Below are 41,022 nucleotides of genomic sequence, written 5' to 3'. Positions count from 1 at the left end.
GGCGACCATCTGGAAACCTTGGTGCTCAGCGGCAGTGCGGCACGGCAAGGCACAGGCAACGCCCTGAACAATCGCATCACCGGCAGCGAGATCGCCAATCTGCTCGACGGCGGTGACGGCAACGACACGCTCGATGGCGGCGCGGGCGACGATACCCTGATCGGCGGCAGCGGAGCGGACAGCCTCGTCGGTGGCAGCGGAAACGACACCTACCTGGTCGACAGCAGCCTCGACCGCATCACCGAGCAGGCCGGTGCCGGCACCGACACCGTCATCAGCTCCGTCTCCTGGACCCTCGGCGCCAACCTCGAGAACCTCACCCTGTCAGGCTCCGCACTGACCGGCAACGGCAACACCCTCGACAACATCATCATCGGCAATGCCTTGGCCAACACATTGGCAGGCCAGGACGGCAACGACTGGATCGACGGCGGCAGTGGCGACAGTGCAGACACACTGCTCGGCGGGGCTGGCAACGACACGCTGGTCGGCAACGGTCTGGGCACCCTGATCCGCGGTGGCACGGGCAATGATGTCATCTCGGCGCGCACCGGTGCAGCCACCATCCTGTTCGACCGCGGCGATGGTCAGGACACCATCGGATCACGCCCTGACACCGCGTTCTTCGCCAACACGCTGCAGTTCGGTGCAGGCATCGCCAAGGCAGACGTCGACGTGAGGGTTTCCGGCAACGATCTGGTGCTGGGTCTGCGCGGCACGACCGACACTGTCACGCTGCAACAGTTCTATGCGCCCTCGCCCTTCAGCGGTGCAGACATAGGTACGCGCATGACCGGCGCGCAGATCGTGCGCTTCGCCGATGGCAGCCAATGGACGCTTGAAGACCTCAAGGCGATCGTCTTCGCTGGTACCGCCAGCAACGACTCGATTCGTGGCTCCTTTCTGGCCGACACCATCAGTGGCGGCGCTGGCAGCGACCTGCTGGAGGGGTTTGAGGGCAATGACTGGCTCGACGGCGGCCTGGGCAGCAACACGATTGATGGAGGCAGTGGCAATGACACGCTGATTGGCAGTTACAACGAAGACGATTTGCTGTTCGGAGGGGACGGCAATGACTCTCTGCATGGCCTGCAAGGCAACGACAGTCTCTACGGAGGTGCAGGCAACGACACACTCCGCGGCAACATGGGATCGCTGACCTTCCACGGAGGTGCGGGCAACGACATGCTCCAGACAGGTGGCATGGGGTCCATGACAGCCTATTTCGGCCGCGGAGATGGTCAAGACACCATCGGAGGACATGCCGACTGGGCCAATCCAGCCAACACACTGCAGTTCACTGGCAACATCAGCAAAGGCGACATCGAGCTGTCGGTGGTCAACAAGAATCTTGTGCTGAGTATCCGAGGCACGACCGATTCGGTGACGATCGACCAGTTCTACAACTCCAGTCACCCGTCAGGCGAAGGATTCAACATCGGTGGTGGCATGAGCGGCGTGCAGCAGGTGCGTTTCGCGGATGGCTCGTCCTGGACCCTGGATGACCTGAAAACCATCATCTTCTCCGGCACGACAGCCAACGACACCATCACCGGAAGTTTCCGTGACGACATGCTGTATGGCGGCAGTGGCAACGACACGCTGGCAGGCAGAGCAGGCAATGACTGGCTTGACGGTGGCACCGGCGCTGACTGGCTGGTCGGCGGCTCCGGCAACGACACCTACATCGTCGACAGCCTCCAGGATGGGGTCTTCGAATCTCCCTACGACTTCATGGAGACCGACACGGTCATCAGCAGCGTCAGCGGCTGGACCCTCGGCACCAACGTCGAGAACCTGATCCTGACAGGCCAGGCGCTGACCGGTACCGGCAATGAACTGGCCAACGTCATCACCGGCAACGATCTGGCCAACACGATCTACGGCCTGGACGGCAACGACTGGCTCGACGGCGGCTACGGCAGCAACACGATCGACGGCGGCGCAGGCAACGACACGATCATCGGCAGCATGATCCACGCCGACTCCATTCTCGGCGGCGACGGCAACGACTCCATCAACGGCGGTTTCGAAGGCGCCGACACGATCCTGGGCGGCGCGGGCAACGACACGATCTCCGCCAACGGCAACGCCATGATCACCGGCGGCACCGGCAACGATGTCCTGCGCAGCCTCGGCGCGAGCACCTTCGTCTTCAACCGCGGCGACGGCCAGGACGTGATCGGTGCACGCACCGACACCGCCTTCGGCAACAACACGCTCCAGTTCGGCGCCAGCATCACCCAGGCCGATGTCGCGGTCACGCTCTCCGGCAACGACCTCGTGCTGTCGCTACGCGGCACGACCGACTCGGTCACGCTGAACATGTACCGCAATCCGTGGGTGCCGATGCAGGGCGCCGATCTGGGCGGCCGGCTCTCGGGCGCTCAGATCGTGCGCTTCGCCGACGGCAGCCAGTGGGGCCCCGACGCGCTGCGCACCCTGGCCCTCACCGGCACCGCAGGCAATGATTCGATCCGCGGCTCCTACCTGGCCGACACGCTCAGCGGCATGGAGGGCAGCGACACGCTCCTGGGCTATGAAGGCGATGACTGGCTGGATGGCGGCTCGTGGATGGATGTCATGTATGGGGGTACAGGCAATGACACCTATGTCGTCAACCACATGTATGACCAGACGATCGAATTCGCCAGTGAAGGGACCGACACGGTCATCTCTTCAGTGACCGAATGGACTCTGAATGCCCATGTCGAGAATCTGACGATGATCGGCTCAGCATGGTTCGGGTATGGCAACGCTTCTGCCAACGTGATCGTCGGCAGCCAAAGATCCAACGAGCTGTACGGTCTGGACGGCGACGACACGATCTACGGAATGGGCGGCAACGACACCATCATCGGAGGTGCAGGAAACAACCAGGTCTACGGTGGTGATGGCAACGACACGGTCGCAGGCAACGATGGCAACGATCTTCTGAGCGGAGACAGCGGTGACGATCGACTCTATGCCGGCGGTGGCCAGAACACGCTGCAGGGAGGCACCGGCAACGACACGATCTGGGCCGGCGCCGGAGCGGACACCTACCTGTTCTCGCGCGGCGATGGCATCGATCTCGTCGTCGAATCGCAGAATGCGGGCGCCGCCAGCGACCAGCTCCTGTTCCAGTCCGGCATCGGTCACGACCAGCTCTGGCTGAGCCGCAGCGGCAACAACCTGCAGATCAGCGTGATCGGCACGTCGGACCAGGTGACGATCCAGGACTGGTATCTCGGCCAGGCCGGCCATGTCGAGCAGATCCGCACCAGCACTGGCCGCGTCCTGCTCGACACCAAGGTCGATGCGCTGGTCAGCGCGATGGCGGCGATGGTGCCGCCGGCAGCTGGACAGACCTCGCTGACAGCCGGCCAGCAGATGCTGCTCGCGCCGGTGCTGGCGGCCAGCTGGAGCTGAGGCCTCAGCCCTCGCGCACATCCGCCACCGGCTGCACGCCGAAGTCCGGCCGATCCAGCCAGGCCAGCACCTTGGCGGCGGCCGCGTCGGCGCTGTCGAGCAGGCCGGCCGACTGCAGATGCATGAAGCGGCCGTGGTCGGGAAATCCGGCCGGGTCGGCGCCGCGCAGCTGCACCTGCATGTCGGTGTCGATCACGCCCGGCGCCAGCGAGACGATGCGCGCAGGGTGCGCGCCGGCCGCTTCCTCCAGCGCGACCGCGCGGCTGAAATGGTCCATGCCGGCTTTGGCGGCGCAGTAGGCGGCGCTGCCGGCCATCGCGCGCCGGCCCAGGCCGGACGAGATGTTGAGCACCCGCACCTCGCCGCCGGCACGCGCCGCCCAGCCGGCGGTCGCGCCCAGCAGCGCGGCCGTCAGCAGCATCGGCGCCTCCAGGCCGACACGCAGCGCGGCCGACAGCGCGCCGGGCGCATCCTCGCCCAGCGGGCCGATGTGCGGGATCACGCCGGCGTTGTTGATCAGCGTGACGCGGCGCCAGCGCGCCGGCGGCTGCGTGGCCAGCCAGGCCGACAGCCGCGCGGCCGCAGCCGGCGCGTCGCTCAGGTCCAGCGGCCAGGCCAGGTGCTGGCTGCCGTGAGCGGTGGCCAGCGTGTCCAGCCCCGCATCGGGCTGGCGCGCGATGCCCACCAGCAGCAGGCCGGGGCCGGCCAGCAGGCGACGCGCCATCGCCAGCCCCAGGCCGCGCGAGGCGCCGGTCAGGATGACGAGATGATCAAGACGATCGAGCGGGCCGCAGGACGGTGCGGCGAGGGAGGAGGTCGGGTTCATGCCTGGATTGTCGGCCGGACCGCGTCGGACCCGGGTGCCTAGAATCACCCCCATGAGACCGATCGATCTTCCCTCCAGCACCCCGCCCGATCTCGCCGCGCGACTGCGGCGCAACCGCCCGAGCCGGCGCGATGCGCTCTGGCTGTTCGGCGCCAGCCTGGGGGCCGGCACGCTGTCGTCGGGCCTGTCGGGCTGCGCGGTCTCGCCGGTGACCGGCGAGCGCATCCTGGTCGGCATGAGCGAGGAGCAGGAGCGCCAGATCGACGCGCAGCAGGCGCCGCACCAGTTCTCGCAGGACCTCGGCGCGGTGCAGGACGACGAGGTCAACCGCTATGTCGGGACGGTCGGCCGCACGCTGCAGCAGCGCACCCAGCGCCGCGACATGCCCTACAGCTACCGCACGCTCAACGCCAACTACATCAACGCCTACACCTTTCCCGGCGGCGCGATGGGCGTGACCCGCGGCATCCTGGTGGAGCTGCAGGACGAATCGGAGCTGGCGGCGCTGCTCGGCCACGAGCTGGCGCATGTCAACGCGCGCCATGCGGCGCAGCGCCAGGGCCAGGCGCTGGTCGCGCAGGTGGCGGTGGTGTCGCTGGCGGCAGCCACCCAGGACTCGGCCTGGTCGCCGCTGGTGGGTCTGGGCTCGCAGCTCGGCGCCAGCGCGATGCTGGCGAGCTACTCGCGCGAGCATGAGCATCAGGCCGATGCGCTCGGCCAGGACTATCTGGTGCAGGCCGGCTATCCGGCCGAGGGCATGACCCGGCTGCACCAGCTGCTGGTCAGCCAGCACAAGGACAAGCCGGGCCTGCTGGAGACGATGTTTTCCTCGCACCCGATGAGCACCGACCGCATGGCCCGCGCGCAGGAGCTGGCCCGCACCCAGTACGCCGGCAGCCGCAGCGCACCGCGCCAGCGCGAGCGCTTCATGGACTCGACCGCCAGCCTGCGCCGCATTCGTCCGGCCATCCAGGCCTGCAAGAACGGCGAGCTGGCGATGGGCCGCAAGGCGCTCGGCGAGGCGCAGGGCCAGTTCGCCCAGGCGCTGAAGGTCGCCCCGCGCGACTACGCCGCCCATCTGCGCATGGGCCAGTGCCTGCAGGCCCAGGGCCAGGCCCGCGAGGCGCAGCGCCATGTCGAGACCGCCCGGGCGATCTACCCGCAGGAGGCGCAGGCGCACAAGCTGGCCGCGACCCTGCATCTGGGCCTGCGCGACCCCGGTGCGGCCTACGCCGCGCTGGAGCAGCACGACCGGGTGCTGCCAGGCGATCCGGGCGTGCTGTTCCTGAAGGCCGTCTCGCTCGACGGCATGGGCCAGGACCGCCGTGCGGCCGAGCACTATGCGCGCTTCCTGCAGATTAGCCGCCAGGGCGAGGCGGCGCAGTTCTCCGCCAACCGACTGAAAGCGATGGGCCATGTCGTCCGCTGAACCGACCGATCCGAATGTCTCCCCGCCCCCGGCGCCCCGCGTCGGCACCGGCCGGATGGTGGCGCTGCTGCTGCTGGGCACGCTGCTGTTCCTGGTCGTCGCGCTGATGGCGCCGTGGGCCTGGCAGCAGCTGCGCGGCGGACCGCCGCCGGCCGCCAGCGCCGACGCCGCCCGGCTGCTGCCCTGGCAGATCACGCCGCTGGGCGATGGCCTGACCGAGGTCTTCGGCGTCACGCCGGGGCGCGATCCGCTGGCGCGCATCGAGCGCAGCTGGCCGGCCGAGGCGGCCGAGATGAAGGTCGCGCTGGTGCGCGATCCGCAGGGCACGCTGACGCTGGAGGCCTATCTGGAGACGGTGCGCGCCGGCTTCGTGCAGGGCCGGCTGGTGCTGACCGGCGCGGCCGAAGCCGCCACGCTGCAGCGCTGGGCCGACCAGGCCACCGAGCGCGAACCCCAGCCCAGCGGCAGCTACCGGCTGACGCTGAGGTTCGACGATGCGATGCAGGCCCGGCAGGCCACGCTGGCCGCGCTGACCTTCCTGCCGGCCGCGCGCTTCGACGAGGCGGTGGCGCTGGAGCGCTTCGGACCGGCGCCGGAGCGCATCGGCTCGGCCGATGGCCAGGTGCATCTGCTCTACCCGGAGCGCGGCCTGGTGGTCTCGCTCGACCCGCAGGGCCGGGGCAAACCCGTGCTGCAGTATGTGGCTCCCCGGGACTTTGCCCGGCTGCGCGCACCGCTGGTGCGATGATCGCGGACACGTCGTCCAAAACTGAACGCCATGTCACTCTTCTCCTCCTACAACGCCCCTAGTCCCGCACCGACGCCGTCCGGCGCACCGGCACCCGCACCGTCGCCGATGTCCTCCTTCGGCCAGGCGCCGGTGCCCGGCGGCCGCATGGATGCGGTCGACTACGAGATCAAGGGCGCCGAGATGCAGTTCGTCGAGGTCGAGCTCGACCCCGGCGAGGCCGCGATCGGCGAGGCCGGCAGCCTGATGTTCATGGAGGGCGGCATCCAGATGGACACCGTCTTCGGCGACGGCGGTCGCCAGGAGGGCGGCTTCATGAGCAAGCTGCTCGGCGCGGGCAAGCGGCTGATCACCGGCGAGTCGCTGTTCACCACCGTCTACAGCAACCAGGCCCACGCCAAGCAGCGCGTCGCCTTCGCCGCACCCTATCCCGGCAAGATCCTGCCGATGGACCTGCGCCAGCTCGGCGGGATGCTGATCTGCCAGAAGGATTCCTTCCTGTGCGCGGCGCGCGGCGTCTCGCTGGGCATCCACTTCCAGCAGAAGCTCTCGGTGGGATTCTTCGGCGGCGAGGGCTTCATCATGCAGAAGCTCGAGGGCGACGGTCTGGCCTTCGTGCATGCCGGCGGCACGGTGCTGCGCCGCGAGCTGCGCCACGGCGAAACGCTGCTGATCGACACCGGCTGCGTCGTGGCCTACACGCCGAACGTGGACTTCGAGATCCAGTACGTCGGCAAGATCAAGACGGCGCTCTTCGGCGGCGAGGGCCTGTTCTTCGCGAAGATGACCGGCCCGGGCACGGTGTGGCTGCAGAGCCTGCCGTTCTCGCGCCTGGCCAGCCGGGTGTTTGCCGCCGCGCCGCAGACCGGCGGCTCGTCGAGCGACGAGGGCTCGCTGCTCGGCGGTTTCCTCGGCGGCAACCGCTGAGGCGCACCCGGCGCCCCAGCGAGATCAGCGCACCACCAGCACCGGCACGGTGCTGTGGGTCAGCACCTTCTGGGTCTCGCTGCCCAGCAGCAGCGCGGCCACGCCGCGGCGGCCGTGCGAGGCCATGACGATCAGGTCGGCGCCCTGGTCCTTGCCGAAGTCGATGATGGACTCCCACGGATGGGCGGCCTCGACCGCCGCCGCCAGGCATTCGACGCCGGCGGCGGCACAGGCCGCCTTGACCTGATCGAGATGCTTGACCGCGATGCGCTCCTGCGCATCGAAGAACTCCTGCGGCGGGATCGGCTGCATCTCGGTGATCGCGCTGTACGGGAAGGGCTCCTTGACCGCCAGCGTCAGCAGCGTCGCGCCGAAGGCCCGGGCCATCGTCACCGCGGTCTCGACCGCCTTGGCGGTGATCTCCGAGCCGTCGGTCGGCACCAGGATGCGCTTGTACATGGACATGATCGGAACTCCTGCGGACTGGAAAGCAAAAGGGGTGAACCGATCATGCGCCGCACGGCCAGGCGCGGCTTGAGCTTCATCAAGAACCGCACCGACGGCAAGGACGGCAAGGGCAGCGTCAGCCTTGCGCCACCGGCCGCGCCGGGTCGCGGCACCACTCGCTCCACGAGCCCGCATAGAGTGCGCCGCCGGGCAGGCCGGCCACCGCCATCGCCAGCAGGTTGTGGCAGGCGGTCACGCCCGAGCCGCACTGGTGCACCACCGGACGCGCGCCGGCCAGGCCCTGGAAGGCCGCACGCAACGCCTCGGGCGGCAGGAAGCGGCCGTCCGGCCCGAGGTTGGCGCTGAAGGGGCGGTTCAGCGCACCGGGAATGTGGCCGGCCACCGGATCGAGCGGCTCGACATCGCCGCGGTAGCGCTCGGGCGCACGCGCATCCAGCAGCGCGACGCGGCCCAGCTGCGCCGCCAGCGCGTCGGCGGTCAGGCGCAGGCCCTCCGGCTCGGGTCCGAGCGGCCAGGCGGGCCCAGGCGCGGCGGGCGCGACCTCGCCCGGCTCCAGCGCGCCGCCGGCCGCGCGCCATGCGGCCAGGCCGCCGTCGAGCACCCGCACGTCGCGCGCGCCGATCCAGCGCAGCATCCACCAGGCGCGCGCGGCGAACATGCCGCCCTGCGCGTCGACCAGCACCACCGGCGTGTCCGGCGTCAGGCCGAGCCGTGCGGCGGTGGCGGCGAAGACCTCGCGCGTCGGCAGCGGATGGCGGCCGCCGCACAGCGCGGGCACGCCGTCCTTGGCGCTCAGGTCGCGATCCAGGTGCAGGTAGTGCGCGCCGGGCAGATGAGCCTCGCGCCAGGCGGCCTCGCCGGCGTCCGGCCGGGCCAGGTCGAAGCGCACGTCGAACACGCGCACACGGCCGAGCGCAGCCTTCAGCGCCTCGGCGGAGATCAGCGGAGAGGAGAAGTCGGGGGAGATCGTCATGGTGTGGGGCGGCAGGATCAGGACTCGAGATCGGGCGGCAGCGTGTCGGAGGCACCGCGGCGCGGCGCGGCACCGGCATGGCGCAGCCGGGTGGCGACGATACCCGAGCCCACCACCATCGCCATGCCCAGCAGTGCCAGCGGATGGACCGGATCGTCGAACAGCAGCACGCCCCAGGCAAAGGAGAAGGCGATGCCCAGGTACTGCAGGCTGGCATTGACCAGCGGCCGGCCGATCGAGAAGGCGCGGGTCATCGCCAGCTGCGCGGCGGTGGCGAACACGCCCACCGCCAGCACCAGCAGCAGGCCGCGCAGGTCATGGCCGCCGCTGGGGCCGCCCTGCAGCAGCGTCAGCGCCAGGCCTGCGAGCGTGCCGGCGCAGGAGAAATAGAAGACCACCCGCGTCTCAGGCTCGCCGGCGCGGCCCAGCGCGGTGATCTGCAGATAGGCCAGCGCCGAGAGCATGCCCGAGAACAGCCCCACGACGCCGAACCAGAGCTGGTCGCGGTCGATGCTCGGGCGCAGGATCGCCGCCACGCCGACGAAGCCGGCCAGCACGGTCGCCACCAGCCGCGCATCCACCCGCGCGCCGCCCAGCAGCACCGAGCCGCCGATCAGGAACATCGCCATCCAGATCGGCGACATGTAGTTGAGCGTCATCGCGGTGGCCAGCGGCAGACCGCTGATCGCGTAGAACCACAGGCACAGCGCCGACACGCCGACGATGCCACGCCACAGGTGCATGCCCGGCACGGCGGTGCGCAGCGACTGCCTGCGCGCGCGCACCAGCACCGCCATCACCACCGCGCCGACCAGGCCGCGGTACATCACGATCTCGCCGGTGCCGAACTGCGTGCTGGCGAGCTTGACGCACACCCCCATCAGCGAAAAAAGAAGGGAGGCCAGGACCATCAGCATCGGAGCATTCATGCCCGGCATGCTAACGGCCCGGGCCTCCCCGGGTGCGGCGACGTGCGGCGGCCGTCAGGGGCCGCAGGCAGCGATCAGTGCGCGAACATCAGTCCTTGAAGTCCATGACGCGGCGATACCACTCGTGGAAGTGCTGCATGCCATCCTCCATCGGGCTCTGGTAGGGGCCGACCTCGTTGTCGCCGCGCTCCATCAGCGCGCGGCGGCCGGCGTCCATGCGCTCGGCGATCTCGTCGTCCTCGATGCAGGTCTCCATGTAGGCGGCCTGCTGGGCCTCGATGTACTCGGGCTCGAAGGCGGCGATCTCTTCGGGGTAGTAGAACTCCACCGTGTTGAGCGTCTTCTCCGGGCTGATCGGATGCACGGTCGAGACCGTGAGCACGTTCGGGTACCACTCGATCATGATGTGCGGGTAGTAGGTCAGCCAGATCGCGCCGTGCTTCGGCGCCACGCCGCCCTGGAAGCGGCGCACCTGCTCATGCCAGCGCTCGTAGACCTTGCTGCCCGGCCGGCCCAGCGCCTCGCCGATGCCCGGCGCGGTGCCGACGGTCTGCACCGAGTAGTCCCGCCCCATCTCCCAGCGCAGGTCGTCGCAGGTGACGAAGTTGCCCAGCCCCGGATGGAACGGACCGACGTGGTAGTCCTCCAGATAGACCTCGATGAAGGTCTTCCAGTTGTAGTTGCACTCGTGCTGGATGACGTTGTGGAACTGGTAGCCCTCGAAGTTGAGGACATCCTTCGGGCCCAGGTTCGCCAGGTCGGCGGCGATGTCGCGGCCGTTGTCCTCGAAGACCAGGCCGTTCCAGGTGCGCACCGGATAGTTGCGCAGGTTCAGGCACGGATCCTCGCTGAAGTGCGGCGCACCGATCAGCTTGCCGCCCAGGTCGTAGGTCCAGCGGTGCAGCGGGCACACCAGGTTGCCGCCGGTGTTGCCGCGGCCCTTGAGCATGACCGCCTGACGGTGGCGGCAGACATTGGAGACCAGCTCGACGCCCTTGTCGGTGCGGATCAGCGCGCGGCCCTCGCGTTCCTGCGCAAGCGCATGGAAATCACCCCGCGCCGGGACCATCAGCTCGTGCCCGACATAGCGGGGACCGGCATCGAAGATGAGTTTCATCTCCTGCTCGTAGAGCGCCGGGTCGAAATAGCTGGTCACCGGAAGTTGGGTGCGGCTGCGAAGGAGAGCTTGCTGTGTGCTCAGGTCGGACATGATCCCCAGGATCTCCAAAAATCCATGTCGAACCACCACCCCACGGAAATGGTCCCAGACCACTGGGCGCCTGCCCCATGCTGGAAACATGGGAGGCATGAGTGCAGCGGCATGCTGCCGGACCGGGGTGGGCGGTGTCGCCCAGGGCGAACCTGACATTGTAGCCGAGCTCATCGATCGCGCTGCCCACGTGGCGTCCATGCCCCCGCTGCGTCTGCGTGTGTCGACCGGATACAACATGCGACGATCTTTCGGCTTGCCTGAGGGAGCGGCCTCATCGTCACCGGCGCGTCACCCACGATGCACGGTGACAGCAGGAGCGGCCCTCTACAATCGAGCCCTTTCCCCCAGACGCCATGCCCAAGAGCGCCTCCGCCCCCTCCTCCCCCAGCGCCCGCGAGCCCGAGAGCTATGAAAGCGCGCTGGCCGAACTCGATCGGCTGGTGCAGTCGATGGAGTCCGCCCAGCTGCCGCTCGACCAGCTGCTCGACGGCTACCGTCGCGGCGCCGAGCTGCTCGGCTTCTGCCGTGCCCGGCTCGACGAGGTGGAGCAGCAGGTGAGGATGCTCGACGACGGGCAGCTCAAACCCTGGAGCGATCCCTCATGAAGCGCCCTGCCTTCGATGACTGGGTGGCTGCGCAGCTGACAGCGGTCGAGACCGCGCTGAGCACCCATGTCCGCGCAGATGCCCCGGCCAGCCTCGGACTGGCGATGCGCTACGGCGTGCTCGACGGCGGCAAGCGCCTGCGCCCGCTGCTGGTGCTGGCTGCGGCAGAGGCCGTCGGCGGCCATGCCGAAGCGGCGATGCGCGCGGCCTGCGCGGTCGAGCTGATCCACGCCTACTCGCTGATCCACGACGACATGCCGTGCATGGACAACGACGTGCTGCGTCGCGGCAAGCCGACGGTGCATGTCGAGTTCGGCGAGGCCCAGGCCATGCTGGCCGGCGACGCGATGCAGGCGCTGGCCTTCGAGGTGCTGACTCCACCGGCCGAGGACGGCCGCGACCGGGTGCCCCCGGCGCTGCAAGCGCGGCTGTGCAGCCTGCTGGCGCGTGCCTCCGGTGTCGAGGGCATGGCCGGCGGGCAGGCGATCGACCTGGCCAGCGTCGGCCGCCCGCTCACCGAGCCGCAGCTGCAGGACATGCACCGCCGCAAGACCGGCGCACTGCTGCAGGCCAGCGTGATGATGGGCGCGGCCTGTGGCGAGCTGCCCGGACGCGCCGCCGCGGCGCTGTCGGACTACGGCTGGGCGATCGGCCTGGCCTTCCAGGTGGTCGACGACATTCTTGACTGCACCCAGGACTCCGAGGTGCTGGGCAAGACCGCCGGCAAGGACGCCGACCAGAACAAGCCGACCTATGTCTCGCTGCTCGGCCTCGAGGGTGCCCGCGCCCGCGCCGTCGCGCTGCATGCCCGCGCGCGCGCCGCGCTCGAGACCAGCGACCTGCCCGACACCTCGACGCTGGCGGTCCTGGCCGACCGCGTCATCGACCGCGTCTCCTGATGCCCTGACGCGCCGACGCGCCCTTCGACGGATCCCTCGCGATGACCCTGCCTACTCCGCTGCTCGACCGCATCCAGTCCCCGGCCGATGTGCGTGCCCTGTCCCGGCCCGAGCTCAAGCAGCTCGCCACCGAGGTGCGCGACTACCTGCTGCGCAATGTGGCCCGCACCGGCGGCCACCTGTCGTCCAACCTCGGCACCGTCGAGCTGACGATCGCGCTGCACCATGTCTTCGACACGCCGGACGACCGCCTGGTCTGGGACGTCGGCCACCAGACCTATCCGCACAAGATCCTGACCGGCCGCAAGGAGCGCTTCCCGACGCTGCGCCAGGCCGGCGGCCTGTCGGGCTTCCCCAAGCGCGACGAGAGCGAGTACGACGCCTTCGGCACCGCGCACTCCTCGACCTCGATCTCGGCGGCGCTGGGCATGGCGCTGGGCGCACAGCTCAAGGGCGAGAGCCGCCACTGCGTGGCCATCATCGGCGACGGCGCGATGACCGCCGGCATGGCCTTCGAGGCACTGAACAACGGCGGCATGCCGCACGCCGGCCGCGTGCCCAATCTGCTGGTGGTCCTGAACGACAACGACATGTCGATCAGCCCGCCGGTCGGCGCGCTGAACAAGTACCTCGCGCGGCTGATGAGCGGACGCTTCTACGCCGCCGCGCGCGAGAGCGCCAAGCAGGTGCTGAGGAACGCGCCGCCGCTGCTGGAGCTGGCGCGCCGCTTCGAGGAGCACGCCAAGGGCATGGTGGTGCCGGGCACGATCTTCGAGGAGTTCGGCTTCAACTATGTCGGCCCGATCGACGGCCATGACCTCGACGCGCTGGTCCCGATGCTGGAGAACCTGCGCGACCGCAAGGGCGCGCAGTTCCTGCATGTCGTCACCAAGAAGGGCTACGGCTACAAGCTCGCCGAAGCCGATCCGATCGCCTATCACGGCCCCGGCAAGTTCGATCCGGCCGTCGGCCTGGTCAAGCCGGCCGTCGCCCCGAAGACGACCTTCACGCAGGTCTTCGGCCAGTGGCTGTGCGACATGGCCGCCGCCGACATGAAGCTGGTGGGCATCACCCCGGCGATGCGCGAGGGCTCCGGCATGGTCGAGTTCCACAAGCGCTTCCCGGCCCGCTACCACGATGTCGGCATCGCCGAGCAGCATGCGGTGACCTTCGCCGGCGGCATGGCCTGCGAGGGCCTCAAGCCGGTGGTCGCCATCTACTCGACCTTCCTGCAGCGCGCCTACGACCAGCTGATCCATGACGTGGCGCTGCAGAACCTCGACGTGGTCTTCGCGCTGGACCGCGCCGGCCTGGTCGGCGCCGACGGCGCGACGCACGCCGGCGCCTACGACATCGCCTTCGTGCGCTGCATCCCGAACATGGCGATGCTGACCCCCTCCGACGAGTCCGAGCTGCGCCGCGCGCTGACCACCGCCTACCGCCACGGCGGCCCGGTGGCGGTGCGCTACCCGCGCGGCAGCGGCATCGGCGCCGAGGCCGGCCGCGAGTTCGACGAGATCGAATGGGGCAAGGGCGTGGTGCGCCGCGAATCGACGCAGGCTGCTGCCGGCCGCGCGGCCGGCAGCCGGCGCGTCGCCATCCTGGCCTTCGGCACGCTGCTGCATCCGGCGCTGGCCGCGGCCGAGAAGCTCGACGCGACGGTGGCCGACATGCGCTTCGTCAAGCCGATCGACGGCGCGCTGGTCGAGCAGCTCGCCCGCAGCCACGACGCGCTGGTGACGATCGAGGAAGGCTGCGTGACGGGCGGCGCCGGCTCCGCGGTCACCGAGCATCTGAATGCGCTCGGCCTGACGGTGCCGGTGCTGCAGCTCGGCCTGCCCGACCGCTTCATCGATCACGGCGATCCGGCGGTGCTGCTGTCGCAGTGCGGCCTGGATGCCGCCGGCATCGAGCGCGCGATCACCGAACGATTCATCAACCCGCCGACCACGCTGCGCACCGTGGTCAATGGTTGAACACGGCTGAACACGGTTGAAGTCAACCGCGGATGCACCGGACAAACCCTGATCCCGCGCGGATTCGGTTATCCTCGGCACCTTTGCTCGCCCCACTTTCACTTGCCACAGGCGACGACCTGTGATACCGGGTGGGGCTTCACTCGCTCTTGATCCTGCCGCCATGAAAGCCTTCAACGAAGAGACCGTGCTCTCGGTGCATCACTGGACCGATCGCCTGTTCAGCTTCACCACCACCCGCGACACCGCGTTCCGGTTCTCCAACGGTCACTTCGTGATGATCGGCCTGCCGGTCGACGGCAAGCCGCTGCTGCGCGCCTACTCGATCGCCAGCCCGAACTGGGAAGAGACGCTGCACTTCTTCTCGATCAAGGTGCCGGACGGCCCGCTGACCTCGCGCCTGCAGCATCTGCAGCCGGGCGACAAGATCCTGGTCGGCCGCAAGCCCACCGGCACGCTGCTGGTCGACTACCTGAACCCCGGCAAGCGCCTGTACCTGTTCGGCACCGGCACCGGTCTGGCGCCGTGGCTGTCGATCATCCAGGACCCCGAGACCTACGAGCGCTACGAGAAGGTCATCCTGGTGCACGGCTGCCGCGAGGTCGCCGAGCTGGCCTACCAGGACCTGTTCAAGAGCCTGCCGAACCACGAGTTCCTGGGCGAGATCATCGGCGACAAGCTGATCTACTGCCCGACCGTGACCCGCGAGCCGTTCGAGCGCCAGGGCCGCATCACCGACCTGATCGAGGACGGCCGCCTGTGGAACGACTTCGGTCTGCCGGCGCTGAATCCGGCCGAGGACCGCGTGATGATCTGCGGCAGCCCGGCCATGCTGCGCGACCTGAAGAAGATGCTGGAAGAGCGTGGCTTCGCCGAAGGCAACACCACCAAGCCGGGCGACTTCGTCATCGAGCGCGCCTTCGCCGAGCAGTGAGCGCGGCAGGGCGAGCGACCATCGCCTGCCCCATCCCCCAATGAAAAAAGCGCGACAGCCGTCGCGCTTTTTTTGTGCCCGCCATTCCACAGTGCCTGTGGACAACCCTGGGGATTACTGTCTGAACCGACTCGCAAGTCGTTGATATTCAAGAAGTTTCACTAGTTTGCAACAAATTTGTGCAATCCGGTCATCCGGCCGGCTGGCGGGCCCGGTTCACTTGACCGACGCCAGCATGAAGTCGACCGCGGCACCGATCTGCTCATCGGTCAGCTTCGGGTTGCCGCCCTTGGCGGGCATCGCACCCTTGCCCTTCAGCGCGGACTGGACCAGGCCGTCCTTGCCGGCCTTCAGACGCGGCTCCCAGGCGGCCTTGTCGCCGAGCTTCGGCGCATTGGCCAGACCGGCGGCATGGCACATCGCGCAGCTCTGGTTGTAGATTTCCTTGCCGTCGGCAGCCTGCGACAGACCGGCGGACAGGGACAGGGTGGCAGCCAGGGCGGACAGCACGACGAACTTCATGGGGTCTCCTCGATACGGGGCGTTGATCGGACAGGTTCGGCCGGTGAGCCGGCCGGGCCGCGGCGTCATCAGCAAGCCGCGTGCCGTGTGATTCAACGGCCCTGCCCCCCGCCCAGTGACAGTGCTTACCCTGTGCCGACGCGGATCACCCCACCAGGTGCGGGACAAATGCCGCGAACAGTGCTCAACTCCGTGACACCGCGCCTCAGACCGACGCAGCGCTTTCCCGGTAGGGCCCCAGGCGCATCAGCCGCATCGCGTTGTCCTTGAGGATCAGCGGCTTGACCTTGTCCTTGAAGCCGGCCTCGTCGAAGTCCTTCATCCAGCGCTCGGGCGTGATCAGCGGATAGTCCGAGCCGAAGAGCATGCGGTCCTTCAGCAGCGTGTTGGCGTACTGCACCAGCTGCTGCGGAAAGTACTTCGGACTCCAGCCCGAGAGATCGATCCAGATGTTGGGCTTGTGCAGCGCCAGGCTCAGCGCCTCGTCCTGCCACGGCCAGCTCGGGTGCGCGATGACGATCTCCATGTCGGGAAAGTCGATCGCCACGTCCTCCAGCAGCATCGGGTTGGAGTTCTGCAGCCGCAGGCCGCCGCCGCAGCGCATCCCTGAGCCGATGCCCGAGTGGCCCGAGTGGAAGATCGCCGGCAGCCTGTACTCGGCGATCACCTCGTAGATCGGCCAGGCCATGCGGTCGTAGGGCAGGAAGTCCTGCACCGTCGGGTGGAACTTGAAGCCCTTGACGCCATGCTCCTCGATCAGGCGGCGCGCCTCGCGTGCCCCCATCCTGCCCTTGTGCGGGTCGATCGAGGCGAAGGCGATCATCATGTCCGAATTGGCCTTCGCCGCCTCGCAGATCTCCTCGTTGGGAATGCGCCGGCGCCCCAGCTTGCTCTCGCTGTCGACGGTGAACATCACCAGGCCGATCCTGCGCTCCCGGTAGTAGGCGACCGTCTCGGCGATGGTCGGGCGCCGGTTCGAGCCGAAGTACTTGTCGGCGGCGCGGTCGTACTCCTCGCCGTAGTTGTCGAACGGGTTCCAGCATGACACCTCGGCATGGGTGTGGATGTCGATCGCGATCAGGTCATCGGTGTTCATCGGCGGGGTCCAGTCTGGTGGGCGGTCTGGTGGGCAGCTTGTCGGTGATCTTGCGGATCATTTGCTTAAATTCTGTAATCAAAAAATAGCCCTACACCAAGGGTTTACCCGTAAAAACGCACCGCACGGAAGTTGAATTTGGTGAGTCGAGGGTTTTCATGGAGATCCAGGGCACAGCCAGATACTTATATTTCCTAAGCATCAGGGCCTGCAAAGCGCCCGTCAGACGCCCCGGATCTCCCCCATCGCCGCCCCGACATGAGCACGCCTGCCCCCGACGCCACCTTCACCCCCGCGACCGGCCTGCTGGCCGGCCTCGAGCTGCTGCAGATCAGCCAGGACGGCGCGGTGCTGCACATCCGCCTGAACCGCCCGGTCAAGCGCAACGCGATCAACGACGGCCTGATCGCGCAGCTGCACACCGCCTTCGTCAACCTGCCCGCCGACGTGCGTGCGGTGGTGGTCAGCGGCGAGGGCGCGCACTTCTGCGCCGGGCTGGACCTCTCCGAGCTGGTCGAGCGCGACATCCACGCCGCGATCCTGCACTCGCGCGGCTGGCATGCCGCCTTCGACGCGATCCAGTTCGGCCGCGTGCCGGTGATCGCGGTGCTGCACGGCGCGGTGGTCGGCGGCGGGCTGGAGCTGGCGGCCTCCTGCCACATCCGCGTCGCCGAGGACTCGGCCTACTTCGGCCTGCCCGAAGGCCAGCGCGGCATCTTCGTCGGCGGCGGCGGCTCGGTGCGCATTCCGCGCCTGATGGGCGCGGCGCGCATGACCGACATGATGCTGACCGGCCGCGTCTTCGACGCCGACCAGGGCGAGCGCTACGGCATCGTCAACTACCGCGTCGGCGACGGCGCCGGCCTGGCCAAGGGCATCGAGCTGGCCCGCAAGATCGCCGGCAACGCACCGATGACCGCGTTCGCGGTGATGCACGCGCTGCCGCGCATCGTCGAGATGAGCCCGTCGGAGGGCCTGTTCGCCGAATCGCTGATGGCCGCCTCGGCCAGCAACACGCCCGAGGCGCAGGCGCGGCTGCGCGCCTTCCTCGAAGGCCGTGCCGGCAAGGTCGTGAAGTCGGAGGACTGAGACCATGAGCATCTCGCCCCGCTACCGTGACGCCCGTGTCGGCGGCTGCGTCGACGCGCAGCTCGAGACCCGCGACGACGGCCCTCTGCTGCTGCGCTCGACCGAGCCGCTGGGCTGGTACCCGGCACGCCTGACCGACTGCCTCGACCAATGGGCCGAGGAAGCGCCCGAGCGCACCTTCGTCGCCCGGCGCACGCCGGCGGCTGACGGAGGTAGCGGCGGCGACTGGGTTCACATCAGCTACGCCGAGATGCGCCAGCGCGCCCGCGCCATCGGCCAGGCGCTGACCGACCGCGGCCTGTCGGCCGAGCGGCCGGTGCTGATCCTGTCCGACAACGACCTCGAGCACCTGTCGCTGGTGATGGGGGCGATGTGGGCGGGCGTGCCGGTGGTGCCGGTGTCCTCGGCCTACTCGCTGGTGTCGCAGGACTTCGGCAAGCTGCGCCACATCGCGCAGACGGTCACGCCGGGGCTGGTGTTCGCGGCCTCGCCGGCCTACGGGCGAGCGATCGAGGCGGTCTTCGGCCCCGAGGTCGAGGTGGTGCTGACTGCCGGCGCGCTCGACGAGCGCCCGGTCACGCCCTTCGCCGCGCTGCTGGCCACCGAACCCGGCCCCACGGGCGATGCCGCACACGACCGGGTCGGCCCCGACACCATCGCCAAGTTCCTGTTCACCTCCGGCTCGACCAAGCTGCCCAAGGCGGTGATCAACACCCAGCGCATGATCTGCGCCAACCAGCAGATGCTGCGCCAGTGCCTGGCCTTCCTGGCCGACGAGCCGCCGGTGCTGGTCGACTGGCTGCCGTGGAACCACACCTTCGGCGGCAACCACAACGTCGGCATCGTGCTCTACAACGGCGGCACGCTCTACATCGACGAGGGCAAGCCCACGCCGAAGGGCATCGCCGAGACGCTGCGCAACCTGCGCGAGATCGCGCCCACGGTCTACTTCAATGTCCCGAAGGGCTTCGAGGAGATCGCCAGCGCGATGGACCACGATCCGCTGCTGCGACGCACGCTGTTCTCGCGGGTCCAGGCCTTCATGTTCGCCGGCGCCGGCCTGAGCCAGGCGGTCTGGGACCGGCTCGACGCCCACGGCGAGGCCGAGATCGGCGAGCGGGTGCGCATCATCACCGGGCTGGGCATGACCGAGACGGCGCCGTCGTGCACCTTCGCGGTCGGCACCGATGTGCGCTCGGGCTGGATCGGCCTGCCGGTGCCGGGCGTCGAGGTCAAGCTGGTGCGCGACGGCGCCGCTGGCGACCCGCACGCCAAGACCGAGATCCGCTTCCGCGGCCCCAACGTCACGCCGGGCTACTGGCGCGCGCCCGAGCAGACCGCGGCCGCCTTCGACGAAGACGGCTTCTACCGCACCGGCGACGCGGCGAAGTTCGTCGATCCGGCGCATCCGGCGCGCGGCCTGGTCTTCGACGGCCGCACCGCCGAGGACTTCAAGCTCTCGACCGGCACCTTCGTCAGCGTCGGCCCCCTGCGCGCCCGGGTCACGCTGGCCGGCGCGCCCTGCATCCAGGACGTGGTGGTCGCCGGCCTGAACCGCGACGAGATCGGCCTGCTGATCTTCCCGCGCCTGGACGAATGCCGCCGCCTGGCCGCCGCCGACGGGCTGGAGGCCGAGGCGCTGCCGGTGCCGGAGCTGCTGCACACGCCCGCGGTGCGCGACTTCTTCCAGCAGCTCGCCGACCGGCTCTGGTGCGAGGGCACCGGCAGCGCCAACCGGCCGGCGCGGCTGCATGTGCTGGCCGAGCCGCCCTCGATCGACAAGGGCGAGGTCACCGACAAGGGCTCGATCAACCAGCGTGCGGTGCTGCAGCACCGCGCCGCGCTGGTCGAGGCGATGTACGAGGGCCGCGAGAGCGATCCCTTCCTGATCCTGCCGCGCCGCGGCTGAGCGCCGAGCGCGCCCGCACGCCACCCGCTTGATTCCGTCATCCCCGCGCAGGCGGGGACCCACGAAGGAACCCCTCCCATGCAGATCCCAGGACACACCGCCCTCGTCACCGGCGGCGGCTCCGGCCTCGGCGCCGCGGTCGCCCGCGAGCTGGCCCGCCAGGGCGCGAAGGTCGCGGTGCTCGATGTCAACGCCGCCGGCGCCGAGGCGGTCGCCGCCGAGATCGGCGGCCTGGCGCTGCGCTGCGACATCACCGACAGCGCCAGCGTCTCGGCCGCGCTCGATGCCGCCGAGGCTGCGCTCGGACCCGCGCGCATCCTGATGAACATCGCCGGCATCGGCACCGCCAAGCGGGTGATCCAGCGCGACGGCTCGCCCGCGCCGCTGGAGGACTTCGAGCGGGTGGTGCGCGTCAACCTGCTGGGCACCTACAACATGGTCCGGCTGGCGGCCGCACGCATCGCGAAGCTCGAGCCGCTGGAGGGCACCGCCGGCGAGCGCGGCGTCATCGTCAACACCGCCTCGGTCGCGGCCTTCGACGGCCAGGTCGGCCAGGAGGCCTATGCGGCCAGCAAGGGCGGCGTGGTCGGCATGACGCTGCCGCTGGCGCGCGACCTCGCGCAGTGGGGCATCCGGGTCTGCACGATCGCGCCGGGCCTGTTCGCCACGCCGCTGATGAACGAGCTGCCCGAGGCGGTGCAGCAGTCGCTGGCCGCGGCGATTCCCTTCCCGAAACGGCTGGGCGACCCGGCCGAGTTCGCGATGCTGGCAGCCCACATCGTCGCCAACGGCCACCTCAACGGCGAGGTCATCCGCCTCGACGGCGCGCTGCGACTGGCGCCGCGCTGAACCGGCGCACACAGGACACGATGCAGAACGACGACGGATAGACCGACCGGACGGTCGGGAATATCCGCATGGTCCTTGATTTCCCTCAACGGCACAGTGCCACCACCTCACCGGACCCCGGAGGAAGACATGACGACGCACAAGACGCAAGAGACGCAAGAGAACGCCAGCAAGCCGCTCCTGAAGACCCTGCTCGCCAGCGCGGCGCTGTGGGCGGTGTCGGGCGCGGCGATGGCCGACATCACCATCGGGGTGTCGCTGCCGCTGACCGGGCCGGCCAGCGGCCTGGGCATTCCGATGGGCAATGCGATCAAGCTGTGGCCGACCTCGATCGCCGGCGAGAAGCTCAATGTCATCGTGCTCGATGACGCCACCGACCCGACCAAGGGCGTGCAGAACGCGCAGCGCTTCGTCACCCAGGACAAGGCCGACATCGTCATGGGCTCGGCCGCCACGCCGGTGGCCATCGCGATGTCCGACACCGTCGCGGCCGCCAGCACGCCGCACTTCATGTTCTCGCCGGCGGTGCTGCAGGCCGGCAAGGACGCCTGGGCCTTCCGGCTGCCGCAGTCCAACGCGGTGATGTCGCATGCGCTGCTGACGCACATGAAGAAGCTCGGCGTGAAGTCGGTCGGCTTCCTGGGCTACACCGACGCCTACGGCGAGAGCTGGCTGAAGGACTTCCAGGCCGAGGCCGCGAAGATCGCGCCCGAGATCAAGGTGGTGGCCACCGAGCGCTTCGCCCGCTCCGACACCAGCGTGACTGCGCAGGCGCTCAAGCTGGTGGCCGCCAACCCGGACGCGATGCTGATCGTCGCCTCGGGCTCGGGCGCGGCGATGCCGCACAAGGCGGTCGTCGAGCGCGGCTACAAGGGCAGGATCTACCAGACCCATGCCGCGGCCACCCGTGACCTGATGCGCATCGGCGGCAAGGATGTCGAGGGCGCCTATGTCGTCTCCGGCACGGCGGTGATCGGCGAGCAGCTGCCCGACAGCCACCCGTCGAAGAAGGTCGCGCTCGACTTCGTGCAGAAGTACGAGAAGGCCCATGGCGCGGGCTCGCGCAACCAGTTCGCCGGCCACGCCTATGACGCGGCGCTGGTGCTGGAGAAGGTGGTGCCGGTGGCGCTGAAGAAGGGCAAGCCCGGCACGCCGGAATTCCGCGCCGCGCTGAAGGACGCGGTCGAGACGATGGGCCGCACCGTCGTCTCGCACGGCGTCCTGACCTATGCGAAGGACAACCACTGGGGCTTCACCACCGAGACCGGCGTGATCCTCAAGGTGGTCAACGGCGACTGGAAGGTCGAGTAACAACCGCCCCGCCCGTGCCGCTGCCAGCGCGGGCCCGCACGAGACGAACCCATGGACTTCTCGATCGCAAGCATCCTCGCACTCGACGGGGTGACCAACGGCGCGGTCTACGCGCTCCTGGCCACCGCGACGGTGCTGCTCTTCGCCGTGACCCGGGTGATCTTCATCCCGCAGGGCGAGTTCGTCGCCTTCGGGGCGCTGACGCTGGCGCTGCTGCAGACCGGCCAGGTGCCGGGCACCGTCTGGCTGCTGCTGATCATGGCAGTGCTGGTGGCGCTGACCACGCTGGTGCAGGGCCTGCGCCAGGGCCGGCCGACCGCGCTGCTGCTGCGCGAGGCCGGCCTGACGCTGGCGGTGCCGGTGGCGGTGGCGGCGCTGGCCATCACGGTGGCGCCGATGCAGCTGCCGCTGGTGGCGCAGGCGCTGCTGACGCTGGCCATCGTCACGCCGCTGGGCGGGCTGACCTATCGGCTGGCCTACGAGTCGCTGGCCGACGCCACCGTGCTGGTGCTGCTGATCGTCTCGGTGGGCGTGCATTTCGCGCTGCTGGGCCTGGGCCTGCTGTTCTTCGGCGCCGAGGGCTTCCGCAACCCGAGCTTCTGGGACGAGCGCTTCTCGGCCGGGCCGCTGATGCTCTCGGGCCAGACGATCATCATCTTCCTGGCCTCGGCGGCGCTGATCGTGATGCTGTGGCTGTTCTTCGAGCGCTCGCTGTACGGCAAGGCCCTGCGCGCGACCGCGGTGAACCGGGTCGGCGCGCGGCTGATGGGCATCTCGACGGTGCAGGCCGGCCGGCTGAGCTTCACGATGGCAGCCTTCATCGGCGCGCTCTCGGGCCTGCTGATCGGGCCGACCACCACGGTGTTCTACGACTCGGGCTTCCTGATCGGCCTGAAGGGCTTCGTCGCGGCGGTCTTCGCCGGGCTGTCGAGCTATCCGCTGGCCCTGGTCGGCGCGATGGGCGTCGGACTGCTCGAATCGTTCGGCTCGTTCTGGGCCAGTTCGTTCAAGGAGGTGATCGTGTTCACCTCCATCCTGCCGGTCCTGCTGTGGCGTTCGCTGCGTGACCCGCATCATGAGGAGGATTGACGTGGTGTCGGCCCGTACACGCTGGTTCATCGCCTTCGCCGCGCTGCTTGCGCTGCTGCCGGTCCTGCCGGTTCCCGAGTTCTGGATCACCCAGCTCAACTACATCGGCCTGAATGCCATCGTCTCGCTCGGCCTGGTGCTGCTGACGGGCGTGGCCGGCCTCACCTCCTTCGGCCAGGCCGCCTTCGTCGGCATCGGCGCCTACACCGCGGCCACGCTGGCGGTGAATGTCGGGCTGTCGCCCTGGCTGACGCTGTTCATCGGCCTGGGCATCACCGTGGTCGTGGCGCTGGTGCTGGCCGCCGTCACGCTGCGCATGTCGGGCCACTACCTGCCGCTGGCGACCATCGCCTGGGCGCTGGCGCTCTACTACACCATGTCGAACATGGAGATGCTGGGCAAGTACGACGGCATCCTGGGCGTGCCGGCGCTGAGCCTGTTCGGCCTCGATCTCGGCTCCGGTCGCAGCTACTTCTACGTGATCTGGGTGATCGCGCTGCTGGCGGCGCTGGCGGTCATCCACCTGCTGGACTCGCGCAGCGGCCGCGCGATCCGGGCGCTCAAGGGCGGCACGACCATGGCCGAGGCGATGGGCATCTCCACCTACCGCTACAAGGTCCAGATCTTCGTGCTGGCGGCGATGCTGGCCTCGGTCTCGGGCTGGCTCTTTGCGCACTTCCAGCGCACCGTCAATCCCTCGCCCTTCTCGCTGTCGAAGGGCATCGAGTACCTGTTCATGGCGGTGCTGGGCGGCGTCGGCCATGTCTGGGGCGCCTTCACCGGCGCGGCACTGGTCAAGCTGACCGAGGATCAGCTCAAGGACTGGCTGCCGCGGCTGATCGGCACCAGCGGCAACTACGAGGTCATCGTCTTCGGCCTGGTGCTGGTGGTGGTGCTGAAGTACGCCTCCGAGGGCCTGTGGCCGCACATCGAGCGCCTGTTCGCGCGCTTCCTGCCGGAGAAGCGCCGGGTGCGCGACTGGGCCGACGCCGCGCCGCTGCCCGAGCGCGCCAAGCCGGCGCCGGGCGAACTGCTGCTCGAGGTCGACCGGGTGCGCAAGCAGTTCGGCGGCCTGGTGGCGGTCAACGATGTGTCGTTCCGGATCCGCGCCGGCGAGATCATCGGCCTGATCGGCCCGAACGGCGCGGGCAAGTCGACCACCTTCAACCTGATCTCGGGCGTGCTGTCGAAGACCTCCGGGCGGGTCAGCTTCCGCGGCGAGGATGTCTCGGCGCTGGCCTCGCGCGAGATCGCGCGGCGCGGCATGAGCCGCACCTTCCAGCACGTCAAGATGCTGCCGGACATGACGGTGCTGGAGAACGTCGCGCTGGGCGGCTATCTGCGCAGCTCGGCCGGCATGGCGCAGGCGATGCTGCGGCTGGACCGCGACGAGGAGCGCCGCCTCTTCCGCGAGGCCGAGCGCCAGCTCGAGCGCATCGGCATGAAGGAGCAGATGCACGAGCTGGCCGGCAACCTGGCGCTGGGCCCGGCGCGGCTGATGGAGATCGCGCGCGCGCTGTGCACCGACCCGGCGCTGCTGCTGCTCGACGAGCCGGCCGCCGGCCTGCGCCACAAGGAAAAGCAGGCACTGGCTGCGGTGCTGCGCCAGCTGAAAGGCGAGGGCATGAGCCTGCTGCTGGTCGAGCACGACATGGACTTCGTCATGAACCTGACCGACCGCATCGTGGTGATGGAGTTCGGCACCAAGCTGATCGAGGGCACGCCGGCCGAGGTGCAGGACAGCCCCGAGGTGCGCGCGGCCTACCTCGGCACCGAGCACTGAGACTCAGCCTTCACGGGAGACAAGGACGATGGATCTGCTGCAAGTGCGCGGCCTGCGCGCCGGCTACGGCAAGGCCGAGGTGCTCTCGGGCCTGAACCTGAAGCTGCCCCAGGGCAGCGTGGTGACGGTGATCGGCCCCAACGGCGCCGGCAAGTCGACGACGCTCAACGCGCTGATGGGCATCCTGCCGGCCAGCGGCGCGATCACCTTCGACGGCCGCGACATCATCGACGTGCCGCTCGAGGAACGGGTGATGGCCGGCCTGGCGCTGGTGCCCGAGAAGCGCGAGCTGTTCTCGACGATGACGGTCGAGGACAACCTGGTGCTGGGCGGCTGGCGCCAGAAGCGCCGTGGCAACGACCAGTGGCTGGAGCAGCTCGAGCGGGTCTACACCCTGTTCCCGCGCCTGAAGGAGCGCCGCGACCAGCAGGCCGGCACGATGTCGGGCGGCGAGCGCCAGATGCTGGCGGTCGGCCGCGCGCTGATGAGCCAGCCCAAGGTGCTGATGCTCGACGAGCCCAGCCTGGGCCTGGCGCCGCTGATCGTGCGCGAGATCTTCCGCATCATCGAGCGGCTGCGCGAGACCGGCGTGTCCATCCTGCTGATCGAGCAGAACGCGCGCGCCGCGCTGGAAGTGGCCGACTACGGCTATGTGCTGGAGACCGGCGCGATCGCGCTGGAGGGCCCGGCGCGCGAGCTGGCGGTCGATCCGCGTGTCATCGAGACCTATCTGGGCGCGAAGAAGTGATGCGCCCCGGAGCCCGGACATGAGCTACATCCCCCCGCTGGAGCGCATGCGCTTCGTCATCGAGCAGGTGCTCGACGCGCCGGCCTCCTGGCGCGCGATGCCCGACTTCGCCGAGGTCGACGCCGATCTGGCGCGCGAGGTGCTGGAGCAGGCCGGCCGCTTCGCGCAGGACGTGATCGCGCCGCTGAACGGCCCGGCCGACCTGCAGGGCTGCACCTGGCAGTCCGGCGGCACGGTGAAGACGCCCGACGGCTTTCCCGCCGCCTGGCGGGCCTTCGTCGAGGGCGGCTGGCCCGCCCTGCCCTGCGCGCCCGAGGACGGTGGCCAGGGCCTGCCGCAGCTGCTCAACGCCGCGCTCTTCGAAATGCTGGTGGGCGCCAACCACGCCTGGACGATGTATCCCGGCCTGCTGCACGGCGCCTGCGAGGCGATCCGCCACCACGCGGTGCCGGCGCTGCGCGAGCGCTACCTGCCCCGGGTCGTCAGCGGCGAATGGCTGGCGACGATGAACCTGACCGAGCCGCAGGCCGGCAGCGACCTCGGCCTGAGCCGCACCCGCTGCGAGCCGGTGGATGCGGCCGCGCCGGTCGCCAACGGCGCGGCGGTCACGGTCACCGGCCAGAAGATCTTCATCTCCGGCGGCGACCAGGACATGACGGACAACATCGTCCACCTGGTGCTGGCGCGCCTGCCCGGCGCACCGGACGGCACCAAGGGCCTGACGCTGGTGCTGGTGCCCAAGATCCTGCCCGACGGCCGGCGCAACGGCGCCTGGTGCGATGGCATCGAGAAGAAGATGGGCATCAAGGGCAGCGCCACCGCGCAGATGCGCTTCGAGCAGGCCGAGGGCTGGATCCTGGGCGAGCCCAACGCCGGCCTGGCGGCGATGTTCCTGATGATGAACTCGGCGCGGCTGCATGTCGGCATGCAGGGCCTGGGGCACCTGGAGGCGGCCACCCGCATCGCCTCGGCCTACGCGCAGGAGCGGCTGCAGCTGCGCGCGCCGAGTCGCCCGGCCGGCAGCGACGCGGCCGCTGCCCGCGGCCCCGACCCGATCGCCTGGCATCCGGCGATGCGCCGCATCCTGCTCGACCTGCAGGCCCGCACCGAGGGCGCGCGGGTCATCGCCTACTGGACCGCGCTGCTGCTCGACGAGGCCGAACACCATCCGGACGCCGCGGTGCGCGCGCAGCGCCACGATCTGGTCGCCCTGCTCACGCCGGTGGTCAAGGCCTTCCTGACCCACCTGGGCCACCACGGCGCCAACGAGGCGCTGGGCGTGCTCGGCGGCCACGGCTATGTGCACGACTGGGGCATCGAGCAGCATGTGCGCGACAGCCGCATCGCGCTGATCTACGAGGGCACCAACGAGATCCAGGCCATCGATCTCCTGATGCGCAAGGTGCTCGACCGGCCGGGGCGGCTGGCGCTGCTGCTCGAGGTGCTGCGCGGCGAGGCCGGCACGCTCGACACGCTGGCCGGGACGGCCGCGGACGGCGATCCGGCCGGCCTGGCGCGCTGGGCCGCGCTGCTGCGCGACGAGGCCACGACCCTGGAGCGCGCCACCGCGACGCTGCAGCGCGAGCGCGCTGCACGGCCGGACCTGCCCTTCCTGGTGGCCGACGACTATCTGCACGCGCTCGGCCACACCCTGCTGGCCTGGGCCTGGGCGCGGCTGCTGCGCGCCAGCCTGGGCGACCTGGACGCGGCGCGGCGCCAGCGCCTGCAGGCGCTGTGCGCGCACGGCCGCGACTGGCTGCTGCCGGCCGCGCGCTGGCGCTGGACACGCATCGAATCCGGCGTGCCGGAGCTGGCGTGGCCAGGTCTCTGAGCCGCTCGCCCGCGGGCCCGCCGTCCGAGTGCGGGCAAGATGGCGACATGGACACCTCCCACGCCAAGAAGAATCCGGTCCGCCAGGGCGTGCTCGACGATGTCGTCGGCTACCACGTCGCCCGCGCGCGGGTCACGACGCAGGCGATGTTCCTGCGCCATGTCGGCCAGCCGCTCGAGCTGCGCCCGGTCGACTATTCGCTGCTGATGCTGCTCGATGCCAACACCCGGCTGACGCCCAAGCAGCTCGCGCAGGCGCTGGCACTGTCGGCGCCGAACCTGACGATCATGCTCGACCGCATGCAGGAGCGCGGCCTGATCGAGCGCATCCGCAGCGAGACCGACCGGCGCTCGCAGCATGTGCTGCTGAGCTCGGCCGGCCGCGCGCTGACCGACCAGGCGCTGGCGCGCACGCCGGCGATGGAGGCCGACCTCGACGGCGCGCTCAGCCGTGCCGAGCGCGCGATGCTGATCGAGCTGCTCGACAAGGTGGCGCGGCACCAGGTCGGTGCCGCGGACTGAATCGCAACAGGTCAACACGCAAGAAGACACGCCCTCACACCTGCTCAACCCATTGAAACATTCCGACCCGGAAGAATCGCCCTTCTCGACGGGAGGAAGAAACAATGGTTACGACAGGTTCCTGGACTGGAAGCCGGATCAGGCCAGCCGCGGCAGCCAGCCTGATCGCGCTGCTGCTGGGCGGCTGCGGCGGCTCCAGCGATACCAGCGGCGACAGCAGTGGCGGCAGCTACGGCAGCACCAGCACGACCAGCAGCCTGGGCTGCAGCGATGTGGCGGGCGCCTCGGCGACGGTCCTGGCCCGGATCAATGCGCTGCGAGCGGTGGCGCGCCAGTGCGGCGACACCCGCTTCGCGGCGGCCGGCGCGCTGAGCTGGAGCAGCACGCTGGCCAGCGCAGCGCAGGCGCATGCCAGCGACATGGCCCGCAGCAACTATTTCGACCACATCGGCCTGGACGGCTCGACGCCCGCCAGCCGAGCCCGGCGGGCCGGCTACACCAGCGATCAGGTCGGAGAGAACATCGGCGCGGGCTACGCTTCGGCCGAGGCCGCGCTGCAGGGCTGGCTGGCCAGCACCGGCCACTGCTCGGCGCTGATGAATGCCGGCTTCCAGGAGGTCGCGCTGGCCTGCACGCCCTCCAGCACCGCGCAGTACGGCAGCTACTGGGTGCTGATGCTCGGCCGGCGCTGAGGCGCTGAGGCGCCGAGGCACCGAGCCCCGGCCACCGCCAGGCTCAGATCTTCAGGATGTGCTGGCGGTAGTACTGCAGCTCGTCGATCGACTCGTGGATGTCGGCCAGCGCGGTGTGCTTCTGGTGCTTCCTGAAGCCTTCGACCAGGCCGGGCTGCCAGCGCCGCGCCAGCTCCTTCAGCGTCGAGACATCGACGTTGCGGTAGTGGAAGAAGGCCTCCAGGCGCTTCATGTAGTTGGCCATGAAGCGGCGGTCCTGGCAGATGCTGTTGCCGCACATCGGCGAGGCCTTGGCGCTGACGTACCTGCGCAGGAACTCGATCACCTGCAGCTGCGCGGCGTCCTCGTCGATCGTCGAGGCCTTGACCCGGTCGATCAGGCCACTCTTGCCGTGCGTGCCCTTGTTCCAGGCATCCATCCGGTTCAGCACCTCGTCGGACTGGTGCACCGCGATCACCGGACCCTCGACCCGCAGATTGAGCTGCGCGTCGGTGACGACGACGGCGATCTCGATGATGCGGTCGGTCATCGGATCGAGCCCGGTCATCTCCATGTCGACCCAGATCAGGTTCTGGTCATGGCGGGCAAGCTCGGGAACCGCCGGGGCTTCGGGGGCGGCGGGAACAGTCAGGTCGGACATCGGGGACTCCATCGGAAGGCCGGGATTTTCCCACGCGCCATCGGCGAGAATGCCGCGCATGAACTCGCTTGTCGTGATGTCCGTCTTCGCCGCCGCCGTGGTGCTGCGGCTGGTGCTGCGGCTGTGGCTGATCGGCCGCCAGATCCGCCATGTGGCGCGCCACCGCGACACGGTACCGGCCGACTTCGCCGGCACCGTCAGCCTGGAGGCGCACCGCAAGGCCGCCGACTACACGATCGCGCGCCAGCGCCTGGAGCTGCTGACCACCGCCTGGGGCAGCGCGGTGCTGCTGGGCTGGACGCTGCTGGGCGGGCTGGACCTGCTCAACATCGCGGTGCGCGAGGCGGTGCTGCCGCGCTGGGGCGATCTGGCCTACCAGATCGCGCTGGTGATGGCCGTCAGCGTGATCGGCAGCCTGATCGACCTGCCCTTCGACCTGTGGCGCACCTTCCGGCTGGAGCAGCGCTTCGGCTTCAACCGCATGACGCCGGGACTGTGGCTGAAGGATGCGGTGGTGGGCGCGGTGGTCGGCGCGGTGGTCGGCGTGCCGCTGCTGGCGCTGGTGCTGTGGCTGATGGCCGCCGCCGGCCCGCTGTGGTGGCTGTGGGCCTTCGCGGCGCTGGCTGGCTTCACGCTGCTGATGCAGGTGGTCTATCCGACCGTCATCGCGCCGATGTTCAACCGCTTCCAGCCGCTGGCCGACGAGGCGCTGAAAGACCGCGTCGAGGCGCTGATGCAGCGCTGCGGCTTCCGCGCGCAGGGGCTGTTCGTGATGGACGGCTCGCGCCGCTCGGCGCACGCGAACGCCTATTTCACCGGCTTCGGCGCCTCCAAGCGGGTGGTGTTCTTCGACACGCTGCTGTCGCGGCTGACGCCCGGCGAGGTGGAAGCGGTGCTGGCGCATGAGCTGGGCCACTTCCACCATCGCCATGTCCCGAAGCGCATCCTGATGCTGATGGGCGTGTGGCTGGGCAGCCTGGCGCTGCTGGGCTGGCTGATGGGCCAGGCGGCCTTCTACACCGGCCTGGGCGTGCAGCCCAACATGCTCGCGCCCAACCATGCGCTGGCACTGCTGCTGCTGATGCTGGCCGGGCCGGTGTTCGGCTTCCTGCTGGCGCCGCTGACCGCCGCCAGCTCGCGCCGCCACGAGTTCGAGGCCGATGCCTATGCCTGCCGCCAGGCCTCGGGCGCCGACCTGCGCGCCGCGCTGCTCAAGCTCTTCCAGGACAATGCCTCGACGCTGACGCCGGACCCGGTGTACGTGCGCTTCCACTATTCCCACCCGCCCGCGTCGGAACGCCTCGCCGCGCTGGCCGGGCGCTGACCCCCGCTTCATGCCGCAAACCATCGAACTCGACATCGGCCGCGTCATCGCCGGCCACGGCCGCCACTACATCGTCGAGACGCCCGAGGGCCGCGAGGTCCAGTGCAGCACCCGGGGCAAGAAGAGCGACTGCGTCGTCGGCGACCGGGTGCGCTGGCAGGTCACCGACAGCCGCGGCCATGAAGGCGTGATCGAGGCGATCGAGCCGCGGCGCAACCTCTTCTACCGCCAGGACGAGTGGAAGACCAAGTCCTTCGCCGCCAACCTCGACCGGCTGCTGGTGATGGTCGCCGCCGAGCCGGTCTTCAGCGAGAGCCAGCTCACCCGCGCGCTGATCGCCGCCGCACACGCCGGCATTCCGGCCCACATCCTGCTGAACAAGACCGACCTGAGCGAGGCGGCTGCGGCCGCACGCGCACGCCTGGCACCCTACGCCGCGATGGGTCACCCGATCATCGAGGTGGCGCTGAAGACCCGCCCCGACGAGGCCAGAGAGCGCCTGGCCGCGCTCTCGATCGGCGCCACGCTGGTGCTGGGGCCGTCGGGCACCGGCAAGAGCACGCTGGTCAATCTGCTGGTGCCGGACGCGGCCGCGCAGGTCGGCGAGATCTCGACCGCGCTGAACTCCGGCCGCCACACCACCACGCACACCCGCTGGTACTGGCTCGACAAGGCGCACGAGGCGGCGCTGATCGATTCGCCCGGCTTCCAGGAATTCGGCCTGCGCCAGGTGCCGGTGGCCGATCTGGCCGCGCTGATGCCCGATTTCGCGCGCCATCTGGGCGCCTGCCGCTTCGCCAACTGCAGCCACGACCACGAGCCCGGCTGCCAGGTGCTGGCGGCACTCGATCGCGGCGAGATCACCGACATCCGCCACCGCATCTACCTCGACCTGCGCGACGAGCTGACCCGTACCCGCTGGTGAGCCGCGCGCCCAGACCCGTGGCTCAGGCACCGGCCTCGAGCACCGCGCTGGAGGCACGCCACAGGCATTCGCGCAGCAGCTTCACCCGCGCCGACTCCAGCCGCCAGCTCTGCCAGTAGAGCGTGACCGTCAGGCTGTGGCCCGGGCAGAGGTCGACCAGCCGGCCGTCGGCCAGCATGCCGGCCACCAGCGGGCGCGGATGCAGGCCCCAGCCCAGGCCGGCCAGCGCCGCATCCAGAAAGCCCTGCGTCGAGGGCACCCACCACTGCGGCGGCACGCAGTCCTGCCCGGCGGCCTGGGTCAGGAAGCGGTGCTGCATCAGGTCCTTCTGGTTGAAGACCAGCATCGGCGCCTGCCGGAAGCCCTCGGCCAGCGAGCGGCCGTCGAAATGGCGGGCGCGGAAGTCCGGGCTGACCGCCGCGACATAGCGCATCGAGCCCAGCGCGTCGACCCGGCAGCCGGCCACCGGCTCGGCCGCGGCGGTGACCGCGCCGACGACGGTGCCGTTCTTCAGCCACTCGCGGGTGTGATCCTGGTCGTCGACCTGCAGCGCCACCGTGTCGCCGGTGCGGGCATGAAAGTCCGACAGCGCCGGAACCACCCAGGTCGCCAGGCTGTCGGCGTTGACCGCGATCGGGATGCTGCGGGGTCCGACCGGATCGACCTCGGCCAGCGGCTGCAGATCCTCGCGCAGGTCGGCCTCGAGCAGCTCGATCTGCAGGAAATGCCGGTACAGCCGCGCGCCTTCGGGCGTGGCCTCGGCCGGACTGGCGCGCACCACCAGCATGCAGCCCAGGCGATCTTCCAGCGCCCTGACCCGCTGCGAGATCGCCGAGGGCGTCACATGCAGCTCGCGCGCCGCACGCTCGAAGGAGCCCAGCCGCAGCACCATCGCCAGCGCCCGCAGCGCCACCAGATCGATCATGAAGTGAAGCCCGGCTTAATCATGCTTAGGAAGTTTAGCTGGCCTGCACCCTGGCTGCACCCTACGCTGGCAGCCATGAGCTTCAGCACCTTCTCCCTCTCGACCTATTTTCTGGGCATGGCGACCTGCGCAGGCCTGATCATCGCGATCGGCGCGCAGAACGCCTTCATCCTGCGCCAGGGCATCCGGCGCGAGCATGTGGGTGCGGTCGTCGCGGTGTGCACCCTGTCGGATCTGCTGCTGATCGCGCTGGGCACCGCCGGCATCGGCCTGGTGTCGGACCGGCTGCCGATGGTGGTGCCGATCATCACGGTGGCCGGCATCCTGTTCCTGTCGGTCTATGGCTGGCAGGCGGCGCGGCGGGCCTGGCAGCCGGCGGCATCCGGGCTGGCCAGCCGCGAGGATGCCGCACCGGTCGGCCGCGGGCGGGTGATGCTGCAGGCGGCCGCCTTCAGCTGGCTCAATCCGCACGCGTGGCTGGACACCACGGTGCTGATCGGCTCGCTGGCCAATGCGCAGGGTGCTGACGGGCGCTGGGCCTTCGCGGCCGGCGCGACTTCGTCGAGCCTGCTGTGGTTCACGCTGCTGGCCTGGGCGGCCGGCCGCCTGGCGCCGCTGTTCCGCCGCCCGCAGACCTGGCGGGTCTTCGATGCCAGCGTCGCGCTGATGATGATGGGCCTGGCCGGCGGACTGACGATGCGCTCGCTGCACCCCTGAGCCGCACGGCGGCGGCCGGCAGACGCCGCCCTCAGCCCAGCAGATTGGCCAGCGACAGCAGCGCCAGCAGCAGCATCCACAGCACCATCGAGCGCCAGACCAGCCCGACCACCGAGCGCAGATGCGCCAGCGTCGGGGCGGCGCCCGGCATGCTGCCCTGGCCGTCATCCTCGTCGACCGGCAGCATCGCGTCGAAGGTGGTCGACACCGAAGCCGGTGCGATGACCGGCGCGGCCGCGCCACCCAGCGACACGCCGCAGGCCCCGGCCGCGGCCGACAGCAGGATGCCGTCGTTGTCGTTCTTCCAGAGGCCGGCGTGCTGGCGCCAGCCATCGACCGCCTCCTCGAAGTTGCCGACCACCGCGAAGCCGGCCGCGGTCATGCGCGCCGGCACATAGTCGAGCACCGAGAAGGCCAGCTGCGAGCGCCGCGACAGCCCCTCGTTGACCGCAGCGACCTCGGCGCGGGTCTTGAAGGCCCAGTAGCGCGAGCAGAACTCGGCCATGCGGTAGACCACCGCACCGACCGGCCCCAGTCCCATCGCCGAGCCCAGCACGAACCAGAAGAACACGCCGAAGACATGGCGATGCGCGGCCAGCAGCGCATGCTCGATGACATGGCGCAGCAGCTCGGTGCGCGGCAGCTCGCTGGCATCGAGATGGCGCCACTGCTGCAGCACCGTGCGCGCGCGCTCTTCCTGGCCCTGCTCGAGCGCGTCGCGGATGTCGGTGAAGTGATGGCTGAACTGGCGGAAACCCAGCGTCAGGTAGAGCACCACCAGATTCCACAGCAGGGCCAGCAGCACGCTGTAGTGGTCGAACAGCTTGAACACGCCGAACACCAGCAGCGAGGGCACGCTCAGCGTGACCGCCCAGACCACCCAGGCATGGTGCTCGCGGCCGGCGTCGAAGTTGCGCGCCGTCCAGCGCGCCCAGTCGATCAGGGATTCATGGACAGGATTGCCCTGCGGCAGCGGACGCAGCTGCTCGACGATCAGGGCCAGCAGGACGGCAAGAAAACTCATGCCATGAATGATAGCGGTGCCGATGCCGCTCCCGCCTGAGCCCGCGCCAGGAAGTGGTAGAGGTTGCGCAGCATCGCGGCGGTCGCTCCCCAGATGAAATATTCGCGCTCACCTTCGCGCCACGGCATCGACAGGAAGCGCCTGCCGGCATCGCCGTCGAGCTGGTGAATGCGGTGATGGGCCGGCGTCATCAGGAACTGCAGCGGCACCTCGAAGGCCTCGGCCACCTCGAAGGCGTCAAGCGAGAGCTCGAAGGGCGGGTGCACCAGCGCGACCACCGGCGTGACCCGGTAGGCGGTCACGGTGGTGTAGACCGGCAGCGCGCCGATCACCTCGACATGGCGTGCATCCAGGCCGACCTCCTCGCGCGCCTCGCGCAGCGCGGTCACCACCGGATCGGTCTCGCCCGGATCGACCCGGCCGCCGGGAAAGCTGATCTGGCCGGCATGGTCGCGCAGATGGTCGGTGCGCCGCGTCAGCAGCACCCGCAGGCCATCCTCGCGCGGCACCAGCGGCACCAGCACCGCGGCGGCAGCCGGCGTGCGCTCGGCGAGGGGTCCGCCGCCGTCGCCGGGCAGCTCGGGCGGCCAGTCGGTCGGCGCGGTGGCGAAGACATGCCGCAGCACCGGCGGCAGCAGCAGCTGCGGCGGCAGCGCGGGCAGGTGATCGTCGGCACGCATCACCGGCACGGCGCGCGGATCACGGATGAGCGAGGGTCGGGCCATGCCTTTCAGCATAGGCCGAAAATGACAAGGCCGCCCGAAGGCGGCCTTGCAGCTTTGCCGATGATCTGACGATCAGGCCAGCTTTTCCTTGATGCGGGCCGACTTGCCGCTGCGCTGGCGCAGGTAGTACAGCTTCGCACGGCGCACGTCGCCGCGGCGCTTGACCTCGATCGAGGCGATCAGCGGGCTGTACAGCTGGAACGTGCGCTCCACGCCTTCGCCGCTGGAGATCTTGCGGACGATGAAGTTGCTGTTCAGGCCACGGTTGCGGCGGGCGATCACGACGCCTTCGTAGGCCTGGACGCGCTTGCGGGTGCCTTCGACGACGTTGACGCTGACGATCACCGTGTCGCCGGGGGCGAACTCGGGAATGGTCTTGTTGAGACGAGCAATTTCTTCTTGCTCGAGCTGACGGATCAGATCCATGAGGGGCTCCTGAGATCGTGCCTGCAGCGGCGGAGGCGCCCGTGCTCGGACGCCTGGTTGCCTTCAGGCAGAGGATCAAAACCGAAGATTATAGCTCGGTTTTCGACAGGAACTGCACCAGGAACTGCTCGTCGGCGCGACTGAGGCGTCCGGCGGCCCGCGCCGCCTCGATCAGGTCAGGCCGACGCCGGGCAGTGATGGCCAGCTGCTGCTCGCGCCGCCAGCGCTGGATGCGGGCATGGTGGCCCGACATCAGCACCTCCGGCACGCCATCGTCGCCCAGGCGTTCGGGACGGCTGTAGTGCGGGCAGTCGAGCAGGCCGTCGGAGAAGCTGTCCTGCTCATGCGAGGCCGCGTCGTGCAGCACGCCGGGCTGCAGGCGCGTGACCGCATCGAGCAGCGTCAGCGCCGGCAGCTCGCCGCCCGACAGCACGAAGTCGCCCAGGCTGATCTCCTCGTCGACATGGCGGTCGACGAAGCGCTGGTCGATGCCCTCGTAGCGGCCGCACAGCAGCACCGCGCCGGGCGAGGCCGCCAGGCGCTGCACCCGCGCCTGCGTCAGCGGCGCGCCGGCCGGGCTGAACAGGATCACCGGCGCCTGCGCACCTTCAGGCTCGGCGCGGTCGGCGCGCAGCGCCGCCAGCGCCCGCTCCAGCGGCTCGACCAGCATGACCATGCCCGGGCCGCCACCGTAGGGCCGGTCATCGACCCGGCGGTAGTTGTCGTCGGCGAAGTCGCGCAGCGGCCACAGCCGCACGTCGACCTGGCGCGTCGCGTAGGCGCGGCGGGTCACGCCGACCTTCATGAACGGGTCGAACAGCTCGGGAAAGAGGGTCAGGACATCGAAGCGCATGCCATCCGGTCCGGCACGCGGCACCCGCGCGACGGCAAGTCAGTAGTCGAGGCCCCAGTCGGCGGTGATGCGCCGTCCGGGCAGGTCGACGCCATCGATGTAGGCGGCGACGAAGGGAATCATGCGCTCGACGGTGCGCGCCTTGCCGGCGGCATCGGTCGAGGCCTGCTCGAGCCGCATCACGCAGTGCGGCCCGGTGTCGATCATCTCGGCGACGGTGCCCAGCGGCTCGCCCTCGCGGTTGACGACCTCCAGGCCGATCAGGTCGACCCAGTAGTACTCGCCGTCATCGGTCGACGGGAAGCTCTGGCGCGACACGAAGATGCGTGCGCCCTTGAGCGCCTCGGCGCCGTTGCGGTCGGCGACTTCGCGCACCGACGCGACGATGCCGTCGCCGTGCTCCTTCACCAGCGTCACATGCAGCAGGCGGGGCAGCGGCGGCGCGTCCTTCGGACGCGGCTTGCCGGCCGGCGGCTGCAGGAACCAGCGGCGCGACGAGAAAAGCGCCTGGGGATCGGCGGCATGCGGCTGCACGCGCAGCCAGCCCTTGATGCCCCAGGCATCCTGCACCCGCGCGACCTCGACGGCGTCGTCGGGCCAGGCCACGTCGTCGTCGTGAGGCTGCGTGTTCATCGGAATCCGTTCAGGTCAGACGAGAGATGCAGGGAAGACCGGCCTGGCCGATCTCAGGCGGCAGCGGCCGGAGCGACGGCAGCGCCCTTGGCCTGCTTGACCAGGCGGTCGACGGTCGGCGACATCTGGGCGCCGACACCGGTCCAGTACTCGACGCGGTCGAAGGCGACGCGCAGGGCTTCGGCCTGGCCGGAAGCGACCGGGTTGTAGAAGCCGACGCGCTCGATGAAGCGGCCGTCACGGCGCTCGGCCTTCGGGGCGACGACGATGTTGTAGAACGGGCGCTTCTTGGAGCCGCCGCGGGACAGACGAATCACGACCATGATGTTTCCTCGATCAGAAGGTGTCAGGTTCGGGGCGCAGGTACCGGTGCCCCGGAATGACCGGTGATCCACAGGACCGGGAGACACGCAGGCCGGCAGATCGAAGTGACGAATGCATTGACAATCAGGCTTCTCCCGGCCCCGTTAGATACGTGCTGCGTGGCATGCTGCCGATCAGCCGTCGCCGGAAAACCCGAGATTATAAGCTGCCTTCGATGCCCGAGACACTGATTCGCCCCAGCCTGCCGACCGACGTGGCGGCCATCACCGAGATCTATGCCTGGAATGTGCTCCACGGCACCGGCACCTTCGAGACCGAAGCGCCCGACGCGACCGAGATGGCACGACGGCGCGACGAGGTGCTCGGCCGCAATCTGCCCTGGCTGGTGGCCGAGGTCGACAGCGGCGACGGCCGCGGCCCGCAGGTCGTCGGCTATGCCTATGCCAACCTGTTCCGGCTGCGGCCGGCCTGGCGCTTCTCGCTGGAGGACTCGATCTATCTGGGCCCGCAGGCGCAGCGCCGGGGCCTGGGCAGGCTGCTGCTGGCCGAGCTGATCGCGCGCTGCACCGCGCTGGGCGCGCGGCAGATGTTCGCGGTCATCGGCGACTCGGCCAATGCCGGCTCGATCGGCGTGCACCGCGCCTGCGGCTTCGAGCACACCGGCGTGATGCGCGACTCGGGCTGGAAGTTCGATCGCTGGCTGGATGTGGTGATCATGCAGCGCGCGCTCGGCGACGGCAGCGCCTCGGCGCCAGCCGGCGACTGATCCCGCCCGGAGCCGCGAGATGAGCGCCCGCCCCCGCTCCAAGACCCGCGCCACCTGGCTGACGCTGCTGGGCGGCACCTTCGGCCTGCACCGATTCTGGCGTCACGGCCTGCGTGACGCCTGGGGATGGCTGCATCTGCTGGCCACGCTGACCGGGCTGGCCGGCCTGCAGCGGCTCGACGCCTTCGGCATCGACGATGCCCAGGCGGCCTGGATGCTGCCGCTGGGCGGGCTGTCCTTCGCCGCGGCGATGCTCGCGACCATCCTGACCGGCCTGACGCCCGACGAGCGCTGGGATGCGCAGCACAACGCCGGGCGCAGCGGCGGCACGCCGCCCAGCGGCTGGGGCGCGGTGCTGGCGGTGATCGCCGCGCTGCTGATCGGCACGACGGTGCTGATGTCGTCGATCGCCTTCGGCCTGCAGCGCTGGTTCGAGGCGCAGGCCGAGGCCGACCTGCAGACGCCTCAGAGAATCAGCGTGCCCAGGTAGTAGGCGCCGGCCGCGACCGCCGCCGAGGCCGGAATCGTGAAGATCCAGGCCCAGACGATGTTGCCGGCCACGCCCCAGCGCACCGCCGAGGCGCGCTGCGTCGAGCCCACGCCGACGATGGCGCCGGTGATGGTGTGCGTGGTCGACACCGGCACGCCCAGCCAGGACGCCAGGAACAGCGTCATCGCGCCACCGGTCTCGGCGCAGAAGCCGCCCACCGGCTTGAGCTTGGTGATCTTCTGGCCCATGGTCTTGACGATGCGCCAGCCGCCGAACATCGTGCCCAGGCCGATGGCGATGTAGCACGACCAGATGACCCAGCCCGGCGGCATCGCGTCGGTGGCACTGGTGTAGCCGGTGGCGATCAGCAGCATCCAGATGATGCCGATGGTCTTCTGCGCGTCGTTGCCGCCGTGGCCCAGGCTGTACAGGCCGGCGGAGACCAGCTGCAGGCGCCTGAACCAGTTGTCGATCCGGATCGGCGTGCTGCGCCGGAAGATCCACGCCACCACCACCATCAGCAGCGAGCCCAGGATGAAGCCCAGCGTAGGCGAGACCAGGATGAAGGCGACCGTCTTCCAGATGCCCGCGCCGATCAGCGCATCCAGCCCGGCCTTGGCGGTCACCGAGCCGACGATGCCGCCGATCAGCGCATGCGAGGAACTCGACGGAATGCCGTAGAACCAGGTGACCACGTTCCAGGTGATCGCCCCGACCAGCGCGCCGAAGACGACGTGATAGTCGACGATGCCCGGCTCGACGATGCCCTTGCCGACGGTGGCGGCGATCTTCAGGTGGAAGATGCCGATGGCGATGAAGTTGAAGAAGGCCGCGAACAGCACCGCCTGCTGCGGCTTGAGCACGCCGGTGGAGACGACGGTGGCGATGGAGTTGGCCGCATCATGGAAGCCGTTCATGAAGTCGAACAGCAGCGCCAGAGCGACCAGCAGCACCACCACCCAGAGACTGACCTGAATGCCGTCCATGATGCGATCAGGAATTTTCGAGGACGATGCCCTCGATCAGGTTGGCCACGTCCTCGCACTTGTCGGTGATCGACTCGAGCATCTCGTAGATCGCCTTGAGCTTGATCAGCTCACGGATGTCCTGCTCCTCGCGGAACAGGCGCGACATCGCCGAGCGCATGACGCGGTCGGCGTCGGACTCGAGGCGGTCGATCTCCTCGCAGGTCTTGACGGTGGCCTCGGCGACGCTGTGGTCGCTGAGCTTGCCCAGCAGCGACACCGCATGTGCGACGCGCTCGCCGCACTTGGCCGCCAGATCGCCCAGGCGCAGCACCTCCTCGGTGATGGTGCGCACGTCGTACAGCGCCAGCGTCTCGGAGACGTCCTGGAACAGGTCGAGCACATCGTCCATCGCGTTGATCAGGCCGTGGATCTGCTCGCGGTCGATCGGCGTGATGAAGGTCTTGTGCAGCAGGCGGTTGACCTCGGCGGTCACCTTGTCGGCGGCGTGCTCGGCCGCGTCCACCTCGGCGGCATACTTCTCGCGCAGATAGGTGTCGCCGTAGTTCTGCAGCAGACTCTGGAAGGAGCGCGATCCGGCGACCATCGCCTCGCCGTGCTTGTTGAACAGTTCGAAGAAATTGCCTTCGCGCGGCAGCAGCTTGCCGAACAGCATGTTGAGCTCCAGGGGGGAGAGGGACAGGAACGGTCAGGGGGTGACCGAATGCCCGCCAGGCGGCGGCAACCCGTCACAGAATTGTCATGATTGGAAACGCCGGAGTGTAGCCGCTTGGCGGGCACAGGCCGGAAACGCCTCAGTCGGGCCGGCGCTCCAGGCCCTGTTCGCGGGCCAGCCGGTCGGCAAGCGCCTGCAGCCCAGCCCGATCGGCGCGGCCCGGCAGCGGCAGCGGCAGCGGCAGCGCGCCCCCCAGCGCGGCATGCAGCTCCAGCAGCGGCAGCAGCACGAAGGCGCGCTCGAGCAGGCGCGGATGCGGCAGCAGCAGCACCGGATCGTCGCTGGCCAGATCGTCGATCAGCAGCACATCGAGGTCGAGCGTGCGCGGCGCGTTGCGCCAGGGGCGCTCGCGGCCATGCGCGTTCTCGATCGCCTGCAGCGCGGCGAGCAGCTCGCGCGGCACCAGCCGGGTCTCGATCGCGGCGACCGCGTTCAGGTAGTCCGGGCCGGACGAATCGACCGGCCGGCTGCACCAGCGCCCCGACACGCCGAGCCAGCGGCTGTGCGGCAGCGCGGCGATCGCGGCGCAGGCCGCGTCCAGCGTCGCGTCCAGGTCGCCGAGGTTGGCGCCCAGACCGATGACGGCACGGCGCGGCGCGGCCAGCGGCTCAGTCACCGCCGGCATCGGCACCGGCGAGGGCCGCCGCAAGCCGGCGGGTGCGCTCCTCGGCGGAAAGCTCGCGCTCGAGCATGCGGCGCAGCCAGTCCTCGGGCAGCTCGCGCGTGTTCTCGGTCAGCATCTCCACGCCCTTGAAGTAGGCGGAGAAGGCG

General features: G+C 69.6%; 41 protein-coding genes. 23 read left to right on the top strand and 18 right to left on the bottom strand.

Going from position 1 to position 41,022, the window contains the following annotated elements:
- The first annotated feature begins 21 nt into the window (after window positions 1-21).
- Window positions 22-3,411 carry a calcium-binding protein gene (locus HZU84_RS21015; protein ID WP_219340975.1) on the top strand — a complete coding sequence of 1,130 codons (3,390 nt, stop codon included), beginning with the start codon at window positions 22-24 and terminating at the stop codon, window positions 3,409-3,411.
- A 4-nt stretch (window positions 3,412-3,415) separates the two neighbouring features.
- Here the strand turns inward: HZU84_RS21015 and HZU84_RS16545 are convergent, their stop codons facing one another.
- Window positions 3,416-4,237: an SDR family NAD(P)-dependent oxidoreductase gene (locus HZU84_RS16545; RefSeq protein WP_149502639.1), complete on the bottom strand. Its 822-nt coding sequence runs from the start codon at window positions 4,235-4,237 to the stop codon at window positions 3,416-3,418.
- Between the two features lie 52 nt (window positions 4,238-4,289).
- Between HZU84_RS16545 and HZU84_RS16540 the strand changes: the two genes are divergently transcribed.
- The 3 genes from HZU84_RS16540 to HZU84_RS16530 all read left to right on the top strand — a co-directional run bounded on the left by HZU84_RS16540 (window position 4,290) and on the right by HZU84_RS16530 (window position 7,341).
- Entirely contained in the window at window positions 4,290-5,666 is a 1,377-nt protein-coding gene (locus HZU84_RS16540) for a M48 family metalloprotease (protein ID WP_149502638.1), read from the top strand.
- A complete protein-coding gene (locus HZU84_RS16535; protein WP_149502637.1) occupies window positions 5,653-6,414 on the top strand; it encodes a hypothetical protein in 762 nt (253 codons plus the stop codon). The genes HZU84_RS16540 and HZU84_RS16535 overlap by 14 nt, the downstream gene beginning before the upstream one ends.
- Before the next feature lie 147 nt (window positions 6,415-6,561).
- A complete protein-coding gene (locus HZU84_RS16530) occupies window positions 6,562-7,341 on the top strand; it encodes a TIGR00266 family protein (RefSeq protein ID WP_149505141.1) in 780 nt (259 codons plus the stop codon).
- 24 nt (window positions 7,342-7,365) lie between these two features.
- On the opposite strand, the gene HZU84_RS16525 is transcribed toward HZU84_RS16530, so the two are convergent.
- The 4 genes from HZU84_RS16525 to HZU84_RS16510 form a co-directional block, all read right to left on the bottom strand.
- Window positions 7,366-7,800, bottom strand: a complete 435-nt coding sequence (locus HZU84_RS16525) for a universal stress protein (RefSeq protein WP_149505140.1) — start codon at window positions 7,798-7,800, stop codon at window positions 7,366-7,368.
- A 124-nt stretch (window positions 7,801-7,924) separates the two neighbouring features.
- Window positions 7,925-8,782, bottom strand: a complete 858-nt coding sequence (locus tag HZU84_RS16520) for a sulfurtransferase (protein ID WP_149502636.1) — start codon at window positions 8,780-8,782, stop codon at window positions 7,925-7,927.
- Window positions 8,783-8,799: 17 nt separating this feature from the next.
- Window positions 8,800-9,711 carry a DMT family transporter gene (locus tag HZU84_RS16515; RefSeq protein WP_149502635.1) on the bottom strand — a complete coding sequence of 304 codons (912 nt, stop codon included), beginning with the start codon at window positions 9,709-9,711 and terminating at the stop codon, window positions 8,800-8,802.
- An 88-nt stretch (window positions 9,712-9,799) separates the two neighbouring features.
- A complete protein-coding gene (locus HZU84_RS16510) occupies window positions 9,800-10,921 on the bottom strand; it encodes an aromatic ring-hydroxylating oxygenase subunit alpha (protein ID WP_149502634.1) in 1,122 nt (373 codons plus the stop codon).
- A 356-nt stretch (window positions 10,922-11,277) separates the two neighbouring features.
- Here HZU84_RS16510 and xseB point away from each other — a divergent pair, with 356 nt between their 5' ends.
- The 4 genes from xseB (at window position 11,278) to HZU84_RS16490 (ending at window position 15,338) form a co-directional block, all read left to right on the top strand.
- Window positions 11,278-11,529: an exodeoxyribonuclease VII small subunit gene (xseB, locus tag HZU84_RS16505; protein ID WP_149502633.1), complete on the top strand. Its 252-nt coding sequence runs from the start codon at window positions 11,278-11,280 to the stop codon at window positions 11,527-11,529.
- Window positions 11,526-12,428 (top strand): polyprenyl synthetase family protein, encoded by a 903-nt coding sequence (locus tag HZU84_RS16500; RefSeq protein WP_149502632.1) that lies wholly within the window; start codon window positions 11,526-11,528, stop codon window positions 12,426-12,428. Before xseB ends, HZU84_RS16500 begins: the two co-directional genes overlap by 4 nt.
- A 41-nt stretch (window positions 12,429-12,469) precedes the next feature.
- Window positions 12,470-14,404, top strand: a complete 1,935-nt coding sequence (gene dxs, locus HZU84_RS16495; protein WP_149502631.1) for a 1-deoxy-D-xylulose-5-phosphate synthase — start codon at window positions 12,470-12,472, stop codon at window positions 14,402-14,404.
- A gap of 163 nt (window positions 14,405-14,567) precedes the next feature.
- Window positions 14,568-15,338 (top strand): ferredoxin--NADP reductase, encoded by a 771-nt coding sequence (locus HZU84_RS16490; RefSeq protein ID WP_149502630.1) that lies wholly within the window; start codon window positions 14,568-14,570, stop codon window positions 15,336-15,338.
- Between the two features lie 216 nt (window positions 15,339-15,554).
- On the opposite strand, the gene HZU84_RS16485 is transcribed toward HZU84_RS16490, so the two are convergent.
- Both HZU84_RS16485 and HZU84_RS16480 read right to left on the bottom strand, forming a co-directional pair.
- Window positions 15,555-15,860, bottom strand: a complete 306-nt coding sequence (locus HZU84_RS16485; RefSeq protein ID WP_149502629.1) for a c-type cytochrome — start codon at window positions 15,858-15,860, stop codon at window positions 15,555-15,557.
- Between the two features lie 205 nt (window positions 15,861-16,065).
- Window positions 16,066-16,956 (bottom strand): amidohydrolase family protein, encoded by an 891-nt coding sequence (locus HZU84_RS16480; RefSeq protein ID WP_149502628.1) that lies wholly within the window; start codon window positions 16,954-16,956, stop codon window positions 16,066-16,068.
- 258 nt (window positions 16,957-17,214) lie between these two features.
- Between HZU84_RS16480 and HZU84_RS16475 the strand changes: the two genes are divergently transcribed.
- From HZU84_RS16475 to HZU84_RS16430, 10 genes are all read left to right on the top strand, one after another.
- Window positions 17,215-18,045: a crotonase/enoyl-CoA hydratase family protein gene (locus tag HZU84_RS16475; protein WP_149502627.1), complete on the top strand. Its 831-nt coding sequence runs from the start codon at window positions 17,215-17,217 to the stop codon at window positions 18,043-18,045.
- Window positions 18,046-18,049: 4 nt separating this feature from the next.
- The gene (locus HZU84_RS16470; RefSeq protein WP_149502626.1) at window positions 18,050-19,954 is read left to right on the top strand and encodes a feruloyl-CoA synthase; all 1,905 of its coding nucleotides are present in this window, start codon (window positions 18,050-18,052) and stop codon (window positions 19,952-19,954) included.
- 78 nt (window positions 19,955-20,032) lie between these two features.
- A complete protein-coding gene (locus HZU84_RS16465; protein ID WP_149502625.1) occupies window positions 20,033-20,803 on the top strand; it encodes an SDR family NAD(P)-dependent oxidoreductase in 771 nt (256 codons plus the stop codon).
- A 129-nt stretch (window positions 20,804-20,932) separates the two neighbouring features.
- Window positions 20,933-22,114, top strand: a complete 1,182-nt coding sequence (locus tag HZU84_RS16460; protein ID WP_149502624.1) for an ABC transporter substrate-binding protein — start codon at window positions 20,933-20,935, stop codon at window positions 22,112-22,114.
- A gap of 51 nt (window positions 22,115-22,165) precedes the next feature.
- Window positions 22,166-23,203 carry a branched-chain amino acid ABC transporter permease gene (locus HZU84_RS16455; RefSeq protein ID WP_149502623.1) on the top strand — a complete coding sequence of 346 codons (1,038 nt, stop codon included), beginning with the start codon at window positions 22,166-22,168 and terminating at the stop codon, window positions 23,201-23,203.
- Window positions 23,190-24,986, top strand: coding sequence for a branched-chain amino acid ABC transporter ATP-binding protein/permease (locus tag HZU84_RS16450; RefSeq protein ID WP_149502622.1), 1,797 nt, complete (start codon window positions 23,190-23,192; stop codon window positions 24,984-24,986). Before HZU84_RS16455 ends, HZU84_RS16450 begins: the two co-directional genes overlap by 14 nt.
- A 28-nt stretch (window positions 24,987-25,014) precedes the next feature.
- Window positions 25,015-25,734: an ABC transporter ATP-binding protein gene (locus HZU84_RS16445; RefSeq protein WP_149502621.1), complete on the top strand. Its 720-nt coding sequence runs from the start codon at window positions 25,015-25,017 to the stop codon at window positions 25,732-25,734.
- 19 nt (window positions 25,735-25,753) lie between these two features.
- Window positions 25,754-27,565, top strand: coding sequence for an acyl-CoA dehydrogenase (locus HZU84_RS16440; protein WP_149502620.1), 1,812 nt, complete (start codon window positions 25,754-25,756; stop codon window positions 27,563-27,565).
- Between the two features lie 47 nt (window positions 27,566-27,612).
- Window positions 27,613-28,086 (top strand): MarR family winged helix-turn-helix transcriptional regulator, encoded by a 474-nt coding sequence (locus HZU84_RS16435; protein ID WP_149502619.1) that lies wholly within the window; start codon window positions 27,613-27,615, stop codon window positions 28,084-28,086.
- A 104-nt stretch (window positions 28,087-28,190) separates the two neighbouring features.
- On the top strand, window positions 28,191-28,778 hold the full coding sequence (locus tag HZU84_RS16430; protein WP_149502618.1) for a CAP domain-containing protein: 588 nt from the start codon (window positions 28,191-28,193) through the stop codon (window positions 28,776-28,778).
- 43 nt (window positions 28,779-28,821) lie between these two features.
- On the opposite strand, the gene orn is transcribed toward HZU84_RS16430, so the two are convergent.
- Complete coding sequence (orn, locus tag HZU84_RS16425; RefSeq protein ID WP_149502617.1) at window positions 28,822-29,418, bottom strand: oligoribonuclease; 597 nt, start codon at window positions 29,416-29,418, stop codon at window positions 28,822-28,824.
- Between the two features lie 58 nt (window positions 29,419-29,476).
- On the opposite strand from orn, the gene HZU84_RS16420 reads away from it, so the two are divergent.
- Together HZU84_RS16420 and rsgA are read left to right on the top strand one after the other, a co-directional pair.
- The gene (locus HZU84_RS16420; RefSeq protein ID WP_149502616.1) at window positions 29,477-30,742 is read left to right on the top strand and encodes a M48 family metallopeptidase; all 1,266 of its coding nucleotides are present in this window, start codon (window positions 29,477-29,479) and stop codon (window positions 30,740-30,742) included.
- A gap of 10 nt (window positions 30,743-30,752) precedes the next feature.
- Window positions 30,753-31,667, top strand: coding sequence for a ribosome small subunit-dependent GTPase A (gene rsgA / locus HZU84_RS16415; RefSeq protein WP_149502615.1), 915 nt, complete (start codon window positions 30,753-30,755; stop codon window positions 31,665-31,667).
- 22 nt (window positions 31,668-31,689) lie between these two features.
- On the opposite strand, the gene HZU84_RS16410 is transcribed toward rsgA, so the two are convergent.
- Window positions 31,690-32,592: a LysR family transcriptional regulator ArgP gene (locus HZU84_RS16410; protein WP_149502614.1), complete on the bottom strand. Its 903-nt coding sequence runs from the start codon at window positions 32,590-32,592 to the stop codon at window positions 31,690-31,692.
- 75 nt (window positions 32,593-32,667) lie between these two features.
- On the opposite strand from HZU84_RS16410, the gene HZU84_RS16405 reads away from it, so the two are divergent.
- The gene (locus HZU84_RS16405) at window positions 32,668-33,309 is read left to right on the top strand and encodes a LysE/ArgO family amino acid transporter (RefSeq protein ID WP_149502613.1); all 642 of its coding nucleotides are present in this window, start codon (window positions 32,668-32,670) and stop codon (window positions 33,307-33,309) included.
- A gap of 31 nt (window positions 33,310-33,340) precedes the next feature.
- On the opposite strand, the gene HZU84_RS16400 is transcribed toward HZU84_RS16405, so the two are convergent.
- The 6 genes from HZU84_RS16400 to rpsP all read right to left on the bottom strand — a co-directional run bounded on the left by HZU84_RS16400 (window position 33,341) and on the right by rpsP (window position 37,293).
- Window positions 33,341-34,333: a CobD/CbiB family protein gene (locus HZU84_RS16400; RefSeq protein ID WP_149502612.1), complete on the bottom strand. Its 993-nt coding sequence runs from the start codon at window positions 34,331-34,333 to the stop codon at window positions 33,341-33,343.
- Complete coding sequence (locus HZU84_RS16395) at window positions 34,330-35,058, bottom strand: CoA pyrophosphatase (RefSeq protein WP_149502611.1); 729 nt, start codon at window positions 35,056-35,058, stop codon at window positions 34,330-34,332. Before HZU84_RS16395 ends, HZU84_RS16400 begins: the two co-directional genes overlap by 4 nt.
- Window positions 35,059-35,130: 72 nt before the next feature.
- Complete coding sequence (gene rplS, locus HZU84_RS16390) at window positions 35,131-35,484, bottom strand: 50S ribosomal protein L19 (RefSeq protein ID WP_037479324.1); 354 nt, start codon at window positions 35,482-35,484, stop codon at window positions 35,131-35,133.
- Between the two features lie 88 nt (window positions 35,485-35,572).
- Window positions 35,573-36,337: a tRNA (guanosine(37)-N1)-methyltransferase TrmD gene (gene trmD / locus HZU84_RS16385; protein ID WP_149502610.1), complete on the bottom strand. Its 765-nt coding sequence runs from the start codon at window positions 36,335-36,337 to the stop codon at window positions 35,573-35,575.
- Between the two features lie 39 nt (window positions 36,338-36,376).
- Window positions 36,377-36,970 (bottom strand): ribosome maturation factor RimM, encoded by a 594-nt coding sequence (gene rimM / locus HZU84_RS16380; RefSeq protein WP_149502609.1) that lies wholly within the window; start codon window positions 36,968-36,970, stop codon window positions 36,377-36,379.
- A 53-nt stretch (window positions 36,971-37,023) separates the two neighbouring features.
- Entirely contained in the window at window positions 37,024-37,293 is a 270-nt protein-coding gene (rpsP, locus tag HZU84_RS16375) for a 30S ribosomal protein S16 (RefSeq protein ID WP_149502608.1), read from the bottom strand.
- A gap of 215 nt (window positions 37,294-37,508) precedes the next feature.
- Between rpsP and HZU84_RS16370 the strand changes: the two genes are divergently transcribed.
- A complete protein-coding gene (locus HZU84_RS16370; RefSeq protein WP_149502607.1) occupies window positions 37,509-38,060 on the top strand; it encodes a GNAT family N-acetyltransferase in 552 nt (183 codons plus the stop codon).
- A gap of 19 nt (window positions 38,061-38,079) precedes the next feature.
- A complete protein-coding gene (locus tag HZU84_RS16365) occupies window positions 38,080-38,550 on the top strand; it encodes a hypothetical protein (protein ID WP_149502606.1) in 471 nt (156 codons plus the stop codon).
- Here the strand turns inward: HZU84_RS16365 and HZU84_RS16360 are convergent.
- From HZU84_RS16360 to folK, 3 genes are all read right to left on the bottom strand, one after another.
- Window positions 38,526-39,536, bottom strand: a complete 1,011-nt coding sequence (locus HZU84_RS16360) for an inorganic phosphate transporter (protein ID WP_149502605.1) — start codon at window positions 39,534-39,536, stop codon at window positions 38,526-38,528. The two genes, HZU84_RS16365 and HZU84_RS16360, sit on opposite strands and share 25 nt — an antisense overlap.
- Before the next feature lie 7 nt (window positions 39,537-39,543).
- Window positions 39,544-40,191 carry a DUF47 domain-containing protein gene (locus tag HZU84_RS16355; RefSeq protein WP_037479331.1) on the bottom strand — a complete coding sequence of 216 codons (648 nt, stop codon included), beginning with the start codon at window positions 40,189-40,191 and terminating at the stop codon, window positions 39,544-39,546.
- Window positions 40,192-40,330: 139 nt separating this feature from the next.
- On the bottom strand, window positions 40,331-40,876 hold the full coding sequence (gene folK / locus HZU84_RS16350) for a 2-amino-4-hydroxy-6-hydroxymethyldihydropteridine diphosphokinase (RefSeq protein ID WP_149502604.1): 546 nt from the start codon (window positions 40,874-40,876) through the stop codon (window positions 40,331-40,333).
- Window positions 40,877-41,022 lie beyond the last annotated feature (146 nt).

This window comes from Sphaerotilus sulfidivorans (assembly GCF_013426975.1).
GTDB lineage: Bacteria > Pseudomonadota > Gammaproteobacteria > Burkholderiales > Burkholderiaceae_C > Sphaerotilus > Sphaerotilus sulfidivorans.
The sequence above is the reverse complement of the archived record's forward strand: the minus strand, read 5'-3'. Positions and strand labels throughout refer to the sequence as shown.

Excerpts from the sequence above, each read along its gene's own strand:
- HZU84_RS16545 (WP_149502639.1), bottom strand. The coding sequence starts at position 4,237 with ATGAACCCGACCTCCTCCCTCGCCGCACCGTCCTGCGGCCCGCTCGAT.
- HZU84_RS16540 (WP_149502638.1), top strand. The coding sequence starts at position 4,290 with ATGAGACCGATCGATCTTCCCTCCAGCACCCCGCCCGATCTCGCCGCG.
- HZU84_RS16535 (WP_149502637.1), top strand. The coding sequence starts at position 5,653 with ATGTCGTCCGCTGAACCGACCGATCCGAATGTCTCCCCGCCCCCGGCG.
- HZU84_RS16530 (WP_149505141.1), top strand. The coding sequence starts at position 6,562 with ATGGATGCGGTCGACTACGAGATCAAGGGCGCCGAGATGCAGTTCGTC.
- HZU84_RS16525 (WP_149505140.1), bottom strand. The coding sequence starts at position 7,800 with ATGTACAAGCGCATCCTGGTGCCGACCGACGGCTCGGAGATCACCGCC.
- HZU84_RS16520 (WP_149502636.1), bottom strand. The coding sequence starts at position 8,782 with ATGACGATCTCCCCCGACTTCTCCTCTCCGCTGATCTCCGCCGAGGCG.
- HZU84_RS16515 (WP_149502635.1), bottom strand. The coding sequence starts at position 9,711 with ATGAATGCTCCGATGCTGATGGTCCTGGCCTCCCTTCTTTTTTCGCTG.
- HZU84_RS16510 (WP_149502634.1), bottom strand. The coding sequence starts at position 10,921 with ATGTCCGACCTGAGCACACAGCAAGCTCTCCTTCGCAGCCGCACCCAA.
- xseB (WP_149502633.1), top strand. The coding sequence starts at position 11,278 with ATGCCCAAGAGCGCCTCCGCCCCCTCCTCCCCCAGCGCCCGCGAGCCC.
- HZU84_RS16500 (WP_149502632.1), top strand. The coding sequence starts at position 11,526 with ATGAAGCGCCCTGCCTTCGATGACTGGGTGGCTGCGCAGCTGACAGCG.
- dxs (WP_149502631.1), top strand. The coding sequence starts at position 12,470 with ATGACCCTGCCTACTCCGCTGCTCGACCGCATCCAGTCCCCGGCCGAT.
- HZU84_RS16490 (WP_149502630.1), top strand. The coding sequence starts at position 14,568 with ATGAAAGCCTTCAACGAAGAGACCGTGCTCTCGGTGCATCACTGGACC.
- HZU84_RS16485 (WP_149502629.1), bottom strand. The coding sequence starts at position 15,860 with ATGAAGTTCGTCGTGCTGTCCGCCCTGGCTGCCACCCTGTCCCTGTCC.
- HZU84_RS16480 (WP_149502628.1), bottom strand. The coding sequence starts at position 16,956 with ATGAACACCGATGACCTGATCGCGATCGACATCCACACCCATGCCGAG.
- HZU84_RS16475 (WP_149502627.1), top strand. The coding sequence starts at position 17,215 with ATGAGCACGCCTGCCCCCGACGCCACCTTCACCCCCGCGACCGGCCTG.
- HZU84_RS16470 (WP_149502626.1), top strand. The coding sequence starts at position 18,050 with ATGAGCATCTCGCCCCGCTACCGTGACGCCCGTGTCGGCGGCTGCGTC.
- HZU84_RS16465 (WP_149502625.1), top strand. The coding sequence starts at position 20,033 with ATGCAGATCCCAGGACACACCGCCCTCGTCACCGGCGGCGGCTCCGGC.
- HZU84_RS16460 (WP_149502624.1), top strand. The coding sequence starts at position 20,933 with ATGACGACGCACAAGACGCAAGAGACGCAAGAGAACGCCAGCAAGCCG.
- HZU84_RS16455 (WP_149502623.1), top strand. The coding sequence starts at position 22,166 with ATGGACTTCTCGATCGCAAGCATCCTCGCACTCGACGGGGTGACCAAC.
- HZU84_RS16450 (WP_149502622.1), top strand. The coding sequence starts at position 23,190 with ATGAGGAGGATTGACGTGGTGTCGGCCCGTACACGCTGGTTCATCGCC.
- HZU84_RS16445 (WP_149502621.1), top strand. The coding sequence starts at position 25,015 with ATGGATCTGCTGCAAGTGCGCGGCCTGCGCGCCGGCTACGGCAAGGCC.
- HZU84_RS16440 (WP_149502620.1), top strand. The coding sequence starts at position 25,754 with ATGAGCTACATCCCCCCGCTGGAGCGCATGCGCTTCGTCATCGAGCAG.
- HZU84_RS16435 (WP_149502619.1), top strand. The coding sequence starts at position 27,613 with ATGGACACCTCCCACGCCAAGAAGAATCCGGTCCGCCAGGGCGTGCTC.
- HZU84_RS16430 (WP_149502618.1), top strand. The coding sequence starts at position 28,191 with ATGGTTACGACAGGTTCCTGGACTGGAAGCCGGATCAGGCCAGCCGCG.
- orn (WP_149502617.1), bottom strand. The coding sequence starts at position 29,418 with ATGTCCGACCTGACTGTTCCCGCCGCCCCCGAAGCCCCGGCGGTTCCC.
- HZU84_RS16420 (WP_149502616.1), top strand. The coding sequence starts at position 29,477 with ATGAACTCGCTTGTCGTGATGTCCGTCTTCGCCGCCGCCGTGGTGCTG.
- rsgA (WP_149502615.1), top strand. The coding sequence starts at position 30,753 with ATGCCGCAAACCATCGAACTCGACATCGGCCGCGTCATCGCCGGCCAC.
- HZU84_RS16410 (WP_149502614.1), bottom strand. The coding sequence starts at position 32,592 with ATGATCGATCTGGTGGCGCTGCGGGCGCTGGCGATGGTGCTGCGGCTG.
- HZU84_RS16405 (WP_149502613.1), top strand. The coding sequence starts at position 32,668 with ATGAGCTTCAGCACCTTCTCCCTCTCGACCTATTTTCTGGGCATGGCG.
- HZU84_RS16400 (WP_149502612.1), bottom strand. The coding sequence starts at position 34,333 with ATGAGTTTTCTTGCCGTCCTGCTGGCCCTGATCGTCGAGCAGCTGCGT.
- HZU84_RS16395 (WP_149502611.1), bottom strand. The coding sequence starts at position 35,058 with ATGGCCCGACCCTCGCTCATCCGTGATCCGCGCGCCGTGCCGGTGATG.
- rplS (WP_037479324.1), bottom strand. The coding sequence starts at position 35,484 with ATGGATCTGATCCGTCAGCTCGAGCAAGAAGAAATTGCTCGTCTCAAC.
- trmD (WP_149502610.1), bottom strand. The coding sequence starts at position 36,337 with ATGCGCTTCGATGTCCTGACCCTCTTTCCCGAGCTGTTCGACCCGTTC.
- rimM (WP_149502609.1), bottom strand. The coding sequence starts at position 36,970 with ATGAACACGCAGCCTCACGACGACGACGTGGCCTGGCCCGACGACGCC.
- rpsP (WP_149502608.1), bottom strand. The coding sequence starts at position 37,293 with ATGGTCGTGATTCGTCTGTCCCGCGGCGGCTCCAAGAAGCGCCCGTTC.
- HZU84_RS16370 (WP_149502607.1), top strand. The coding sequence starts at position 37,509 with ATGCCCGAGACACTGATTCGCCCCAGCCTGCCGACCGACGTGGCGGCC.
- HZU84_RS16365 (WP_149502606.1), top strand. The coding sequence starts at position 38,080 with ATGAGCGCCCGCCCCCGCTCCAAGACCCGCGCCACCTGGCTGACGCTG.
- HZU84_RS16360 (WP_149502605.1), bottom strand. The coding sequence starts at position 39,536 with ATGGACGGCATTCAGGTCAGTCTCTGGGTGGTGGTGCTGCTGGTCGCT.
- HZU84_RS16355 (WP_037479331.1), bottom strand. The coding sequence starts at position 40,191 with ATGCTGTTCGGCAAGCTGCTGCCGCGCGAAGGCAATTTCTTCGAACTG.
- folK (WP_149502604.1), bottom strand. The coding sequence starts at position 40,876 with ATGCCGGCGGTGACTGAGCCGCTGGCCGCGCCGCGCCGTGCCGTCATC.